We start from the raw sequence: 57,671 nt of genomic DNA, 5'->3' as shown, positions 1-57,671 counted from the left end.
GTCTGTATGCATATTTCAGTGAAAGTGGTTCTTCGTCACTTTTGAGAATTGTATCTCTTCTACAGATCGATATCAAAGTTATACTAATTAAAAAAGGCAATCCCTTTCTTGGAATCACCTTTATTATCATTGTTATTTTTTAATTTTAATAGTGTTTTTATAAACATGTCCATTTTTCATGATCAACAAAAAGTTTTTTTCTGGATTGGTGATTAAGGATAGATCTTTTAGTGGATTGCCATCAACCAATAATAAATCGGCATAGGCGTTTTCCTCTATTACGCCAATTTTTCCAGGATATGGGCTTCGAAGTCCGGAAAGCTGTAGCAACTCACCGTTATCCTGTGTAATCATTTTTAAAATTTCTGCGTTGCTAAACCATTTTTGAAGCCGGACGATATAGCTATTTTGATCTTTGTTGAGTTCAGGTTCAAAAAGGAAATCTGTTCCCCAAGCTAATTTTACGCCTAGCCTTTTAGCTAAAGGCCATACTTTGTCTTGTCCGTCTAATACAGGTTTCCGTTTTTCTTTGCGTTGCTCGTCCATGTTATCATGGTTATCCATCAAATTCTGAAGGCTTAACCAGACATTTTTCTCGGCTAGTAATTTCAATGTCTCCTCGTCAAGCATCTGACCATGTTCTATAGACTTTACACCTGCTTCTACGGCACGTTGTACCGCTCTGGGTGTATAGGCGTGTACCATTACATAGGTTCCCCAGTCTTCCGCTGCTTCTACCGCAGCTTTCATTTCGTCTAGTGTATATTGGGTAACATCAATCGGGTCGTAGGCAGAGGAAGTTCCTCCGCCCGCCATCAGCTTTATCTGACTTGCTCCAAAGCGTAAATTTTCTCTAACTGCCGTTAGTATTTCGTCTCGGCCATCGGCTATAAATGTAGCACCAAGTTGTTCTGCCCGGGAAGGCTTCCCGAAGAACCGACGTGAACGTTCATCTGGTGTTCTGAAATCGCCATGTCCTGCTGTTTGACTAATGGTGGCTCCGGATGGCCAGATTCGTGGTCCCGCAATTTTACCTTTATCGATGGCCAATTTTAAAGGAAAAATTGGACCTCCCGCATCACGAACGCTTGTAAATCCCCGCATGAGCATTTGTTGCGCAGAAATCCCGACGCTATTTATTAGAGCCTCTTCAGAAGTATTTGGAGCCATCATCTGAGCCATCGTTAAGGACCCAAATACCATATGTACATGGGCATCAATTAAACCAGGCATTAAGGTTTTACCGTTACCATTAATTTTTACAATATCCAAGCCGTTTACAGCAATAGCAGAAGAACTTATCTTTTGAATTATCTGACCGGAAACTAAGACATTCATCGGTTCTGTAAGTGCAGCTGTTTTATGGTCTATGAGCCTTACATTTTCTATAAGGATTTGTTTTGTCTGTGCTATAGTTATAGATGTGCTAATGAAAAAAAGCACTGCGATAAATTTTAATTTCATGTGTTCTGTTTTTAATTAAAATACTTGTGAATATTTCGGATCTAGAATAGACTTGAATGCTATTTTTTTAATGGTAATGCGTAACCGGCAGTCAAATTGAAGAAAACATTATGCAATGAAACCGGCAAGTTTTCTTTAGGCGGATTAAGTACATTGGTAAAGCCATAATTGACCATTCCTCTGATGTCCCAAATATTATTTATACGGCATTCAGCACCCAATTGTCCTCCGAAATCAAATTTTCTAATCTGACTTGAAGTTTTGAAAGTTGCATTAGGAACATCAATCTTTTGTGCTGTAGGTGCGCCTAATCTTATATATGCATCTCTAACGCCGCCTTCAAATGATCTGGATATCGTATTCGAAAAGGATATTCCACCAAGCATCTTCCATTTCTCGTTGAATGAATAACGCACCTGAATAGGTATTTCTAAATACCAATTGTGTGCATTAGTTTTAACAGAACCTGTAAAATATCCAAATATATTCTGGTAGGGCGTATTTTCCAAATTGATCATTCCTCTGAAATTTTCAACAAATGCGCCGGCTTTCATTCCATTGCTTTTAACATTCAGACCCGTAATTAGCTCCCATTTATTGTCAATTTGGAAAAAAGGAATTTCTACACCAAAAGAGAAAGGAGTAATGGGTTTATACCCTTCAATATCACGAACCTCCTGAGGTATAGAAGTTGGAGCTATACCACCAATATTAAATCCGGCTCGAAAAACCAATTTATCAGCTTTAAAAGAATCAAAAAAGGCTGAACGATTCTGTGCGAAAGTTAAGGTGTAGAAAAAACAAAAAACAGCGGTTGTAAATAATTTAAATTTCATAGGATATTTATTTTTAAGTCGTCAATTAATAATATGCTTCCAATTGCCCCGGTAAAACGATCGCCGTTCTTGCTTGAGCTTAACACGATTGCAATTTTGTAACGGCCAGTATTGAAATCTTTACCAATGGGTTGGGAGAGGTATTGAAAAGGGATAGAAAATGGTTTATACCTGTCGCCTTGAGTTGGTTCGGAATCGTACAACTCAGCTTTTGCTACGATGCTTTTATCCGTTAAGATGTTGGTGCCATTTAGGAAATAAGATCCCGAAGACAAAAACAAAGCTTCCGCATCGAAAAGTACAGCTACTAATGAGCAAGATTCAATTTCACTACTTGGCTTGCTTTCTTCGTCAATCACCTGTTCTCCCGGTGTATAATGGTAAAACCCCTCGAAAGAAGCAGGAGCTTTAGCAATAGGAATACCAAACATCGTAGATTTTAACGGATCACCCATTACATTTCCAGAATCAAATTTTCCCAGGAAAATATTTCCTGCTGCGATAGGTTTTTTTGCACTGGACCCAAAAACTCCAGTAGATTTTGTTTCCAATTTAGCAGCATACTTTCCGCTATGCGCTTGTTCTGTGAACTGTAGTGGATAAAGCGAAGGTTCCTTTTTTTTAAGTGGTGAAATACTCAGCACAAATCCTGCGTTTCCGGATGACCAGGTATCTGATGCTTTACCGTTACTTAAGTCATAAAATATGGTGTATTTGTTTTGGTTCTCAATGCTGTAGTTTTCAAAGTCGAAGGATAATGGTGTAAAAGCCAGTTTTTCATCAGTAGCTGTAACTTTGTAGGTTTTTTTAAATTCACCATTTTCAGATGTTACAACATACTCAACGGGGTTAGAAAAATCTTGAGGTGTACCTGATTGCGGTATACTTGTAGCACCTCTGGATAATTTAAATTGAAATTTAAATGAGTTGATGTTGTTTTTTTCCTTATTGAGAAATAACTTTATTTCCCTGTTGCTGATCTGAGGTTCTGCAAAAAAATCATCAGCAACATAATCAACCGCAATGACATCTGCTTCAATATTTGGTAGCGCTTCTTTTATACAGCCTTGCAGGCAAAAAATCATTAGCGAGCAAGTAACTAGCCTGCGGATTCTGAAATTACTTATTTGTTTTTTGAGCATAATTTTTAATATTTATTCAAGGCATAAGCCCGACCTACAACTTAATATTGTAAGCCATCCGTATTCCAAGAAAAGTTAAATTGTCTTCGGTATTTTTTACATCTGAATTGTGATATCTGAGGCCGACTTCAAAATTTTTCAATAGATAACCTACAGCCAACGCCCAGCCAAAGTCAGTTTCATTTCTACTCATTGAGCGCATGGTATTACGACCTATAATTCGGTTTAGCGATATTCCAGCCTGGGCCTCGAGTGTATAACGCTTGATGATGTAACGGTAGCCCGCATAAATTGGAACAGCTGAGTAATAAGCCTGAATATTGGCTGGGAGTTTTTTAACCGGGAAACGATTATAGCCACCTTCCAGGGTTACTTGCTGGTTGTCACTTCCAAAGCCATACATGCCTTTTAACGCCGCACCATATCCGATACTTGTAACCTCAAGCAGGGCAGATGTAGGTCTGGAAACCTGAACAGAAGCCTGGATCAGTTTAGTTACTTCCTGTGCTTTTGTGGCAAAACAGATAGCCATAAAACATACAAGTGAAATTGATTTGTGGTAGATGATGATTTGTCGTTTCATAACTTATAATAAAATCGGATGTAGTTTATAAAAGAACTACTTTGTTGAACTTTTTAGAAACATCTATTTTCATACCCAATGTAAAAACACTTTTTTCTTGTTCTCCAACAGCATTTTTTCCGGTCGATATACGTTGCTCGCTATAAAACTGAACAAATTTGAGCGGTTGATAGGCGATGCCGACAATAAAATCGTTTCTTTTGAAGTTCTTATGGACGGGAAGTTGACCGAAGACATTTGAAATGTGACCTATTATTGGCGCGTAATGATTGTAACCGGCAAGTATGGCTATTTTATCAAATTTATACTTGCCGAAGATTTCAATTCCTTTGGCGTCGAAAACGACCGTCGGTTTGACTTCTCCGGATTGGGGATCTATGTAAAAACCTTGCGCAAAGTCTCCGCTTTTTTGGAATGCATAGATCATACTGAAATCTATTTTCTTACCCATATACTTAGTACCTAAAGTGATATAGGTCGGATGTCCGGAAAGCCCTAATATTTTTCCACCGGTTATCGTATTCTTGCTTAGAAAAGCGCGGTTATAAGCTGTTCCAAAGAAAAAATCTTGCATTATTTCCAGTTGGGTAGATAATCCAAATCCATCGATAAACCGATTGTTATTGCCGGCTCTTGCCTGAATCTGGCCGCCAAAATGTAAAGGGCCAATCTGGTTTCTATAGATTATAGACTGATCTGCACGTCCCGTTCCGTTTTCACCGCCATCTGTCCCGCCAACAAAAGTTGCGGATGCTCTTGACCCGAAGACATTGAATCTGTCTGTGTACGAGCTGATGTCCCGGTAAACGCTCCACTGTTTTCCGATGGTAAGGGTGCCATATTTATCCAGATCTATTCCTAGATATCCCAAACGGTTTCCAAAAACCTGTTGCGTCTGCGAGGCTTGGATGTTCAGAAATCCACCTGATAAGTTTCCATCAGCATTGAATGACGAACTTCCTCTAAACATATTCACCTGTATTTCTACCCCAGCAACAAAACCGATTTTTCCTTTTCTGATACTTAATTCTGTTCCGATTCTCGATGCGTTTTCCTGAAGTTCCATTTGCTTGTCGAAAATAGCAGTATGGCCACGAAGTCCAACATACGGTTTGACCGTTATTTCAACGGAATCAATTATGCTTTGCCCATAAGCTGAACTTAAGCAAAAACATAAAGCTAAACAGTACTTTAGATGAAATATTCGCATATAAGGATACTTAATATTAAGGCGTTAACAAGAAAGACCCGGACGATCATTGACCGGTCGGGAAATTACTACTTTAAAAAGTGTTTTTAAGCTTAAATACCTTGAAATACAAAAGGTTTGGTTTCTACAAATTGATTAGAGGTTTCACCAGCATATATTTGGTTTTTATCTAATGCCAATTTTTTCACCTTACCTGTTTTGCTGAAATCCATTTTTTTTAAATCAACCCAAATCGCATTCGGACTGAGGGCATCTTCAAAATAGTATACTAAATTTTTCTGGTCAGAAACAGTTCTCCATCTTGTTGTAGATAAATTTGGAAAACCTTCGGTAGAAATACCATAGGGAACAGAACACTGTCTGATTACACTGAAAGCACCAGCTACCGCAATTCTTGTATCGTCTGTTTGCGGAATGGCGTTGATATAATAGGAAGCGCGTACATATCTGTCTGCCGCCCTATTCGTACCAGGAAGAAAGATATTGCCCGGAATGCCTTTCCAATATTCGTTTATGGCCAGTTGTTGTTCAAATACCGGGTCGTTTGTCATTACGGTATAAGATGGATCATGGTGTATCACTAACTTTCCATTTATATATTCCAGGATAGCATTGTCGCCGGTTGCATCTGATAGAGACAAGTGTACCGTTGTGAATTTATCTGTACCCGGGATAAAATCTGTAACAATAACAAATTCCTCTTTTTTAAATTGTGCTACTGCTTCCGCTACCGTGGCAAAATTATCCAGGGCGTATTGCGCCCATAGAGAAACGGACAAGCCTTTTCTACTATTACCTTCTTTCGAGAATTCTGGATATTTTGAACTTACCAGCCAAAGCAGATTAGCTACAAGTCCTTTCTCATTCATGCCGTCAGACACAGCAATATCCCAAGAACTGGTGGTCATGCTACCATGTTTAGAAGTCCATTTCATCGTATTTTTCCCTGTGCTTCCGTTGCGTTCCATACCTCTGGGGAAAAGCCATAGGTTGGAAGGAATAGGGATAGTAAAGTCCATACTCCTCGCAGTAATAATAGTGTTGTTTGGACCTTTATAAACGACTCTTGTACAGGCATCTGTTTTTTTTGTTACACTGCATACGGCAACGGCACTTAAAGCGATTGCAATTAGAAGACTTTTAGGGATTTTCATAAAATGAGATTGTTTTTAGTGAAAAAATAGGGATAATTGCTAAATTACTAAATTTAGGAAAATCTTTTAGTTTAGCAAAAACCAATTGGTATTTACAGATGTTAACCGAAAGTGAGTGAAAATTAAAATATGCAAAAGAATATTTTATTTATTGTTCGTTTTGGTATATATTTATCTCTATGACACTTAAACATTATACGTTTCTCTCAATTTTACTGTTATCAGCATTTGTTAATTTAAGTTATTTGGTAATTAATTATCCAATTAATCAATTCGATATCGATGCATCCAGATTTGTGCAGCAACATGCTGGGGCCGGTTTGGATAAATTTATGCTATTTATTAGTTTCTTTGCCGATAGTCCATATATATACTTCAGTTTAATCTTAATAACAGCGGCTTTTTTCTTTATAAATAAGTATAAAAGGGAAGCCTATTTTATATTAGCGGTAGTGCCATGTTCCACAATTATTGTATTGGTTAAAAAAACAATTAATAGACAGAGGCCAAATAGCGATTTGGTTAGGGTAGTAGAGGATTTAGAAACTAAAAGTTTTCCCAGCTCACATGTATTTTCCTATACTTTGTTTTTTGGTTTTATTATCCTGTTAATGTTCAGTGTAAAAAGTATAGCGAAAAATTTAAGGATAATGTTGGCCGTAATCTCTGGCTTTTTTTTAGTGCTTGTTGTGCCATCCAGAATTTATTTGGGTGCACATTGGTTTACCGATACCATTGGTGGGATATTGCTGGGATCCTTAATAATTTTAATTCTCTATTTTTTTTATTTAAGAGAAAATCGAGAAAAAGGTATTTAAAAATCGCTGTTTTTTTATTTGAAACTATGTTTAATAAAGTGAGCATATTGATTTGTTCATTTTTGCTTTACATGCCAGTCGGATGATGATAAACATAATATCAGTCTTTAATTTAAGTATTAAAGACTGATATTATGTTTCTGATTCCCTGTAAATAAAAAGCAATTGTCTGTATATCAATATTGTTTAATTGTCTTGGGAAAAGAATAAATAAATGAATTCAAGTTGCATTTTAACAGATAAAAGTTTATATTTAAACATAGTATTTGCAACTAAAGTATATTAAAAAAAAGGTGCGTTATTCGGGGAGTCGAATATTAAAAGCCATCCAGATATTGTAAAAACGCTGATTTTGGCACTAGGTGCAAATCCCAGCGGGATCACACAACCGACATCAAAATTTTCAACGATTTGATGTCGGTTTTTTTTATTCATTAATTCACTGTTAGTCAAGCAGATATACCTTGCAATTATATTCATTTCAGCAGTTCGAAACGCCGTTCCATCAAATTCAAGTTTTTTTGGGATATATCGAACTGGCAATCATCCTTTTTGTTTCCATATCGCCCTGCTTATACCGCTTTGAGATGCTTGATATAGCATTTAGGGCATGATCAAGCCTGGTTTGAATGTCGTATGTCTTGGTTTCTGAAACCAGGCAACCCAGTTCTTCTTCCAGCTTATCAGTCTCTAATTTTCCACTGCTCTTTATTTCCCTATAATCGTCTTCATCCAGTTTATCAGAAAGATAAAGATCTCTTGCCTTCGATACTCTTTCGTTGATCACATCTATTTGTTTTGAAACAGATTTTCTCTTTTCATCAATACCGCCTGTAAAGGATTTGTAGTTATTGAGCAAAAGTTTTTTTAAAACATCTTTCAAAGGTGGATTAAATTCAAACTTTGTCAGCTCCTTTTCAAAAAGATCATTCACAATATCAGATTTAGACCTGAAACTGCATTTCTTTGTGCAATGGTAATAGTAGTATATTTTCGAATGACCTTTAGAACCACTGCCCGTAAGGTTGCCGCCGCAACGCGGACAGGTTAAAAGCCCCCTAAGCGGAAAATGCTCATTCAGCAGAACCTTTCCTCCGGGTCTTTCTCCTTTCTTGTTACCATCCAGTACATCCTGAACCTTGTAGAACAACGCTTCGCTGATCAAAGGCTCGTGCTTGCCTTTAATGTAGTATGCCTCTTCCTGTTTATACTGCCCGATGTAGATTTTACCACAGTACACCGTATTCCTCATAGCAGTTATAAAGGTATTTCTGGCAAGTCCTTTGCCTTTCTCATACCATAAAAGACATTCAGTGCCCTTCTGTCGTTTTCTACTTCAGGAGAGGCCAGATAAATAGCCAGCATCAATTTATTTTCGGGGATAGCCATATCAAGCGGCTGCTCTATGGCTTGGGGATTGATCCCATTTTTTTGCAGCAGATTAATCATCTGGTAGGCATCCCCGGCATTTCGGCTGAACCTATCCCATTTGGTAAACTCTATCTCTATATGTTGACAAGGAAAAAATATCCAAAGTATCAAATCGGCTTGAAAAAAATTCAAAAAGATACTTTTCTATTCTGCGCTATCTTATTCATCTAAAATCTAATTTTTTGTAAGGCAATTTTGTGCGGTAATTTTTTCGTGTCAGTTGGTCGGGTTTCTATCTGTAAGTTGAATGTCGTCTTGCCGTTGCCACTAACGTTTCGGGGCTTTGCGTTCGGGCGGGAAATCGAAGCATAAAAGCCGATTTTATTACTAATGTTTAATTGAAAAACTGCCGTTGAATTTTGCACTTCAGCCCGCCTGACGCAAAACCCTTGTTACCTGCAATTGTTTTTTAAATTATTTGGTTTTCAGAAACTTCTCCAGTTAATAAATCTGTGGTCTTAAATGTATGTAGCAAAACTTTATTATCAAAATAGTTTGTAGCGAATCTGCCTCTAAACTGATACCCCTCAATTTGATTAATTAGTTCTCCATTCTCGCTATTAATCACAAATTCTGCACCCCAATTATTTGTTTTGGTAGATGTAGAATAGACTGCTACATAATTTCCATCTTCCGTTGAATAAATTTCAGAAGAATTAATTCGTCCTAAGCTATTAAAATCTTTACTCCATTTTGTTTTAAAATTTCGGTCGAAACAATACAAAATGTTTGTTTCCGTAATAACATATATAGAAGTAAAATCAACAGAATACTTAACTCGACTAATTATTTCCTTTGTTCCAATTTTTTGGACGTCTGTTTGTCCTGTTTTAAAATTGAACAAATAACAAGTTTCTTTTTTTTGTTCGCAAGGAGCTAGAAAAGTGTCATTTTGTAAATCTAAATCTCCTTTGTAAAGTCTGATTAGCTTTGGAAGTTCCGCAATTATTTCGTTTTTAATTATGTCAAGGCAAAAAGGTTTTTTATTATTGGCGACCACTAATAATTTACTTCCTGTTATGTCAAACGCTATATCATAAACATAATATTTATAATTATTCAGAAGAACAGTATTAGTATCGTGTTCTATTACTACCAAGTCAGTTTTTTCTAATTTTGTTTGTTGCGAATTAATTGTGATTGCTATTTTTCTACCGTCTGGCGAAATACTTTTAGATTTCCAATCTAAATACTCTTCTAAATATTTTTTTTCTTTGGTCTTGAAATCAAAAAGAAAAAGTCCTTTTTTGTTCTGTAAATTTTTTTCAAAAAGTCCAATTTTTGCTTGTCTATTAAGTATCATAATTTTTTCACGTTGGTTTTTGTACAATTGCAGGTAACGTCCAAATCTACGCAATACGCCAGGGAATAAGTAAGCCCTACAGCATCTTGAATTGTAGATTTTATATCTTCCCTAATATTTTGTACATCAGGGAGCGCTTCAATGCTTTCATTCAGATCGTTTACCAAATCACTAATGGGCTTATAATCCGCTTCTTTAATTTCACCACTCTTATTTTTCAAGAGTGTAAATAATGGATTAGTTCTGTTATTATGAAAATCACTTACAACATCCCTCAAGGCTTGTATGAATGTAAAAGAAATCTCCTTAGCTACAGACATTTGATGTGGAATTTTAGACCCAAATTTTGAAGCATCTATAGTCGATGGGAAAGCTACATTTTCAAAATCGCCTACAAGTTCTTTGTATATGTCAGGATCATTAAAATCTGCAGTACTTTTTCCTGTAAAGAAAGTTTCGTAGTTGTCCTGAATAGTGATGTCAATAAACAGGTGTTATTTCAAAAAACATTCTTATATTTATATACAGCAATTGCAGCTAAAACGTATAAAATAAATGGTGAATGATTCGGTGAGTCGAATTTGAAAACCATACAAAATACTATTTAAACGCTGATTTTTGGACTAGGTTCGAATCCCAGCGGGATCACTAGAATAAAATTAAACCCTTGCAAGTCAATAGATTGCAAGGGTTTTTTCATTTAACTGTCAATATTACAGTAAAAAATGTGGATCAAGCGGAATTCTTGGGAAAATGAAATTTAATTTATTGCTTTTTCATAGCAATTGAAAAGTCCTTTGCGGAAGATCACTGTACCGACAAACTCATATCCTTTTTTCAGATAGACAGTATTGGCAGTTTCATTGAGAGAGAATGCGTCAAGCCGAATGGAAAGATAGTTATGTTCAATTGCATACTGCTCGGCAAATCTTATCATCTTAGTGGAGATTCCTTTTGCCTGAGCCAACGGGCTAACAAATAACCTATGGATAACAAGAAACGGTGATGGATACTTCCACATTAAAAGATAGTATTCTTTATCGCAGGATTCGTTGAACACCATATAGGACAATAGCTCATTATTTTCAATATATACGTAACCTACTTGGCGCTGAATATCCTGTTTAAGTATGTCTTTGTTGGGATAATCAGCATCCCATTGGTCAATACCGTCGTCATACATCCTTGATTTTACATCTTCCAATACTTCTTCTATTATATCCAAATCATTGGGCATTGCTTTTCTAATCATAGATTGCTATTTTATACTTAAAACTTATATTATTCCTTTTTCTTTTTTCCACTTCGGGATTCTCCCTTTGGCGTTGGTGTAAGGAGAAGCCGTATTCTGATACTTAGATTTATAGACCTAAGAACTCAATTTAAAGTGGTATGAAGTAGATAATAATGTTCAAAGTTGGCTACTTTGGTTCAACCTTTACTACCGTTATCTACCTGGTTCAATCTGTTGTTTATATTTAGTTACAAACCAAATATAAACGATTAAGTATGAAAATCTTATTTTTAATCATGGCCTCGGTGTGCCTTGTCTCCTGTCATAAAGCGATGCTTGATGAAGGAGTTGAAATGTTAAACCGGAAAGAGAGCAGTACATTAAATGCCCTGCTTTCTGACTCAGTTACTATTTATCCTATTCCGTCAGGTTTACCTGCGGGATATAAGTCTGCCGCTTATACGGTGACAGCAGGCGGAAAGCCTGTTGCGCTTTATAATGCCGGTAACAATGGCTGGGGAAATGCAGTAAGCTATGGCTATTTTGACAGAAGTGGAACGGTAACTGTAACGGTTACCCCATCCACAAGTTTTAGTTCCTTTAAGCTACTGCCCGAATCCCTGGGAATTACTGGTACGAGAAATGGAAATACGATTACGTTTTCAATCCAGCAGTCTGCAAATATCTCTTTGGTGTTAAATAACAATTACCAGGGAAAGGTACTTCATCTTTTTGCAGAGGATCTGGAAACGGAAATTCCATCTCCTTCGGATCCTAATGTGGTTTATTATGCCCCTGGTTATTATGACCTCAGCACACAGCCCCCAATTGGTTTAAGTTCAGGAAAAACGCTGTACATTGCCGGGGGCGCTGTAATCAGGGGACGTGTGAAGATCGATAATGTATCCAATGTAACGGTTAGAGGAAGGGGGATATTACTGAATGATTATAACAGTTCAACGGATAACATTGCCCTTACTTTGGCATCGGTAAGCAATTCAACGGTTAGGGATATTATTGTTAACCGCAATATAGGAAGTTGGACCGCTGCTATGCATAACTGTAGTTTTGTGAATGTAAACAATTATAAGGCTATAAGTCCTTACTTTGCGAGCTCCGATGGCTTTAATATCAATAGTAGCCATGACATTACCTTTGATAAAGCTTTTGTCCATTCAGCGGATGATGCTGTGGCGATTAAGGGGATGTCAGATCAGCTTCCTGCGAATTCTCTGCCTATTTACAATATTACTTATAAAAATGCTCAGCTGTGGGCCGATGCCAATAATGCAATTGGTATAGGGGCTGAAACAAGAGCGTCCAGGTTCCAGAACATTTTATTTCAGAATATTGATGTCTTGTATAATTTTGATGATAAGAACCATCCGGATGTATTGCCTGACCGTTCTGCTATTAATATCTTTGCTTTACATGGAACCTATTTCAGTGACATCACCTTCGAAAACATACGGGTAGAAAACGCGAAACGATTGATCAATATACAGATGGATGAGACTTTCTATTTTGGTTCATTAACCGGTAACTGGAGCTGGCCTGGAGCGATGACAAACATTACTTACCGTAACATTACCTCTACTTCGAATGGGAGTAATGAGATTAAGCTGGCGGGCTGGGATGATAGTCACCGGATTACTGGCGTAAAGTTTGAAAATGTTAAGATTAATGGAGCTTATTTATTGAATTTCTCTGATGGCCGTTTTACGGTAAACCGTTTCGCAAACGGGCTCCAGGTAATTAGTCCATTGGGGACTATTAATGGTGATGTGTACAATGCTTCCGGTGATTTTTCGGCAGTTCAGGGGAAAAGGAATTGGTATTACCGGGTCTGGAGAGCTGGTATTGGCACTACACTTATGAATTGGAATCCGGATGGCTCTAATCACTGGAGAGGGCCAGGTAGTTATGACGGGATATGGAATGGAACCGGCAATATATATATGCATCCGGACAATAGTCAGGCGATGCTGGAATGGCAGGCGCCAAAAGCCGGGACGGTAAAGGTTACCGGATTGGTTAGAAAAAATGATACTGGAGGTGGAGATGGTGTAAATGTAAGCATATGGAAAAACAATACGCTGGTTTGGCCATCTGGACAGTGGCAAACTATTAATTACAATAACAGCACCGGATTCTGGCATGACATTAATGTAGTCGTGGCGTTTGGGGATGTACTTTCTTTTCGGGTAGACCAAAGGAGCAATTCCGGTTGGGATACTACTTATTGGAATCCACAGGTTGCCTACCAGTAGTTTTAATAAGAGGAAGTGGTCAAATAATAAATGACCTGATCAAAGTTAGCATCCTTAAGGATGATGTTCTTTTTCCGATTTAATAAATACATGGTTGGAACCGATCTTAAGTCATATAGCTTTTTAGTCCTTAGGTAATGCTTTGGGTCGTATGCACTAAGCCAGGTCTTCGGAAGGTTGTGTTTTTGCTTTTTCCAGATTTCGATTTTAAAATCAATATAAACGGACAAAATTTTTAATTTCCGGGATTGTAAAAGATCCCGGATAATTTTAGCGTTTATTAAAGATTTTTGATTTTCGATGCAGGATTCGCATTCTGGATTATATAAGATCAAAAGCAGTAAAGGGCTTTTTGGTGAATATAGTGTGCTGTTTTTTCCATTACTCATTGTATACAAAAAGTCAGGAGCAGGCATCCCTGGATTATTTTTATTTATCCATTTAAGGTCCTCAATCGCCTTGGCTAAGCGCTTCTTTTCAGCACAAGGTGAGGATAGGAATTCTGTTAATAGCGGTCGATACAAGTGCTCTGAACGCATCGGCGAATTGGGGTCATACAGGAACTTCCTAAATAGTTCGTGAAAATAATTAAAGGTCAGGCAGTTTTGAGCCATTTTTCGGCTCAGAATAATAAGGTTTTTTTTGGTCTTCTCCAGGGAATTGATTCGGGACTTTTCGAGGTAAGTTAGTAATGCTCGTTCGGTTTCCAGGGGATTATTTACGCCTGCCCTAAAATCATAATTGTCCCAGTAATGATCCATAACATACTGCTGTTTTTCTTTGACTAACTGTGCAAAACAGACGATAGAAACTATTATCAGGCCAATTGTGGCAATTGAATGTCTGAAGTATTTATACGCCATTTTCCTGTTTGCTTTTTCTATACTGACTTGGGGTGAGGCCAAAGAAATCTTTAAACTGTTTGCTGAAGTAATTGGAGTTGGAGTAGCCTAATTTATAAGCAATTTCTGAAATGCTTAGAGATTGTTTTTTTAAAAGGGACTTTCCATAATCCAGCTTCACTTTAATGATGAAATCTGTAGGTGAGATCTCTGTTGTTTTTTTTACCTGTAGGTACAGCTGTGTCCTGCTGATACGCATTTTATGGGCCAGCTGATTGACAGAAAAATCATTACTTGAAATATTATCGACTATGATCTGTTGTACTTTAAGGATAAAGGATTCTTCCTGCGAATTCGCCTCTTCTTTCAGACGCAGGGGCTCTTGGTGGCTGTAGTAGTTTCTTAAAGTGGCTTTATTTTTTAATAAGCTGCTAATCTTAGCTAAAAGTTCGCTGGTGCTGAAGGGTTTATTGATATAGCCGTCTGCACTAAGTTCATAGCTTTTGATTTTGTTTTGAATGTTATCATAGGAGGTCATCAGGATCACCGGGATGTGCTTGGTTTTGGGGTTACTCTTTAAGTGATCACAAAGTTCATAACCGTCCATTACAGGCATCATAATGTCACTGATCACCAGATCAACCTGCTGGCTTCTAATATAATCAAGTGCTTCTTTTCCATTGTGGGTAATCACCACATGGTACAGCGCTTTAAGTTTGTTTTTGAACAGGTCTGCAAGTTCAGAATGGTCTTCAACCAGCAACACTTTGTGGGTATGTCCTTGCGTGTTGGATTGTAGGTTCACATTAACCGGATCTGAATAAAGTACATCATTGATCAGCTCCATGGTGGAGTTTAAGTTCAAATCCTGGTTCTCTGTTATGGAGTTCACTTTTGTATTGATCGGTAGACATAGCGTAAACCGGGTGCCATCTTTAATACTGCTTTCTACCTTTATCTCGGCATTGAGGCGTTTTGTTAGTCCGATAACAAGAGCTAATCCAATCCCGTTGTTATCATAATAGTCACCTGTTGATTTCTGTCTGAAATAGGGTTGAAAGATCATCTGTATTTGTTCCTGCGGAATAAAGCTACCTGTATTTCTGACGGAGATATTTACTTTCTGTGGGACGACAGATTCGCTAATTTCCATGATGATATTTCCGTTAACTTCACAGTTCTTAAATGCGTTACTTAGCAGATTACTGATGATTTTTTCCAGCTTGTCGAAATCCATATTCACCATCAGCTCCTGTTTAAAACAATTGAACTCATAACTGATGTTTTTCCGCTCCAAGAGTGGTGTAAAAACAGAAAAGATGTTATTACAGAAAGCAATTAAGTCGGCATAGCTCGTTTGGAGTGGGAGATCACTGGTCTCGATTTCCCGAAATTCCATGAGTTGACTGATCAAAAATGTTAAACGCTTAATGTTTTTCTGAGAGATCTCATATTCTTTGATGTTTTCAATCTTATGATTGGAGAAAAGGTCCTCCTGTATAGCCATAATAATTGCAAGCGGGGTTTTGAGCTCATGGGACATGTAGGTGAAAAAGTCCAGTTTGCTTTTGTTCAGTTCTTCCAGTTTTGTCTTTTCTACTGCTGAGAGTTTTATTTTAAGTATCTCCAGATGCCTTCTTTTTATAAACTTTCTTAATTCCAGAACAGCATACAAAAGCAAGATGGTGTAGATCAGCAGCATGATGTTATTAAGCAGGAAATGAGGTTTAATGGTAATTTTTAGCGCTTTTGATGATAATGTCTTGTGATTTAGGTCTTCTAACTTAACTAATAGCCTGTAACTACCCGGTTTTAAGGAAGTAAAATTGATATTTCCTGAGCCGGAAGATAGTTCGTACCATCTGTTATCCGAGCCTTCCAGCTTATAAAAGGTCCGGTAGTTTTTTCTACTTTGATGATCAAAGTTTACCTGATTGACTTCTATAGAGATCATATTCTGATTATAGGCGAGTTCAATTTCATCGGTTTCATTGATGCTCTTTTCAAAATAAGCCACATTTTTCAGCTGACTTACATTGAAAATTTTGAAATCAGAAAAATATAGATTTGGCTTGACCAGAGATTGTTGAGCAAATTGAGGTGTCTTGAAATAACATATTCCATTCACAGAACCGAAATAAAGGATGTTGTCATAAACGTAGGAAGAACGTTCATTAAACCAGGTGGTATTTAGTCCCCACATTACATCGATGTTTTTAATTGAATGGTCCTTTTCTACGCAATACAAACCATTAGCTGTAGACAACCAATACCTTCCCTGGGTATCTTTTTGCAGCCCGTTAATCTGGGATTTGACTATATTACTTCCAGGGTAGGGTAAAAGAATGTTCTCCTTTCCTATATAATAGAGATAGTCATTCTTCGTGCCCAATATGATCTTCTCACCATCAAAGAGCATAGAGTGAAACTGAACCCTGGCGCTGTTTGCATGTTTTTTTGTATAGATTTTCTTCGTTTTTTTTAACCTGTCGTAACAAATGATCTCGTTCAGGCAGCATACCCAGATCTGTTGATCTTTTACAATAATGTCATTAACGGTAGAACTGGTCGCCAGAAGTATGGAAAAACGATCCTGTTTTTTGTCATAAACATTTATATAGCCATCTGTACCGATCAGCAAACTGTCTTTGTTTAAATTTCTAATGGAAAAGATCCTGTTGTTGCTGATGGAGGATTTGTCATTTTTATTATATAAATAATGTTTAATCTGGTTTCCCTGGTCAATCAAGCAATACAATCCGTTGGATTCTGAACCTGCCCAGATATTGCCTGCCTGGTCTTCACATAGAGAAATGATATTGTCATTTATGCTGCTATTTTGGTGACTGAATCTCTTAGTAATCTGCAATTTCTCATTGTACACATTAATTCCAATGGTATTGGTGGCGACCCAGAGTTCCTTTTTTGATGACATAAGCATGTTGTTTACCACAATGCCGCTGGCCCTGTCGGGATTAGTGACGTGTAAAAAATTAAGCCAGGCATCATTCTTAGAGAGGTAGAAACCTCCATTGAAATAGGTGCCTAATACCATGTCACCAATACTGCTTTTAAAAATAGAACAGACAGTCGTGTTGAGCTCATTCTCAAAATTTTCGATGAGCATCCGATACTCCACATATTGATTGATGTAATCGAAAACGGCAATTCCTCTATTGTGGCCAATCCAAAGCCTTCCGCTATCATCCTCTGCCATGCTGCAGACGTTTTGTATCTGGCCAGGGTTGGGGAGTTGAAGCTTAAATTTATCTTGTACAGGATCATATCTGAAAATACCGTGCCTTTTGGTGCCTGCCCACAATAGCCCCTTGCTGTCGCAATAGAAGGAGGTTATCAATAAGTCGTTATCAAAATTTTCTGCAAATTTGAAGTCAGATAACTGATTACCTATGTTATCGCATTTCACAACTGTGGTAAAGGTTGCTCCCCATAGATTTCCTTCAGCATCTACTTGTATCTTATTGAAGTAAATATTTTTCTTAATCTTGATGAGTTTTTCCATTGTCAGACGATACAAGTTATTGTCACAGAGTATGATCAATCCTCTGACGTCGCTGGCAAGACCTTTGGAAGTATTGAATTGATCAGATTTGATCAGCACTGCATACTTGTTGGTACTGAAATCATACTCATAAATACCATTGTCTCCGGCAATGACCATCTTGTGTTTAAATGCTTTAATTTCTATAATTTTACCTGGCTGAAAAATGGAGTCGTTGCTCGTTCTGGGACAGGCTGTAATTTGATCTCCGTCATACAGGCTTATCCCATCATTGGTGCCCAGCCAGATGCGACCAGATTCATCCTCGGCTATTGCCGTCACCCTGTTGGAAAGCAAACCGTCTTGCTGTGTTAGTTTATTGTACTTTCTAATGTTCTGAGCGCTTAGATTCAGGGAATTGGAAAGTAACAAAAAAGCCAGATTAATTAATATCAAGAATTTTTTAAAACCCATTCTGTAAAACTTTTTGCAATTTCTTCAAATAAACGAGCTGGCATGGTCACTTAGATATAGTATTGTTTATTTAAGTACAATATCGTTTAATACCTTAGAAAAAAGGGCTTCAAATATCAAATTTGTACGAATATGAACTAAAATATCTTTTTTGAATGAAATTACTATCTATTTTCGACCTCAGGCGATTCAGGTCTTTGTCGACCACTAGCTACATAGAAAAAACAAACATTAACCAAACATTAACCAAATATTAAACGGATGAACAGCAAACAAGGAAAGTGTAAAATGCTTTGTTTCCTTATGGCTTTTTTACTGGAAGCTCCGCTCTCAAATGCAATGCAAGAGGCGAAATCTTTTCCGGTTAACAAGCACTACATAAAGGAAATTATAAAAGGGCGGGTAGTTGATCATAATAAGCGTCCGCTACCAGGTGTAAACGTGAAAATTGCAGATACTCAGATTGGAACGACAACAGATAAAGATGGGGTATTTTCGATGGATGTAAAGCCTGGAGATATCTTAATCATTTCTTTCATAGGCTTTAAAACGATTACCCATAAAATTGAACGGATTTCAAACGGGTTACAGTTTACTATGGAGGAGGATGCCTTTGGCCTTCAGGATGTTGTGGTGGTGGGGTTTGGTAAACAGAAGAAAGTGAATTTAACAGGTGCAGTTACCGCTGTTTCTTTAGATGATCTGGAAAGCAGGCCCATCACCAATGCTTCCATGGCTTTGGCAGGAAAAGTTGCCGGTATGCAGGTGACCCAAAATTCCGGACAGCCAGGCGCAGACGCAGGAACATTAACGATTCGTGGTATCGGGACTTTGAACAATTCCGCTCCACTGGTAATCATTGATGGCTTTGAAGCTTCTTTTAATGATGTAGATCCGAAAGATATTGCCGCTATTTCTGTGTTAAAGGACGCGGCTTCCGCATCAATTTATGGAAATAAGGCCGCCAACGGCGTGATCCTCATCACCACAAAAAGGGGAAGACCCGGTGCACTTAAGCTTAAATACGATGCTTACGCCGCTGTACAAAGTGTAACCCGTTATCCAGATTTGTTAAATTCTTACCAGTATTTAACATTGATGAATGAAGCCAAGGTCAATTCTGGTTTTCAGCCCCAGTACGAGGATACTTATATCAGCCATTATAAGAATATTACCGATCCGGTCAGGTACCGGGATTACAATTGGGCTGATTTTTATTTTAAACCTGCGCTGCAGCAAAATCATTACATGCAGATGAGTGGCGGAAAAGACAATATCGTTTATTCCATGTCTGCCGGATATTTAAATCAAAGTGGTATTGTCGATGGAACCCATTCCAATAAATATAACTTCAGGTTCAATACCCAGAATTCTTTCTTAAAAAATAAGGCACGTATTGGATTAACTGTAGCTGGTTATGCCACCAACAACACAGACCTGATCAATGGTGCGGAAAGCACCATTTCCAGAATTACGCAGATGGCACCTACAGTTATCCCCAGAATTGAAGGTTACGGCTGGACAGACTGGTTTTACAGCGATGCGATCAAAGATGCAGGTGGTGGTGAGAAAATGGACTATACCAATTTCAACTCCATTTTAAATTTATCATTAAACCTTACTGACAGGCTCAATTTTGAGGGTGCAATCAATTATGTAATTAACAACGACAGGCAGCTGTCTTACGCGCCAAATGTAGATCTTTACCTGGTTACCCGTGCTGCCGACGGTACCAGTATCATTGGGAAAAATAATTCCAGGGAGTCTTACATCAGGAAAAGCTCCAATAGGTATGGTACTATTTCTAGTTGGGCAAATTTAAATTACACCTATAACTACAAGCAAAAACACCATTTCAAAGCATTAACAGGTTTTCAACAGTTTCAATGGAGAGGAAATTACTTTCAGTCAGAGATCAAACGTTTGTCTGCTAACCTGCCTTTTTTTAGTGTGGGCGATCCGGGGTCTGTTAAAAATAACGACTGGGGTAGTATGGAAACTTCCCTGGGCTTCTTTGGCAGGATCAATTATGATTACGATGGTAAATACCTGTTTGAAGCCAATATCCGTTATGATGGCGCTTCTAAATTTGCGAAGGACCATAAATGGGGTGCCTTTCCGTCCTTCTCGGCCGGGTGGCGACTATCACAGGAGCAATTTTTTAAAGGAGTAGATTTTATCCAGGATTTGAAGATTCGTGCCTCCTGGGGTAAACTGGGTAACCAGAACATAGGTAATTCATATGCCGGACAGGACATATTAGGGCTTGGGGGATCACAAACCAATTATATCTTCAATAACCTGGATAATGTGGGTGCCGCAATTTCCGTGATTGCCAACAAGGACCTCAGCTGGGAAGAAACGGAACAAACTAACATCGGTTTAGACCTGCAGTTCCTGAAGGATTTTAGCCTTACTGCCGACTACTACATTAAAAAAACAAATAAAATATTACTTCAGCTGCCTATTTCAAGCACTTTTGGTTTTACTGATGTGCCTTACCAAAATGCTGGGAAAATGAGTAATAAAGGGATAGAAATAGCACTGGGCTACATCAAGAATGTCAATGATTGGCAGTTTAAAGCCAATTTAATAGCAGCGCACAATACCAATAGGGTACTGGATTTAAAAGGTTTGAACCCAATTATCTTTGATGGTGCCATCCTTAAAGAAGGTGTAAATTCTACCGCACTTTATGGTTACGATACAGAAGGTATTTATCAAAGCGAAGGAGAAATCCAAAAACACCTTAAAACCTTTGATCAGGACGGCTTTACATTGATCAACGCTTATGCCGGATTAAGGGCTTTGCCAGGTGATGTAAGATTTAAGGACCAGAATGGGGATGGAATTATTGACGATAAAGACAAAGTGGTATTGGGCCATACCTCGCCCGACTACGTATTTTCTGCAAATCTGAATGTTAAATATAAGGCTTTTGATTTAACCACTTTTTTTGAAGGAACTTATGGTGGCAGGGGCTGGAGTGCCGGACAGTTGGTTACACCTTTCTTTAACGGAGGATATAACGGTGCCAGCTGGTTGATGGACCGCTGGACTGCCGAAAGTCCAAACAATACCTATCAACGTGTTTATTTTGATAACCAAAGGGGCAACTTAAAATCTAAATATTTTGTGGAAGATTTGTCTTACCTGCGTTTAAAGAACATTGAGTTGGCTTACAACTTTTCAGAACAGTGGCTAAGTAAAATATCCGTAAAAGGGTTAAGACTTTTCGTAAGTGGTCAGAATCTTTTTACCATCACTGGCTATAAAGGCTTTGATCCGGAAGCTTCGGGTAATCCCAGAGCAGGGAGCAGAATAGGTAACTATCCACAGGTAAAAACGTATACCGCAGGTTTAAACCTAAATTTCTAAACATGAATACTATGAACACTAAAATATTTATAGGTCTGCTGATGATTTCAGCAACCATCTGTTCTTCCTGCAAGAAATATTTAGATACCGTTCCGGAAGATAAAGTGACACCAGAAACTTTTTTAACTGGTATAGACCAAGCAAATACCTTGCTGAATGGTGTTTACAACCAATTGTATTACGATAGCCCGGACAAGGCCATACCTTATGTTTATGATAACATGAGTGACAATTCGTTTAATTCACATCCATGGGATCCTGCACCGCAATTTGCAACAGGTATGCAAAATGCAGATAGTGATTTTGCTCTCGTGAAATGGAAATACAATTTCCGGGGTATTTCCAGGGCCAATGCGTTATTGAGAGGATTAAGTACAACGTCTAATTTATCTGAATCTGAAAAGAATAAGGTCATTGCAGAAGCTAAATTCCTAAGGGCTTATTTTTACTTTGACCTCCTTAGTTTTTATGGTAAAGTGCCGGTCTTAGACGAGAATTCTGCACTTACCAATCCAAGTAGGAATGAAATTCCAGCTGTCCTGAACTTTATCAGCAGCGACCTGAATGTGGCAGTAAGTTATCTGGACGCTTCTTTTGGTGGAGAACGCGCCTCTAAAGGTGCTGCTTTGATGCTAAAACTACGGGTAGCAGAATACATGCGAAAGCCACTTGAGGTAATTTCCATTGCTCAGCAGATCGAGAAATTGGGCTACGATTTGTATCCGAATTATTTCGAGCTATTCCAGGTTGCGGGTATAGAGCAGAAAACCAACCACGAAATTATGTTCAAAATCAATTATGCAAAAGACTTGAGGAGCAGCGAGGTATCTAAACTTTTTGGTAACTGGAATAATTTTGCACCTACTTTGCAAATGGTAGACAGTTATTACACCAAAAATGGATTCCCGATTAAGGACATTAGCACCACAGAAGGAGCATTTATTCCTGCAGATCCTTCCTACAATAAAGACAGACCTTTCGATAACAGGGATCCAAGACTCCAAATGTCTATTGTGGTACCTGGTTCAGAATTTAGGTTGGATGGACAGGGATGGTACCAGGCCAATTACATTCCTGCAAATTGGGATGTAGCCACCTCATTTACGGTACGGAAGTTTGTAGACCCTATGTTAAAAAACCTTACTAATGATGGTACAGACCGGATTGTAATGCGTTATGCCGAAGTGTTGTTGTCCTGGGCGGAAGCTGAAAATGAATTGAATGGCCCTACTGCAAAAGTGTATGATATCATTGATCGGATCAGAGCACGTGCGGGTATGATCAAGCTTTCTGTCGCTATGCCATCCATTTCTAAAGTCGTGATGACAGAGGTGATTAGAAATGAAAGACGAATAGAGTTGTTTGGAGAAGGAAGAAGATGGTTTGATATCAGGAGGTGGCGTATTGCAGAAAAGGTTATGGTAGCTGCAGTTGGGTATGATAAGTCGAAATTGTCCTGGTATTCAGCAGGTGCCTTAACTGAATATTGGCAATATGTACCCATTGTGGTGGATCAAAGGTCTTTTAATCCGAATCGGGATTATTTATGGCCGATACCAAATGAAGAACTTAATTCCAATCCTAATATGGATCAGAATCCAGGATATTAATCAGCACATTCAAATAGAAAGATCATAAGATGAACTATAAAATTATTTATTCCTGTTTACTCAGCGTATTTCTGTTCCAGTCTTGCCAGAAAAAAATTGAGTATGTGAGCCCGGATTGGGCACAACAGTTATTACCAGCAAACAATACGCAAGTTAAAATTGATTATTTTGATACCAGTACTTCTCAGGAGTTTACCTGGCTTCAAAGACCGGCATCCACCTATAAAATTTCTATTGCAACAGATCAGGACTTTAAAAATCCGATTACCTACGATGTAGGGGCTGCAGGCTCGTTTAAGCTGGGTAATGCCGATTTTTTTAATGATTTAAAAAAGCTCAACCCTGCGTTCAGCAACGCTGGCCGTTTCTTTTGGCGCTTAGAACAAAATACAGGAGGCAAAATCGAAAGCGTATGGAGGTATTTTGATGTCATCGTTTCCGTTACTGGTTTTATTGACCCAAGAGATAATGAAAGCTATAAGGCACTGCAATATATGTTGCCAGGGGGAAAACTAGTTACCATTATGTCCGAAAATTTAAGAGCATCGACATATACCGATGGCAGTCCGTTGGTGTTACCGCGCAAGCTGGCTCCAGGGGCAACGCCTGAAGCCATTAAATCCAGGACAGGAGGGTATTACTCCTGGGCTACAGTAGTCAGGGATGAAGCAGCAGCCAGAACCAAAACTTTGGAAGGAAAAAACATCCAGGGCATTTGTCCGGACGGCTGGCATGTTCCTTCCTTTCCAGAATGGAAAGAACTTATCACTTATTGGAGTCCCAGTTCTGGTGATAAAGTGAAGAACCCTGAGTTCTGGACCCAGAACGGATACATTACAGGGGAAGCCAAGTTTAATGTTGTACCTGGTGGTTTTTACTGGAATGAATGGCAGGACGGTTTGGCTGATTTAGGAGGGTTAACGGGTTTCTGGAGCTCATCACCTTCACTTAGCGGCTACCAGTTCTCCTGGGAAACTTTAACGGCAGACCGTCCCGGAGAGTCAGCGGCAGTTGTGATTTATAACGACCCAGGAAATCGTGATGTCAATACACAATCCAGAAGCAGCTCGGGCGGCGGCAATTTTCATTACCATGTGCGCTGCATTATGGATTAACCTTAACCTCATTAATTCTATAACCATGAAACAAATCAAATACATCTGTCTGCTTGTAGTGGCCCTGGCTATTTTTCTTTCCTGTAAAAAGAAAAATAACTTTTACGAGGTTGGCTTTCAGCAAACCGTACTGATCAAACCTATTGCAGATACTTTAATCGTATTGGATGATGAAAACCTGAATACCCTGATCGGCTTTGAATATTTTTCTAAAAGAGCCCATGTCGATTACAATCTTATCTTGGGCACCAATTTGGCACTCACAGAAAACCGTAAAGTTGTTTCCGCCGGTGTAAGCGAAAAATATTACATCACGCATTTTAAACTGGATTCTCTTTTAAACACTATGAACATAGCTCCCGGCACACAGGCCGCTATTTACTGGACTGTACAAGCAAAAAATCCTGAATTTAGCCGTACAGAAGAAGCCCGTAAACTGAACATTCAACGTTTTGGACGAAGATCAATTACCCCCGAGGGTGTCAGCTGGACACTGGACAATTCAAAAAGTGATGAATTTAATGAACTCGATCCTGGCAAATGGTCAAATGCGCCACTCTGGTATTATGGTGGGGTAACAGGAGATTTTGCCTTTAAATCCGGGAACACCACCGTAAGCGGTGGAATTGTCAGCATTATGGCTAAAAAGGAAGATCATCAAAATCTTCCAGATCCAAATGTGCTCCGCCATTACACGGCAGGTTGTCTAAAATCAAAATTTGAGGTAGGAGGGAATACCTATATTGAAGTTCGTGCCAAGATGATCAAATCCCTAGCCAATGTATGTGCTGCCATATGGATATCAGATGAACCTGTATTAGAAAAAAGTCCTAACATAGAAATTGATATTCAAGAAACCAAGGATGCGGATGACCAGCCACACCTTTTAAATTCGAGTTTGCTTACCTGGCCGAAGCCAGGTAATGGAAATACAGTACCGGGATCTAAAAACTATTATTTTTCCAGTGGACTGGATGAAGATTTTCACCTCTACGGTTTGGAACGTAGAAACGGTAAATTAAAATTTTATCTGGATGGCGTGTTATACTGGGAATGGGATGCCGCTGCTACGCCGGAATTTGTTACACAGCTTCGGCCAATTATTTTTAGTATAGAAGGGCATGCGGGAGTACCCGTTAGTGAACATCTGCCCTCAGATTTTCAAATAGACTGGGTACGTGTTTATAACGCCAATTGATTAGGATCATGGTTAATCGAAATATGAAGTTATACAGCCTTTTTTTTACCCTGCTTTTTTTATGGCTCCACAAGCCTTGCTTTTCATTGGTGAAGACCATTACACTATATCCCGAAAATGGGAAAGATTTTACTGAGCAGGTTAGAAATATCATAGCTGCTCATCCCGGTGGGGATTTTACTTTGAAGTTTAAAAAAGGGTTGTACGATTTTTATCCTGAAAAGGCGATAGGAAAATACCTCAGTGTATCTAATAACGACAATGGCTATAAACACATTGTTTTTAACCTCTCAAATACACAAAACGTAATCATTGAGGGAGAGGATGCTGAATTTCTAATGCATGGTACGCTTGTCCCGTTTCTAATTTCAGGGAGTAACAATACGCTAATCTCTGGGATCAGTATAGATTATGATTATGGTTTCGTGCTTGAAGGAGAGGTGGTGGCACAAAATGCATCAGAAAAGAGTATTGACCTTGAAATCACGTCTGGAAACCCGGTCTACGTGAAAGATGAGCAGCTGTATTTTAAAGGATATAACTGGGAATGTTTATTAGGAGAGAATATGGTTTTTGATAAACAAAATAAGCGGCCGTATTATAATGCAGCACGATACCTGCACCATTCCTGGAAAAATTCATTGAAAGCCAAACAGCTTTCAGAAAAAATCTTTCGGTTGTATGGTTTCAATTCAGACGCCTTGCCTCCTTTAGGCGCTGTTTATACCGATAAAGGCCTCCAATCTTTAAACCGGTTATACCCTGGGATTGTTCTTCAAGCTTCGTTCAATACCAGTTTAATAAATGTAAAGGTATACATGGCCGGAGCTATGGCGCTGATTGCAGAAAACTGTGAAAACGTAAATCTTAAGGCTTTTGATGTAAAAATCAGGGAAGGCTCGACGCGAGTCGTCTCTTCCTCTGCAGATGCTACACATTTTGTCGCATGCAGAGGTAAAATTAGTTTTGAAGATTGTACGTTTTCTAACATGCTGGACGACGCGACAAATGTGCATGGGGTGTATATGGAGGGCGTTGAAAAGATTGATGACCGTACTTTAGGACTTAAGTTTGGTCATGCACAACAACAGGGTTTTGATTTTGCCAAAGCTACAGATGAAATTGTAGTGGTAGATAGAAATACGTTATTGCCAGTATTTTCAAGCCGGGTCAGGAAACTGACAAAGGTGAATGATAATTATTACTTGTTGGAAATTACTGATGTACTTCCTGATCTTGATCCAAAAGGCATTGCTGTAGAAAATAAAAGTAGTAATGCCACTGTGGTAATGAAAGATTGTCGCGTTTATGGTAACCGTGCCAGGAGTATTCTGCTTTCCACTTCAAAGCCAGTACTGATTGAAAATAATTATTTTAGTTCTATGATGGCCGGTATATTAATTGCGGGTGATGGAAACAAATGGTGGGAGTCCGGCAGTGTGGATGCGGTTGTTATTCGTAGAAATACATTTGAAAACCTAGGGACAGGAGGAGGAGAGCCTCAATCAGTCCTGCAAATTAGTCCGGAAATACACAAAAGGATTTCTAATCGCTATTACCATGGGAAAGTGGTCTTTGAAGGCAATATCGTGCGGACATTTGATTCCCAGGTTATTTATGCCTTAAGTGTCCGCGACATCAGTATACGCAATAACAAATTTGAGGTTTCCCGAGATTTTAAACCCATATTTAAAGGATTGGCTTATTTTGATTTTCAAAACTGTAAGCGAATCGTAGTTACGGAGAACACTTATGATGCAGAGCCTCAGGTACAAGTTAGCGTGAAAGACTGCGAAGAAACGATATACCACAAAAATAAAGGCTTTTCTAAAAGCATAATCAATAATCCCAATGCATTCTTTTATCAACAGTAATCAGGAATGCTAAGCATGTATAAAAATGAAGCTATATAAAAAATACCAAAGGCAATCAATGATCGCTGTGAGTCTTGCTCTAATTGTGTTTATGTTAACCGGATTTACACTGACTAAAAAAAAGATGGAAGCGCCGGTGAGTGTGATCATGTTTGGTGATTCCATTACTAATGGAGCTAACTGGAAAGAGCTCTTGCAAAGGAAGGATGTGAAAACCTGTGGATTTCCGGGATTTACAACTTCTCATCTGGTATGGTTGATTAAAGAAAATGTGATTGATCTAAAGCCGGAAATCTGCTTTCTGGAAGGTGGAATTAATGACATAGGAGTGGGTATTCCTTTGAGTCGTACAAAGGCCAATTATAAGAAACTGATTGATGGTTTACTCGATAATCATATAGTAGCTGTAGTGCAGTCTGTTCTATATCAGCAAAATAATCCAGAGAGTAAGATTCAGGTGGATAGTTTAAATACCTATCTGATTGAATACTGTAAAACCAGAAAAGTGCATTACCTGGATATCAATGGAAGATTGAGTTCTGCTACTGGCCTAAAAGCGGAGTATACTGTTGATGGAACCCACCTTAATTCGGTCGCGTATAAAATTTGGGCGAAAGAAGTGAAGGCTATTTTAGCCATATTAAGACCTCAATAATTTAGACTTTATACCATACTTTTAATGATCATAATTAGATTTAACCTTTTGCAATTGTGGGTATGGCTGTTTTTAGGCATGTTGATCAGTTCAAATGTAAAAGCTGCCGTAATTGATGTAACACACTTTGGAGCAATTCCAGATGACGGCCTTGACGATCAGGTCGCTTTACAGTTTATTTTGACCCATTTAAATAATGGAGATAAGGTGTATTTCCCCCAGGGAGTATATCATTTGTCAGCAGAATTGCAGCTGGAAGGTAAAACAGATATAGAAATTTACGGAAGTACCACAGGGAGAAGAGTTACTTTGATGGCGACAGGTTTTAATCCTTTTGAAACCAGCGTATATGGAGGAAGTTTATGGATAGTTTCGGATTGTAAAAAGGTGAATTTCCATGACTTGATGATAGATGTAGATAAGCCGGTGAGTATAAACGGTTCGGTCTCTGATATTGGATCGGATATCAGCGGTGCCTATTATATGTTAGAGTTAGGAGAGGAGTTTATTGGTTACAATCCCAATTTGCAGGATTTAAAGATCATGCATCAGTTAAGCTATGAGCATGATGGCACACCTAATTATCATATTTCTACTCATTATAATTTAAAAGAAGGAAAATATCCGCTGATTGAAAAAATGGATCGTTTAAAACTAAAAATATATAATGATCTCGCCGCACAACTCTCAATAGGAGAAAAGATCAATCTGAGGCTTAAAATCAGCGGTAACCCCTGTTTTAAATTTTTAGGAGTAACTACCCTGGCATTATCAGATATAACGATCTGGCAATGGCCAGATTTTGCAATGTATGTTTCAGACCGCTTAAATACTCATTTTAAATCTAAAGATATGACTTTAACCCGGGTTAAAATGAAGAGTAAACCGGGCTCTGCACGCTTGATGTCCATTAGTGCTGACGGGATTCATATTGCCTCCATGGAGGGAACTTTTAAAGTGCGGGATTGTGAGTTTGTCGGTCTTGGTGATGATGCGATCAATGTACACAGCCGAATGTGTAAGATAGAAGAGATCACAGAAAAAACTGTTAGTCTGATTAATGGATGGACAAATAAGCTAGTGGAAGATGATTGGTCCTTTCCTGATGATGTCATCGAATTTCTCGATGGAACAACCGGGAAATCAAAAGGTACGGCTGTAATTTCATCAAGACATTTAGGTCGATATGTGATGAAATCAGTTCTTAAGCATGTTAATCCTGGTGATTTCGTAGTAAAGAAAACTAGAACACCTTCAACAGTGATTAACAATTGTACGGTCTCCAGAAGCCGCGCACGTGGTTTTGTGCTCCAGTCAAATGATGTTATTGTTTCTAATAATAAATTCTCTGGTATTTCAGGTTCTGCGGTTTTGCTTTCCTGTGATATGGAACGTTGGTTTGAAGCAACAGTTATAAAATCTGCGCTAGTCAAAGGCAATACCATTGAAAATTGCGGAAAGTTTTTGAAATGGAATGATACATTAATCGGATATGGTGCAATTGCTGTGAAAACAGCACATGAAATTGGTGGCATAGATAAGCCTGCTGGGGTGCATCGAAATATTACAATTAGTAAAAACAACATTAAAGATTGTGCAAATTCTGCGATATTTGTTTCTTCAACAGATCAGATCAAAATTATAGATAACCGAATTGAAAATTGTAGTAATAGAATTGGGATATTTCCTTATGGTAAATACGCTATTTACTTAAAGAATTGTGAAAATGACCTTGTTCAAGGAAATAAATTTAAGAAAGTGAAAGAGGAATTTGGCCGTGCAGATAAAGGATTGCATAGCCATTTACGGATAAGATAGTAACAAAAAACTCGTTTATGGAAGATATAAGTCGAAAATTCCCATTATTAGAAACCAGCAGGACAAATTTATTCGAAATACAAGATAGTTATAAAAATGACCTTTTTACCTTATTTACAGACCCTCGTGTAACAGCATTCTTTCCTGTAATCACTCTGAAAGAAGAAAACGATATTCTTCCTGTGATAGACTTTTTTAAACAGAATTTTAAAAAAGACATCGCTATCCGGTGGGGAATAAAACTCAAAGAAAACGATCATCTGATTGGCACTATAGGCTATACCAATTATAAAAGTGGACATCGTGCTTCGCTGGTCTATGCATTAAAACCAGCCTATTGGGGGAAAGGACTCATGAGAGAAGTCATTACCGAAATTATCAGGTTTGGTTTTCGGGAACTGGATGTAACCAGAATTGATGCCGAAACCCTACTTGGCAACACTGTTTCGGAAAAGATTCTCGAGAAATCAGGATTTAAGTTTGAGGGGTTGCTGAGAGAATGGATGCAATGGAACGGGGTTAACCACGATGTCAATATGTATTCATTACTCAAAAAAGAATTTGAAACAGTATCTGACTGATCCAGAACAATATTCGGTAAAATATTTATATTGAAAAATATTTAATTGCTATATCCGGTAAACGTAAAAATAATCTAATCCCCTTTATTTCTATATTGCACCATCCCTTTTTTCAATATCATGAACTGTTCGGTTATACTTGTCATGTATGATTTTTATTTAGCCGTTCCTATTCCCTGTAGATAGATATTCAGATCTTTTTCTTTTTCCAGTCCTAGTTTTTGTTTGATTCTGTACTTACTCATTCGGATGCTTTTGGATTCAATATTCATGATCTGGGCGATTTGACGGGTATCCATTTTAAGGTAAATATATGCGCAGAGCTTTAAATCCAATGCACTGAGTTTCTTTTTCGCATTACTGTTAATCAGGTTGAAAAAGCCGGGATGTACTTGTTGGATCTGCATTTTGGCATCTTCAAAATCTTTATCCAATATCATTTCTTCCTTTAGTATTTTTTGCATGTTTACAGTATCGCCTCCATTCAGTTTGTCTTTTATCTGATGAAGCATCTGATTTTTATGCGCCAACTGTAACACATTGGCCATTGCTTCTTTCTTTAACTGTAGCTGTTGGGTTTCGAGCAATTGCTGTTCTGCCTTTAGTCTGGCACCAGCTTCCTGCTCAAGTTTTATCTGGAGCTCCGAATCCTGCTTTTCAAGTTCCAGTTGTTTTTCACGCTGCAATGAATAACGTAGTTTGAAATGGTAGGAGCGGAACATAAACAATAATCCAAAAAGAGAGGCAACAGCCACACAAGCGTACAAGTAATTCTGCTGTTTGTGACTCTGTTCTCTTTCTTTAAGTAGAGCCATTTCATTGTTTTTTTTTTCAGTTTCGTATTGGATTTCCAGTTTTTGAGCATTTAAAGCTTGTTCCTCGTTAAAACTCTTCAACGTATATTTGGTTACTTCTTTCTGAAAATCTACCGCTTTCTCGAGATTGCCTTTTCTTTCATAAAAATCGGCTAAAGCCTGAACCACATTCAACATAGTCGGATAATAAATGGGTTGTCCAGTTTTTATTACTTCATAGGCACTTAACAGATAGGTCTCCTGCTTACCAAAGTCGCCCTCCAATTTGGCATACTCACTAAGTATGCCCAGACCGCTAGCCATTACTTCTTGACTGTTATTGATCCCTTTTAAGGCCGATATGGCTGTATTGGTATAACGAAGGCCCAGCGCTTTTGCCTGTGCATCTGTTTGTGGGAAATATTTAAGATAAAAACTAGCCAGATCTATGCAAACTATTGCGTAGGTATGATTGGCCACATGACCAGGATATTGGTGGTAAAGCTTTTCTGATTTTTGAAGATAAAACAACACACTGTCAAGCTCGGCTTTATCCTTGGTGCTGTGGTAATTGTATTCATGCGCTACCGATAATGCCGTATAACAATTGCTTAATAGGTTGTAGTCGCTGGTTAGCAATACATTTTCAGTGGCCTTGGCGGCATATAAATTTACTTTTGCTTCATTATTCCAGCTAGCGTATACCGCATATAGCCGATAGTATATTTTGGAAGCAAGATAAGGATCAGTTTTTTTTTCCAGTTCTTTCAGTCCCAGTTTGCAGAACTTTACTACATGTTGTTTATCATCTAAGATTTTGTACAACAGTACCTGGGCATAATAAGCGTAAGCCATTGCAACCGGACTATTGGCCTGTTTAGCGAGTGTTAATGTCGAATCGCTGCTGCGTTTAGCAGCCGACAGCTGTCCCGTTGTGATTTTGATGTTGACCAGTAATGTATAGGCCTTTACGGCATTTAAATAATTCTTATTGCGTAAGGCAATATCAGCTCCTTGTTTGGCTGTCTTTTCAGCAAGTGGGTAGTTTTTATTGATCCGATATAGTTCAGCCAACTGATTTAGCAATTCTGGTTTTTCCTTTTCGCCCAGAGCTGGATTCTGCAAAACAGATTGTAAGCTGTCGGTCAAAGTTGTCTGAGCGAGGGCGGGGAAGCTTAAGAGCAAGAAAAAAAGGATAGGAGATTTGTAAAATAAAGCTTTCATAGGTGCCCAAATTTAATTATAAATTGATAAGCGCAGGGGCAAAACAAATAAAAAATACAGGCAATGGCTTGTCGTTAATGATTTGTTTGTCAGTTGATTGTTTGGGTATGTAGACGTATTGTAGACGCCGATTAGCACACAGGTAGACCTTTTGTAGTCTCTTAAAACTTGTATCCCATTGTACCAGATCGGAGCTTTGCTAAAACAATAAAGCCAAAAAAAATACGGGAATGAACAACAAAACATTATCTATGGTAGCCTACATCACCCTGATCGGGTGGTTGATCGCTTACCTAAAAGGAAAGGACAAGGCCGACGACCTGCTTAAGTACCATTTAAAACAGTCTTTAGGACTCGCGATTGTGAGTATACTTTTAAGCATGGTACTCAATGTCATTGCTCATATTGTACCAGGCTTATCTTTTTTAGGTCTGCTGGGTTGGTTAATCGTTATTTTATGGATTATGGGCATCATCAATGCAGCCAATATGGCCAAAAAACCAGTTCCTTTAATTGGCAGAATGTTCGAACATAGATTTACGTTTATATGAAATCATTTAAATATTTTACAAAAGAAGGAGATGTGTACGTTAAAATACCTCAACGTACATTGTACTATGCTTTTGCATTTTTTTTATTGGCATGTGCGGCCCTTGCGTTCCTATACGGAGAAAATACAAAGGGTAGTAAATGGTTGATGGCCTTGATGGGCATTCTGGGAGTTATACTGCTGTTACGTGCCGGCGCTACTACCACGTTTGACGTACAAAATCGTACCATCGTAGCTCAATCATTTTTTTTTATCAAACCAAAGGTGTTTCATTTTGATGATTTCGATAGTTTTCTCATCTCTAAACAGACATTTTTGATCACTCTTAATGCAACAGCGACACTAATCCTGGCTCCAAAAGGAAAAAGACTCAACCTGCTGCTGCATCAAACCATGTTTGTGACCAGGCCTTTGCAAACTGTAATAGACGAAACAGCTCAGATTATGGAAATTGCAAATGCCCAGAATTCAGGCCGGCAATGACGAAGCCCTGGATTTTCAATGTTAACGATCAAAAGATTAGTTTACAGCCCAATAAACGTTACAGAAATAAGATTATTATTTTTACGCTGCTGGCTATAATTTGTATCTTGTTACCACATTTCTTTGTGGTAAATACTGAGGTATACAGACTCACGGTCAGTATCGGTATTTTTTGCGCAGCTTACGCGATTTATGATTTTGTGTTCAGGCTTAACCTTACCTATGTGTTTGATTTAAATCAAAGAAAAGTATACCAAAAGGTACCAGGACTGTTTATTCGAAAGCTCATGAACTTCGATGAAGTTTATATTCTGCTCGAAACCGATAATTGTGAACCACATTATGTGCTATCGAATCAAAAAGATCGGTATGGAAATAACTACGCGATCAGTGATTACTTTTCGGGTAGTCGTAAAGGTATAGAGGAGCAGCAACGCTATGAAACAGAAGTACTAGTCAAAATACACCAGATTTTGCAACCCCATGTAGAACGACAATAAATGTGTAAAGCTATGAAACGAACCTTTGTTACCATATGGAATAGTTTTTGGCTGGTGTATTTGACCTTTTTTGCCCTACCATTTCCTATGATCATTTATTATGGTACGCAGGATGGTAGCGAAGAAACTCATTTCCTGGAGAAAAGCCCGGTTACAGCCTTGATTATGCTTGGGATTTCTGTCGCACTTTGGTGTTTGCTATTCACCGGATATTTCAAAAACTGGATAGGCTCCGTTTTCAGAGAGAAACGGAATATCGAACAAATCAAAGCAGATGGTGTACTTCGAAAGGCGGAAATATTATCCGCAGAAAAGACTGCTAAACCTTACGCCGGGATCGACAGTTATGCATTAAAACTTTCTTTTAAAAACCTTGCCGATACCACTGTTTTGGTTAATACTACTGTACATGATGCCAAACCTTACGAGCGCCGCTTTGAAAAAGGTAAGAGGGTAGACCTACTGCTTGATCAAAGCATGAAACGCAGTCCTTATTTTATTTTTGCCAATGCTGAGGTCAGGCTCAAAATACCTGTACTCTTACTTAAGATACTGGGCTGGGCTATCTTCCTTGCGCTTGTTATTTGGTATTACGGTTATGCCTATGCTGATGAAAGCAGGGGAGCTGGCTGGCGTTTTCTTAGCTTCGGACACCCACTTATCGTTTGTCCCCTCATACTTTTTTGCTACAGAATCCTGGCAAGACTGTTGAAACGTTATATAGGCAGGGTTAACGAATTGATCTTGATTAAGTTTAAAGGACGTAGAACTTCAGCTAAGCTTATCAATGCGAGCCAAACTGGAGTTTATATTAATGAACAGCCTCAAATCAGGTTTGAATTGGAGTATCACGATAACAAGAGGCAATTACATCGCACAAGTCTGAAAAAAACGATTGGCCTTCTTCAACTTGACCTAACCAAGCAAGAGCAGTTAGATATCTTTTACCTTCCCGAAGATCCCAGCCGAATTGCCCTTGCTTACGATTTAGATGAATTAAATGATTAAGTCATGAGATATTTTTTAACAGTTACCAGCATTTGCCTGTTCAGTTTCTTTGGCTGTAATCAGGTAAACAAGAGCATTCAGGAGACTTTGCACCCTCTTGATACCACAACCCGGAAAATAATAAATAAGGGAATTGAAAGACCTGATATCAAAAAAATTATCGATTCGCAGATTACCATGGTTAATTCAATGATCCAGACCCATACCAATCAGCATATCGAGGTACATCTGGATGGGGAAAGTAAGAAGTTCCTAAGTGATCGCCGGGGGCTTGAAAAAGCCGAAGAAGAACTCAGGCAGCTTCCGCAATATGCTGGAAAGGAAATCTTCATCTATCAAAGTATTCATTTTTATGATGATGGCAGTATCAATGTGATGTTGCAGCATCCTGCTAATCCTATGTACGTAGATCAATACAGCTACAAAGAAGGGGAATGGTTGGCACCTGTACCAGTGCAATTATCTGCAAGAGCTGAAGCTGCCAACAGAATGGTTCCCCTGGATAGCATAAGTTTTATCACTGCTTTTAAAGTGGCAAAAAACTACAATCAAAAAGTAAATGAAGTTGAAGGCGCTAAACCGATCAATAGTGTTTATGCTTCCATATGGGATAAACGAATACGTTGGTTTCCTGCAACTATTAATGGTAGCCGTGAACGCTATTCCATAGAATTTAATTCGGATGGGAGCCTGAAGCGCTTTAGTGTACAATAGTCGGATGAAATAGTATCAGTTTTGTCAATGACAATTTTTCCTAAAAAAGAGTCTATTCCTTCTTCCTCAATTAAATAATTGCAGTAAAAAGTATCATACTATTCTGCGATAAACAGAAGTGGCAAACAAACTATTACTTATAAGCTATATCCCCAAACTGAAAGCCAGCAAGGAGAGGGGGCTAAGACATTAAACACAGCAGTTTAACCGAAGCTGATGGCAAAACCTTTATTGGGAAAGATAAAGATTATTACGAGTGCAGCTTTACTTTTGATGCAAATATACCCTATGAAAATAAAGGCTGGGAAAGCAGTACGGATTTAAGTAAATTAGATCAGAAAGAATTACTAACCAAAACAGAAAATGCCTACAAACAAGTTTGGATCTCTTGATAAGAGGTTAAGAGGTGAATCTGCGCTATGGTCGAAATATAAAGATGAGGACGGTAATGTTATAGCTAGTTTTATCAGTCTTTATCTTCATATCCCAAAAGGTAAGACGAATTTTGAGGTAATCAGGTAATTAAGAGGATATTAATAGGGTAAGATATGAGGAAAATTGTATTTAGGATCTGGCTGGTTAACCTTCAATAATTTACTTAGTATGTTCTGTTATAGAATTTTTGATGTTCAGAAAAAAAGTAAAAGCTCAAATTCTTCTGGACAATCATAACAGGCTATTCAATTAAGACAAGCCGCACACGGATAAGACATTATTGAGTTTTTAAGATCGCTATCCGTATACATCCATAAATTAGAAAAAAGAAATTAATAAAACAGAACGTTCCCGTTTTGGGAACATTTTAGTATCTTTGTTAAATATGCGAGTGATAGCAATAAAAACTCTAAAAGATTATATTGATGAATTCCATCAGGCAGAACAAGCATTATTAAGCTGGTATGAAGAAGCTGCTTCTGCACTATGGAATAATCCAAATGAATTAAAAGCACAATATAAAAATGCTTCTATACTTAATGAAAAAAGAGTTGTATTTAATATCCATGGTAATAGTTACCGCTTAATCGTAGATATAGAATATCGATTAAAAATTGTTTTTATTGTCTGGTTTGGATCGCATAATCAATATGATAAAATAAACGCTAAAACAATTAGTTATGTTAAAACCAATTAAAACTGAGAAAGAATACGATGATGCTCTGGCTCATGTATATGAGTTGATGCAAACTGATATCGTAGAGGGCTCTGCAATTTCTGATGAATTAGAAATCTTAAGCCTATTAATCAAAGAATATGAACAGGTACATTATCCTGTTTCTTATCCAAATCCAATAGAAGCTATAAAGTTTCGAATGGAACAAATGAACTTATCTGAAAATGAACTAAGTGATTTGTTAGGTACACGTTCAAGAAAGTCTGAAGTCCTATCAGGGAAAAGAAAACTAAGTCTTTCTATGATTCGGAAATTAACGGATATACTTCATATACCAGCTGAAGTCCTAATCCAAGCTTATTAATCGTTCCATTATAAATAATTAAATAATTTTTGACCAAAAGTCCCTATATTTATTTTATAGCAATTGCAGCTAAAACGTACAAAATAAATGGTGAGCGATTCGTTGAGTCGAATTATAAAACACCTCTAAATACTATTTAAACGTAGATTTCAGGACTAGGTTCGAATCCCAGCGGGATCACGTATAAAAAAAGTCTTAAAATCAATGGATTGTAAGGCTTTTTTGTTTTGAGGAAATCCTACATATACAAATGGTAAATTTGATGGAAAGAATTAGTAATAATAGCTATCTGGAGGAATAAAGTGTAAACTATGAGAATTGCAATTGTCGGTGCTCACAGGGTGGGAAAATCAACCCTGGCTGAAGAACTCCTGATGAATCTTCCTGGTTATATACTTGAGATGGAACCATACTATCAACTGGAAACATCAGGGCATGAATTCTCAGAAATCCCTACTGCTGAAGATTTTATTGAGCAGTTTAATTATTCGGCCAGACTGGTTTCTAAAAGTGAAGATAATGTGATATTTGACAGATGTGTTATTGATATTTTAGCCTATCTGCATGTTATAGTCCCAGGTATGAACATTCAATTGCTCTTTGAAGCTGCTCAATCGGTGATTGCTGGAATTGACCTTCTCGTGTTTGTTCCAATTGAGGAACCTGATCTGATAGCTTGCCGTCAGACAGATCTTCCAAAACTCAGAAGCCGGGTTAATAATTTACTATACGATTGGATTGGGGATTTTGGTATTGAGGTAATTGAAGTGGGCGGTAGCTTATCAAACCGCAGAGACCAGGTACTTGCTAAAATTTCATGATAGGTTGGGAGTTTACAAACAAATTAAAATAAACGACAAGTAATTTCTGTACGGGATTCCCAGATAGGATCACCAATCAATTCATCAAATGTCCAATCACAAAACATGGACCTCATGCATCCGGATCAGATTTCAGGAAGGACTCAGGATAAGTGCCAATTTACTTGCCGACCTCGTTCTGAAGCTGCAAATCTAATTTATGAAATATACTTGAAAGTTGTCTCCGCTATTCAATTGCGACTTCGCAATCTTGTGATTTCAGGACGGGACAGTAGCTTTATAGAAATTACCACTTGTCAGTAATACATTCAAATAATTGAGCGACACGGATTTTATCCTTAGCAACACTTCTCCAGGTCTGGGAGCAATTGCAGCAATACTATCACATTGCAAGCTACGTAGGAGTAAAGCCGGAATCTTTAATCAATGCAAACTGATTACTCGTGTGATTTGCCACTGGCCATTTTTTAATCGCCACAGGGTAACAAACTTGCTCGGATGACTTTCTCCAGGCTCATTGACATTGCGAAAGCTATGATAGCCGAATTGGACTGCGCCATAACCCGGTATTTCGTAAACTTCCATGCTGCCTGGTGTAAGAATACGAGTCACCTTGCCACAGATGTTCTTTTGTATAGATGCGAGTAATTCCTTTTTTGAGTGTGAAAAGCCTCCGCGGTCGTGATAGAATTCAATATCGTCTGCAGTAAGTGAATCCATTTGGGCGATCTTACAACGGTTATAGGTATCGAAATAAATACTATCCATTTTAGCAATGGTATGATATAGTTCCGCTGATGCGGGTACATAGAGCCCTGGCACATATCGATTGCCAGGGTCGGAACTGGGCTGATTGTTGACCATGTAATCGGTTTCATCTGCCATTTTCCAGATGCCTCTTTCTCTGCGCCAATGACGGGTAAATTTTGATTCTTCGACTGGTTTAATATCTACATAAAAGCGCTGCACACCAGTTTGTACAGCCGTGATCTCATTTAACCGGAAACTCTGTAAGTTGGCAACTTCGCGGCGCATCTTTACTTTCCCGCAGGTAGCGGCTATGCGTTTAAAAAAATCCGCACTGGATTGGGCGTAGGTTTGTTGATGTAGTCCTTGATCATGCAGAAATACGAAATCGGTAGTAAAAAGATCGGGTAAGTGTTGAACCTTGCAACTGTTCAATGCAATATCAAAAAAGAGGCTGTCCTTAGCCGCTAATATGCGATTGAGCGCTGTATTCTCTATACTTGAAGTGCTTTGTGCATAGGTACTAGTAAAAAAAACTACTAGATGGGTGGCTATTGTTAGAATTTTTTTCATCTGACATTACATTTGTATTTTGACGCCAAATCCCAAAGAGTGTTACAGTGTCGACTCCTAAAAGAGCTATGTACGGATAAGACAGCGACCGGTCTGAGTAGTGTAATACTCCAAGTATAGTCCAAGTATACAGCAACTATACTCCATCTTTTTCTATAAAAATATGGAGTATGATCCCTTTTTAATTTTTTTTAACTTTAAATTTTGTAGTACGCTATCCGAACGCTATCTTAGCTCAGATGTTTATTTATAAAAAACATATAGATCATGGCAAAATTTGACGGAAAATTCCTGACAGGCATAGTAGGACCTGCTGTTTATAAGAAATATCGCAATATGCAAGTGGTTACAGCCAAATCCAGGTTGACAAAAAAACAGCAAACTAAAAACACACACAAAGCAGCAACTCAATTTGGGATCGCCAGTACGCTGGCAGAACAATTTCGGCGAGATGCATACGGGGTCATCACAGATTTTTATGATGGAACCATGGTTTATCGCTTTAGAACCGATGTACAAAAGGCTTTGCGACAAGCATTCGACGCTCAATCTGAAACCTATCATTTTACAGCCAACAGTTTTGATCGGCTCAATGGTTTTGAATTTAATGTGGATTCTCCTGTAATGGATAATTTCTTTGTGCAACCGGAGCAGCCTATCGATGGAAATATCCTGACCATTAGGTTGCCGGAAATCCATGTTTCGAAGGATATGAAATTTCCGGTAAAAGCAAGTTCTTGCTTGTTAAACATTGCTGTGGGGATGTTTGACCTTACCTATGGAAATAGAACGATGTGTCCGATTCAATCTATTGAAATTCCAAGGGGCTCAGGAGATAATGTTATTCCTGCGCAGGAACTTAGTTTTGAAATAGAACCAGGCTGTTTATGTATTTCTATGTTTTCATTTCAGTTTATACAAAAGACATTTGCTGGTAACCTACTCATCAATAGTAAAAGCTTCAATCCTGTGGCGGTATTCAGAGCAGTAATCGCGGATGGGACAGTAGATCAGGAACAGACCAAAGAATGGGATGATATGTCAGTTGTGAGGGATTCTGAACATTTTAATAAACCTAAAACGGAACTCAAAGCAAAATCCACCGATTTACAGGATGAATCTTTTACAATTGCGCAAATTGAGCAGGAACATGAAAAAGTGAAAAGCGGAGCAGATTTCCCTAAGTATATTCAAGCGATCAAAAAATTAGGGGTAGAAGAATTTGTGACCTATGTATCCGATAGTCATACCCAGTATTTCGGGAATAATGGCCATCAGCTAAGCTCCAAGGCAAAGTATGAACCTTTAGTCGTCGCTGCTGTAAGTCATAAGAAAAAGTTTATGAAGTATTTGAAAATGCATCAGGCGGGGCAAACAGATTACCTTAGCTTTTGCAGGCATTGTGCAGAAACAGGAATCGATAGATGGATAGTGAATTTATCATTGCTGACTTGCACTTATTATGATCAGAAAAATCAGCTCATCCTGACAGAATCGATCCCAAATTCCGAATGAAATTGATTTTAGTAAGTTTTTTGCGTTAAACTGACCTTTTTTGCCAGATAACAACTATAAGTAGTGGAGATGCAACTATAAGTAGTCGAGAATTTTTGATTCCGGATGTGCAGCTGGATACATTTGCAGTGTCGAAAAAATAAAAAGATATGCTATGTTAAACACTAAAATGATTGGCAATAAAATAGCCGAAGCACGAAAGAAGATAAATATATCCCAGGCTCAGCTTGCTGGATTTCTATTTATTAGCCCACAGGCAGTTGGAAAATGGGAACGGGGTGAGTCAATGCCTGATATTACTACTTTTAACCGACTCGCTGAAATTTTAAACGTTGATCTGAACTATTTTTCAGAAAACACTCAATCTTCAGAAGCTGAAACTAATATGGATCTACCCATTGACAGTGATATGGAGCAAATAGGGCAGGAGCGTCAGATTCCAATAAAACTGACTGCAGTTAATCTGGAAAGGAGTGATTTTTCAGGGACTAATTTACACAATGGAAAATTCAAAGCAAGCCCCATGTTCGCAGCCAACTTTGCTGGTTCCGATCTTACGGGTAGTTCGTTTGAGGTTAGCGATGCACGTGAAGCCAATTTTGATGGGGCAAATCTGACAGACTGTAGCTTTTCTATCACTGAACTTGCAAACGCTAGCTTCTGCAAGTCGGTTCTCGTTCGCACCAACTTCAATAAGTCTTCACTAGCTGGAACAAAATTCATCGATGCGAAACTTACCGATGTGAAGCTGACCATGGTAGACCTTAGACAAACAGTTTTTGAAAACTGCGTTTTTAATGGGGTGGATTTTAAATATTCAGATCTGCGGGGAATACATTTTGAAGGGCATACTTTTATCGGTGTCCAGTTTGATAAGTCCGCACTAAACAACGTTTCATTTAGAGGGGCGACACTAAAAAACGTGTCCTTTCGTCTGCCTTTTTCTGTCACCAATAGGTCTTATCGTGCCTTCCAGACCGTTGACTTTGACGGCGCTATGATGGATAAGTTAACCTATGCCGCGCTTAAAGGTTTATTAGTGGTTGATTTGTCAAAGGTTATAGTTATTTAAGCATCAATATCGCTATTAACGCCTTTCTATAAACAGTATATCATGGCTGCGATCGATCGTACAATGGATACGAACAGCCATCCCAGGTTTTAAGTGTTGGGGACTAAGCCCCTGACCCAACACTGCCGTTGCCCAACTATCCAGTTCCTGATATTCGGTTTTTATAATATAGCGGGGCGGTAAAACACTGCCTATTTGGTTTTCTACTGTTACGCTCTGTATAACCGTATCTATCACCCTTTTGGAAGATTGAAGACAGTGTTTAAAGGTGCGTATGTAAAAAGGGATCAATACAGCTATAAGCAAGATGGTAAATACGATGATAAGGATAATCCCAAACCAAGTTAGCCCGTTAATATGGTTGTTTGCTATATCTTTAATCACATTTTTAATAAAGATCACATAGGCATATACCAATGGCGTAATAAAGATAACCAGGAAGATTAACCGCTGTATCAGCAGGCTTTTCAGTTTTTTCTTTTCAGATGCAGTCAGCGGTTCTATATTCATTTTTTGCTTGATGCCTTATGCTATTTGTCTCCTTCGTTTACACTAAATAAGCGAAAAAAATATTGACTCCAAAATGTTTTCCTTGAGAAATGGGAAATCTACGGGTAAATTTAGATACAACAATTTAATTAATCTCCTTAGATTTGCCGCGCAAACTAACAAACGGTGTTGAAGGACCGGAATACTTAAAACAATTACGAAGAACATACATGGAAGAGAACGATTTTGTATCCATATGGTTAGAAGAAAGCGGAAACCCCGCAATAGAGGAATTAACACAGCTGAATCTTGACATTGCCAGTAAGGCTGCGAAAGCTTTAGCCGATAATGGTCTTTCAGAAATTGACCTTGCTGTTTCCCTTGACATCAATCCGGACGAAATCAAGAGGTGGTTATCTGGTCGCCATCCTTTCAGTATAAAAACAATAAAGGAAATCTCTAGTATACTGGCAAGTTATCCATTATAATCAGGATAAAAGCAAAAGCCTTTTGCTGTAAGGCTTTTGCTTTTATAAGGCTCTTTATTCTACACGGAAAGAGACTTTACAGATCACGCCATAAGATGTGATTTGATTATTTTTAAGATGTACTTTAAAATCCTTGACATAGACCGAGTCAATATTTTTTATCGTTTTTGATACCTCCGTTACTGCATTTCTTACAGCATCCTCAAATCCACTTTCTGATGAGGCGATAACTTCAATTACTTTTACAATGCTCATAATCTTAATTTTTAGTGATAAAAAGGTTTGATTTTTTAAACCAATCCAAGCCGGTATTGTTTTAGTATTTATCGGTTAAGGCTCATGAATTCAAATGAGTAAAATTCATATCATGAAAAATGGCGTTTTATCATTGATATTGATCATTGTCGGTCTTACTTTTCAAGGCTGCCAGCATGCAAACCATAATTCTGAAACTGGTAATGGCGAAATGGTTGATACGGCGAAAATAGATGATCGGTTGAAACTGGAAAACGAGATCCAAACTGCTATGTTTATCGAAACGGTTGCAATGAATAATATGCTCAAAGTTGAATTGGGAGAACTTGTTGTAGAAAAGGCAAACAACCCGAGCGGACTTACTCTTTAAAGTTAAGCACAAAGATGACTATGCTTGTCAAGAAAAGTGCGGTTGCCAAGATCATTAAGGAAACACTTAAAGCGTTTTTTTCAGTACCCCACGCATAATTAGTTAAGAAGCCTGCAATGACAATCAAGATTCCAGAGATTATAAAATTTCTTCTCTTCTTCATAAGTATTTACTTTCTGGCGATTAAACAAATCAATTTTAAAATTGTTTAACCAGAAATACTTGTATCATGCAACGCAACATAAAAAGTATGATCGGTTTCGCCATGGCGGAAACCGATGGGGAAATTGGAAAAGTTGACGAGTTTTATTTTGATGATGAAACCTGGACAATACGTTATCTGGTCGTAAAAACTGGCGGCTGGCTAATGGAACGCAAAGTTCTAATTTCACCGGGAGCACTGAAGGAGCCGGATTGGGAGCATAAATCATTTCCTGTTAATCTGACAAAGGATCAGGTTAAACACAGTCCTGATATTGATACTGATATGCCGGTCTCTCGTCAGCAGGAGCTTGCATTATATCATCATTATCAATGGCCTTATGGCGATCCTGTAGGAGCAGGGTTTTATGGGGGTATGGGCATGATGGGGATGGTAGAATCCCGGCTGCCACTCGAAGATGCTATTGCGCTCCAGCGAAGCGAAAAGAAATCAGGCGACCCGCACCTTCGTAGTACCAGCGAAATCAAAGGATACCGGATTCATGTTACAGATGGCGAAATAGGGGATGTGTCGGATCTTATCGTGGATAAGGACTGGAAGATATCATTTTTGGTTGTCGATACTGGTAATTGGTTCCCTGGCAAAAAGGTCCTGATCTCACCTGAATGGATAAAAGAACTCAATTGGGAAAGTTCATCAATCACTGTTGATGTTTCAAAGGAAGCTGTAAAGAACAGCCCTGAATACGATCCAAATTGAGCTATATCTGGAAATTAGACTGCTACATTAAACTCAATTTCCTGAGGAGGCAAACATTGAGTGTCGTCGCATGTTCCAAATTCTAACTTGCCTTTAACAGCTATTTTTCCTTTTGACTTTATGTTAATCTTCTGCTGAAATATTACAGTCTTTTCAAAGTATCCGATCTTCATATTAAACATTCTGTCAAAATGACTAATAGGTTTAGGTTCAATTGTCTTGCCGTTTAACACATAATCTTTTGATGGATGGAAGGAGAATGCTGTTTTCGTCGGTCCATCAGCTGCAATATTTTGGGAATAGATATGCCAGCCATTGTCAATTGTTGCTTTTAGATAAACGATGGCTTCTTTTGAATTGATGCGTTTAGCCGCATAGCTCCATTTTACAGGATTTAAAATCTGTGCGCTACTGAGCTTAGCAACCAGGCATAAGGCAATAAAAATTAAGACTTTTTTCATTGTGTTAGTTGTGCAAAAAGGTTAAAGAAATACTATGCTTATAAAAATAGGTATTTAAAGCAGAAAATATTAGAACGAGGATTAAATTTTCAACCTATAAATCAATCCCTTAAAGGAAATATTAGTGTTAAGTTGAAATTAAATTCTTGTTAAGGTTTGAAATACGCATAATTTTTATACTTTTGCACTCCTTCAAACAAGGGAATGATTCCGTAGCTCAGCTGGTAGAGCATTACACTTTTAATGTAGTGGTCCTGGGTTCGAATCCCAGCGGGATCACCAGAGAATAGTATCAAAACTACGTAAAAGCCTGCAAATCAAATGATTGCAGGCTTTTTGTTTTTACAGCTTATGCAATTTTGGCGAATAATAAGTATCATTGTTTAAAAATATATAGATTTGTTGTTTAGGAATTATTAAATGCCGACATCCTTTCGCAATATGCCTTTAACTTTATTTATAGCAAATATTATCCTGTATGGTTCTAAGACCATTTTATAGTGATGGTGATCTGTTGCAGAAGATAGCAACAGGTGATGAGCATGCATTTAGCTTGTTCTACTATAAGTATAATAAAACGGTTTTCCTTTTTGCATATCGTATTCTTGACGATGAATTACATGCCGAAGAATTAATGCAGGAAGTTATGCTAAAGGTCTGGATGCTAGGCGATGAATTGAGTAATGTAAATAACATAGAAAGCTACATGCGAGTAATGTGTAGAAACCGTTGTTATAATAAATTGCGGCAATTAAGACGGGAGGCAGGCAAAAATAGAGAAGCTACCTTAGGCTGGAGAGATGAAAGCAATGAAACTGAAGAAACAATACTGTTAAATGAAGCAAAAGGATTGTATGAAAAAGCCATAGCAAAGTTACCTGCCCAGCAACGTGAAGTCTATAATTTGTGCCAAATTCAAGGTCTGAAGTATGAGGAAGCGGCTAAACAACTTAATATTTCAGTTTTAACAGTTCAGTCCTATATGAAAATAGCTTTAAAATCTGTGCGAAATACGATGCGTAACCATGGTGGGATAGCAGCTATATTGATTACATTAAAACTTTTTTAATCTTTTAAAACCCCCGGGATTATCCTAACTGGTGCCTTTGCAATGTATGAAGCCCATTTCCATAAGAAAATTTGCCACCGGCAAATAATTTTTTAATTTATTTTATGTTCAATACCCCCGGTTACCGGAGGTATGGTGTCTTTGTAATAATGGAACCGAATAGAATTATACTTCTGTATGATAAGATTAAACGAAAAACAGCTTCTGAAGATGAGCAGCAGGAGTTTGATCAGTTGTTGCAGGATGAAGATGCAGAGCAAGCGCTTAAAATGCATTGGGACCAGCAATGGATAGAAGTATTGGCTGAAGATAAATCTGCTTTGCAAATCCGGAATGAACAGGAAATCCTTCGGGATATACTTTCGCATGAAGTGGCTGCGCGTAGCATACCACTGAATAAAAAATCACCGGGTTATAAATATCTGGTTGCCGCTGCATGTGTACTGATCGTATTGGCAAGTGGTTTATTCTTTTTCAATCATAAAAGCTCCGTGTCATCAAATCAGCGAACTGTTGTTCATGCCATTGTGCCTGGAAAAAACAGTGCTACACTTACCCTCGCAAATGGTAAGAAAATAGTCCTTTCTAGTGTTGCAAATGGTGAACTTGCTAAAGAGGCTGGCGTAAAGATTTCAAAGTCGGCAGATGGCCAGATCATTTATGAAATCATTGGTACAGATAACAATTCTAATCAATTGAATACACTTTCTACCTCAAATGGAGAAACTTATCGGATACGTTTACCTGACCAGAGTGAGGTTTGGCTTAATGCTGCTTCAACAATTAAATACCCGGTAAGTTTTGCAAATCATGCGACAAGAAAGATAGAGTTGATTGGCGAGGCTTATTTTGAGATTGCCAGGGATAAAAAACACCCTTTCATTGTAGAGAGCAAAGAACAGCGGATTGAAGTTTTAGGAACGCATTTTAATGTGAACGCCTATGCTAACGAAAACAATGTAAAAACGACTTTGATTGAAGGCAGTGTAAAAGTACAAAAGCTTAATTCAAATGCGAAAACGTTGGAGGGAGAGCAGGCTATCCTAAAGCCCGGAGAACAATCACTTTTGTCAGGTGATGAGTTCAATGTTAAGCAGGCAGACGTTGAAGAGGCCATTGCCTGGAAAATAGGCTTTTTTAAATTTAAAGATGAAAATATTCAGAGCATCATGCGCAAAGTATCACGTTGGTATGATGTAGAGGTTATATATAAAGGAGAAATTCCGCAAAGTGGTTTAGAAGGAACGGTGTCCCGCTATCAGGATATTACCCAGTTACTGGACATGTTGCAGTCTACCGGTCTCGTTAAATTCAGCATCATCAAAAACAAAATTATAGTGAGTAAATAACCAAATATTTAACCAAATACTAAACGACGTATGAAAATAAGACCTACCTGACCTCTTTTAGGGAAGCTTAGTGCAATAAAAACGTGAAAGTGTCTCACCACTTCCACGTTATAAGCCTGGGCTATTCAATACCTGGATCATATCCGGATAAAATAATCGAAAAGAAATCTTGAATAAACCCAAACAACCAAAAGTATGAATTTAAATGCTTTTATCAAGACCGCTATGCCCATAGCTGGCCGATATAAAAAAATATTATTAGTTATGAGAGTAACTGTGTTTTTATTGCTGATGGGTCTGATGCAGGTAAGCGCTTCCAGCGTTGCACAGAGAATAACCCTTTCATCAAAGAATGCCGATCTGCAGGACGTCATAGAACAGCTGAGAAAACAAAGCGGCTACAATTTTCTGTATATCAAAAAAGATGTGCTCGGGAGAGCAAAACCAGTAACGGCACAGCTCAATGATGTGACTATTGAGGAAGCGCTGAATAAGATTTTTACCGCACAGCCATTGGTTTATCAGATCAAAGATAAAACGGTAATTATCAAACCATCTCTGGACAAACCATCTGTAAGGGCAGAACAAAAGCCTGTTACAGGTAAAGTGAAGGATGAGACAGGAGAAACACTTATTGGAGTGTCTGTCTTGATAAAGGGGACCAAAACGGGAACCGTTACCAATTCGGAAGGAAGTTATACCATTCAGGCTGAACCTGGATCGGTACTGGTATTTAGCTATATCGGTTACCAGACCCAGGAAATTACTGTAGGAACGGAGAGCAATATTAATGTATCGCTGATCGCTGTAGCAGGTGGTCTGGATGAGGTGGTTGTCGTAGCCTACGGTACACAAAAAAAGGAAACAGTTACCGGAGCAATCTCTTCTATTAAAACCAAAGAAATTAAACAAAGTCCTGCAGCAAATTTAGCGGTAACCCTGGCAGGAAGATTACCTGGATTAACTTCTATCCAACGTAGTGGTCAGCCTGGTCGGGACATTACGCAATTGTTCATTAGGGGGCAGGGAACGGTAAATGCACAAAGCCCGATCATCCTTGTAGATGGAATTGAGCGTGATCTGACATATATTGATCCGAATGAGGTGGAGTCGGTGACAATCTTAAAGGATGCCTCATCTACAGCTATTTTTGGGGTTAGAGGAGCTAATGGTGTTATTTTGGTCACCACAAAAAGAGGAACTTCTGAAACTCCGGAAATCAATTTTGTAGCAGAGGCCGGTGCACAGGATTTTCCACGCTTTATCAGTCCGGTTAATGCTTACGACTTTGCAACACTAAAAAATCTGGCACTTACGAACGACGGCTTACCTGCTGAATATTCTAGTCAATCATTGAAATACTACAAAACTCAGGAAGATCCCTTGCGTTACGCGAATACAGACTGGCGTAAACTGCTGATTAAGGATTATTCTTATCAGCAACGGTATAACCTGAATGTTTCTGGAGCGAGTAAAACCACGAAGTATTTTGTAAATGCCGGTTATCTTAATCAGGGAGGACAGTTTAATACCGAAAAAGATCTTAGCTACGATCCGAGCTTTAAACTTAACCGTTATAATTTCCGATCAAATATCGATATTCAGCTGAATAAGAATTTAAAAGCATTTTTAAATGTAGCTGGTTACCTGGAGCAAAGGAATAGTCCCTATGCTTTAGGTGGCGATAATCCAACGGATTGGATCATCTATTTTATGAACCGGATGCCGGCAGTTGTACCCGGCCCGCTTACACCCGATGGGCAGGTGATTACCTATTCCGATATTGACCATCCAGCCTATGGTCTGATCAACCGTTCTGGTTATACACAGCAGAAAAGAAGTAATGTGTTGGCTACTTACGGTATGGAGCAAAACCTTGACTTTATTACCAAAGGTTTATCGGCAAGGGCTGTAGTTTCATTCGATGCACGGACAGTTAATAATCTTGAAGCGACAAGGAAATATGAAAAATACATACAGATCATTAATCCTAATTTACAAGGAGCTGACGGACGCGATAGTGTGTACTACCGACCGTTCAATAACGACCAGAATACGCCATTATCCATTGGGGGTGGGCGGAATTTTGAAACCTTATCTAATTTTCAGGGGTTCATAAACTATGCAAAAACGATTGGTAAGCATGATTTCTCAGGTATGCTGCTGTATCAGCAACAAAATAATGTAATCAATAATGAGCTGCCATTCAAGTTAATGGGACTGGCTTCGAGATTTACGTATGGTTACAACTCACGGTACTTTCTGGAATTTAACGCAGGTTACAACGGTTCTGAGCAATTTGCTGAGGGCCAGCGTTTCGGATTTTTTCCGGCAGTTTCTGCCAGCTGGCTCATCTCAAATGAATCGTTTCTACAGAATAACCCTGTTGTGAATTTGTTGAAATTAAGAGGTTCGTTTGGTAAAGTAGGTAATGACCGCATCGGGAGCAGAAGGTTTTTATACCTGGATGATATACAGGTTGTTGGAGGTGGTTTCTCCGGTAGTTTGGGCAATGCACAAACCATCAATTATAATTTATTAAAAAATGCGCAGTTACAATGGGAGGTTGCAAAAAAATACAATCTTGGATTGGAGATGGGATTATTTAACCAGTTTAATCTGGTGGCTGATGTGTTTTATGAAAAGAGAGACAACATTTTGCGTAACAGGGGGACGATTCCGGAACTGAACGGGCTTCCTATCTCGGTATTGCCACCGGTAAATATTGGTGTAGTAGAAAACAAAGGATTTGAAGTTGAATTGAATTATAAGAAATCCTTCAATAAGGATCTGTCTGTGTTGGCCCGCGTCAATCTGAATTATGCAACAAACAGGCAAATCTATGCAGATGAGCCCTTGCTGCCTGAAGATTATGCTTACCGCTATAGGGAAACCGGTTACCGGATAGGACAGATGTTCGGATATCAGGTAGATCGGTATTTTAGGGACGCGAATGACATCGCCAATTCTCCTGTACAAAATGTAGGTGGACATGAATCCAGACCTGGTGATTTTAAGTATAAGGATTTGAACAACGATAACCTGATCAATGAAAGAGATATGGCACCGATTGGCTATTCAACAGTTCCGGAATATCAGTATGGTGCAGCATTTAACCTGACTTATAAAGGATTTGATTTTAGTGTCCTGTTTCAGGGGATTTCAAATGTTTCTAACTATTATAGTGATCAGGGGGTTTTTGCTGACAAAAATTATGTGGCAAGGCATCTGGAGAGCTGGACAGCAGAACGTGCAGCCAGTGGAATGCCAATCAATTATCCCCGCATTTCTACTCAATCTAATCCCAATGAAAGGCCAAACTCCTTTTTCATTCTCAATGCGAGCTATCTGAGGTTAAAAAACATGGAAATTGGTTATAGTCTGCCATCAAAATGGAGCAGTGCGATTGGTGCAAAACGTTTGCGTATTTATGCCAACGGCCTGAACCTCTTTACCTGGGATAAACTACCTACAAAAGAGTTTGATCCGGAGTTGACGAACAGTCGCGATTACCCGATTACAAGGCTGTATAATTTTGGTGTAAACTTCACTTTTTAATCAGAAGATAAGATGAAAAATATTTTAAGAATTTTTATGTTGCTTTCTTTCCTGGCAGCAGGTTGTACGAAAGATTATCTGAACATCACGCCTGATGGCCGGACAACACTTGATGATATATTTAAAGATGAGAAACGAACTGAGGCTTATCTGAACAGAGTCTACGGACAAATGCCAAGCTACTTCTGGAAGTACGGTTTTTTTGATTTCCTGGCACCTTATTCTGATGAGGCTTACGCTTACAGTGGTGCGGTAATGGCTTGGTCTGCAGGTAGTCTGAATGCCAGCGGTAGTCCTTTGCACGCGCACCAGGAGAGAGGTAAAGGCGTTTATCATTATGGTGCTTTCTGGGCGGGTATCAGAGATGCGAACGTATTCCTGCAAAACATCCAGACTGCCAATATTCCGAGTGCAACCAACAGGGAGCGTTTTCGTGCGGAAGCGCAGTTATTAAGGGCTTTTTATTACTGGGAACTCATCAAAGAATACGGTCCGATGCCTGTGGTAACGGCACCTTTTACGAATGATTTTGATTATACTACGCTTAAACGTCCGTCTTTCCAGGATTGTGTAAATTTTATTGTAAAAGAGTGTGATGAAGTTATTGCGAACAACAGTATGCCGATACGTATTACCACAGAAGCAGAGCGCGGGCGGTTTACAAAAGCTGTTGCCTATGCGGTAAAGTCTCAGGCTTTGTTGTATAATGCCAGTCCGTTATGGAACGTTAGTAACGATAAAAGTAAATGGGAAGCGGCTTCGCTGGCAGCACAGAATGCCATCAGTGCGCTGACCACGCAAGGGTATAGCCTGGTAGACAATTATGGAGATTATTTTCTGAGCAAAACTGACATCAGCACTTCACCAAGGGATAAAGAAACAATCTATGAGGTTTATGAGGGACAAATAGATCCTGTGTTCAGTATCATCAATAGCATTCCAAGTAAACCTGGAATGTTTAAAGTAGGGGCTACTCCAAGTCAGGAACTGGTAGACAGTTATGATATGCAAGCTACAGGTGAGCCGGTTATTACAGGCTATCAGGATTTGGATCATACACAGCCAATACTCAATCCAGCCTCGGGATACGATCCGTCAAAGCCTTATCTTGGACGCGATCCTAGATTTTATGCAACGGTTTGGTACAATGGGGCTGCTTATGATAATATAGCAGGAAATGTACATATTATGGAAACTTATATAGGTGGGGCAGATCAGTTATTGAAAGCACCTATAGGTTGGGCCTTCACGCGAACCGGTTATTATTTACGCAAATTTATTGATCCTCGTTTACAATCTGGTCAGCCCGAAGATACACGCTGGAAAAAATACCGCCTGGCAGAACTTTATCTTAACCTGGCCGAGGCGGAAAACGAAGCCAATGGACCAACTACAATAGCGCAAAATGCAGTTAATAAGGTGAGATTTAGAGCGAATATGCCTAATTTTCCAACCACTTTATCACAGCAGGAGTTTCAGAACCGTATCCGTAAGGAGCGTAGGGTAGAGCTGGCTTTTGAAGAACACCGTTTCTGGGATGTACGCAGATGGAAAATACTGGATAAGACAGATAAGCTGGTGACCGGTATGGAGATTACAAAGCAGCCGAACAATAGCTTTACCTATGCCCGTTTTGTAACTGAACGCAGAAATGCCTGGAGTGATAAGTTTCTGATTATGCCTATCCCAATCAAGGAAACTGCTATAATTCCTGATTTTAACCTCAACCAGAACCCTGGTTGGTAAGCATCACCTGAACGAATGTAAACTTTAATCAAATAGTTATGGTTGCCATAAAACTTATCAGCTTAACGCTTTTAGTTGCCACTGCTTTGGGGTGTAAAAAACCTACTGCAGAAAATAAAGAAACTATCAAAGCAAATGAAGTGCAAAATACCGGCAGTACATCGTTGACCGCTGCACAGGAACGTTATATTGTTTTTTTTCTAACCAATACCGGCGTTGATCAGGCTGATAGCGAAAATACAGGTAAAGATGCCAATTCGGCCTATACGTTTGTAGGGGAACTTCCGCAGATATTTGGGCCAGTTAACGCTGACGCTCCTTATAAATACGCATTTGGGTTACCCGGGCCAATGCTGCTCACCCAATCGGTTCAGCAGATGCAATACCAGGTAAATAAAGCTTTTGATATTGCGGAAAAATACAACGTTCCGGTATATTTCCAGCTGGATGATATCAATAATTATACGACTGAATTTGGCGGGGGCGCTATGCCTAAATTTTACAATGATCCGTCATGGTGCGAATGGGTATCATTTCCCTCGGGAACAGAAGCCTGGGGCGGACAATCTAACGGCCGCCTGCCTTATTTCTGGTTCAACTGGGGTGCCTGGATGCATGCCCAGGCTTTCCCAAATTTGCAATCACCAGGCTTCAGGGCCTTCGTAAAAAGTCAGCTTGAAAACGGTGTGTTGTCGGTACTGAATACACGGTATAACCAGCTAAAAGCAAATGGAAAAGGGTACTTGTTTGCAGGAATGGCTATTGGCTGGGAAACACATATTCCTGATTATTCAGCTGATAATACGCTATATAATGTGAATCCCTCTTCGTTGCCGGTAAATGCAATATTAGGGGATCAGATGCAAAGTTGGGAAGCAGGGAAATTTGGATATGCGGCGTTGCATACCTTAGGTTACACGGCTTATAATAAGGATAGACTGTACCAGGTGATCCATGATTATTCAGAATTTTTAGCCAAAACAGCTTACGATACTGGAATTCCGAGAGAAAAGATTTTTTCCCATATTGTAGGGGTAAAATCTAGTCAACCAGGTTTGTCGACCACGTTTGCACCACCAATCTGGACCGCTGTCAACAATTACTCAACACCAGGTTTCACGCTTTCGCCAGTAAGCTGTCCTTACAACCTGAATACTTTAAAAGCAGAGATCAATCTGGTTGATCCACAGCAGAAAAATTTCGCAAATGCAGAAGGTTATAGCATCGGTGTGAACGGCTCTTTTGCACAGGCTGATGCCTATTTTGGCGATATGTTTGGTCATGGAGCTTCTATGGTTGCCGTATTTGGTTGGGGAAGAGAGCCCGCAAGCTCTGCTTTCGCCGTGTCGCATAGTCCCACAAGTCCCTTTGTGCAGGCCGCAAAAAAATGGCTGAGCAATGAGGTGAAAGTCTGGTCATTTGCCGCAGGTGCTGAAGGTTGGACATCCGGAAACGACATCAGTGGTTTTGGATGGAACAATGCAGGTAAAATAGGTGGAACATTGACTGGAAATGATGCTTTTATACTTTCTGCAAACTCAGTGGGGTATAATATGGGGACTGAAAAACTCGTCCAGATTGGCATTAGCAATGCTTCTGCCAATACAGTTGGACAAGTTTATTTTACAACTACAGCAAGTACAGGCTGGTCGGAGGATAAAAGAAAGGACTTTGCAATGGTTGCGAACAGTTCCCTTACCAATTATACCATCAATATGGCTGATATTCCAACCTGGCAGGGAACACTTAAACAATTAAGGATAGATCCTTCCAATGCGGTTCCTGGCAGTACCACTTCAGGTAATTTTAGTGTGGATTATATACATGTAGGTAGCCAGGGCTGGAATTTTATGTCAGCTTTGGAAGGTTGGACTGCCGGACAGCAGATTAATAATTTTGGCTGGTCTGCCGCAGCCGGGAATTATATCGGTGGAAAGATAACAGGCGCCGATGCATTTATACTATCTGGTGATAATCTGAATGCAAGTCTGGCAAACTGCCGATATGTGGTGGTAAGGGTCAAGAATTCTTCTCCGCAAACGATCGGACAGGTTTATTTTACTACGACTACCGATCTGGCATGGAATAATGCCAAACAGGTGTCTTTCGCGATGAATCCTTATTCTGATTTTACAACTTATACCATCGATATGAGTACCGTTCCAGGATGGACAGGTACATTAAAGCAATTACGAATTGATCCTTCCAATGCTACTCCTGGAACACCTGTTAATGGATATTTCCAGATTCAACATGTCAAAATAATTAATTAAGGAGGAGTATGAAGGTGTTCAAATTTAAGTTAATAAACATATTTTTTATCGTTCTTGCGTTCGGGGTGGCTGCGGCCATCCCTTGCAAGGCGCAAAAAAAAACACCCACTCCGGTAATTTTTGAAACCGATATGGGAAATGATGTGGATGATGGGCTCGCACTGGCTATGCTTTTCAGATACGCTGATCAGGGAAAAATTAATTTTCTTGGCATCAGTAATAATAAACAAAGTCTAAGTTCCTTGCAGTTTATAGATCTGATGAGGCGCCAGTATGGTTACGGCCAGTTACCCATAGCAACGGTACAAAATGGTGTCGAGGGTGAAGTTGAAGCTAAGAGCTTTGCCAGAAAGGTGATGGACTATAAGGAGCAAGGCCAGTTGCTATATTCGAGCAGCATAAAAAACTATAGGGATGTTGAAGCTGCAGTTCACTTCTATCGACGTATGTTGGCCAAAGCTAAGGATACTTCAGTTGTGATTATTTCGGTGGGTTTCTCTACAAACCTTGCGAAATTACTGGAATCTAAAGCAGATCAATATTCAAAATTAAGTGGTTTGGAGCTGGTAAAACGAAAGGTGAAATTTTTGAGTACGATGGCGGGTAATTTTAGCCATCCAAGGCAAAAAGAATTCAATGTGATCAGTGATCTTCCTGCTGCCAGGAAAATGTTTAATCATTGGCCGACTGCTATTTATATCAGTCCGTTTGAAGTAGGGGCAAGTGTACATTTTCCTGCTACAGCTATTGAAGCTAACCTTGGTTATAGTGGGAACCAGCCTTTGGTTACCGCCTACAAGGAGTACATTACGATGCCCTATAACAGGGAAACCTGGGACCTTACTTCTGTTTTGTTTGCGGTAGAAAAATCAGCACACTATTTTAAAGAAAGTGTGCCCGGTAAATTTATAGTGGATGAGCAGGGCTATACACAGTTTAAAGAGGAGCATAAGGGAAGGCACTATTTTCTACATGCTCCCGGCGAATCAGAAGGTAGCAAAATTAAAAACCGCTTTGTAAAATTAATCATGACTGCGAAGTCTGGATCAACGGAGCTGAAAAGTAATATTGATGTTCAGGGTTTCCTAAACCCTGTATTGAAATATAGGCCATTAAGGATCATTCATGAACATCTGGATACCACCCTGATCAGGAATTTAAAAGAGCTGGGTTATGGTGGTGTAGTTACAAATGTATCCTACCAGGATTACCTGAGCTCGACACAAAACTGGGAGAAATTCCGTTCCGATATTGCTTATGCAATTGATAAACTGGGTTTAAGGATATGGATTTATGACGAAAAGGGATATCCCAGTGGGGCAGCAGGTGGTATAGTATTGAAAGATGATCCTTCGGCTCAGGCACTTGGTCTGTCTGTTATCTCTAAACTCGTGAATAAAGGAGAACAGCTGGCTATAGCATTTCCGCACGGACATACCAGATTCCTGGCAGCATTTGCTTATCCTGAAGCTGGATTTGGAACTAGTGAGATAATTGATCTTAGAAAGTACACCGATGCAAGAGGGAACCTGAAGTGGTCAGCACCTAAAGGGAAAGGGAACTGGAAAGTGCAGTACTTTGTACAGAAACCTTTTTATGAAAATACCCACGCTACACACAATTGGTTCGAGCAGCGAAAAATGGTGAATTTATTGGAAAAGAAAGCTACTGCCGATTTCATTAAAGTTACACATGAACAGTATAAACATCATGTCGGTGACTACTTTGGAAAGGGAATTGAAGCTTTTTTTACGGATGAACCCTCCTTAGTCGGTGCCCACTTTTTGAATAACAAACCACCTGTAACACCTGGAGTACGTGATCAGCCAGATTTTAACATTCCGGCCTTTCCAACCTTAAACTGGAGTGAAAGTTTGCTGACCGAGTTTAAAAGAAGAAGAGGATATGACTTGTTTAATAAGCTTCCCTATCTGGTGGAAGGGCAATCGGCAACTGCATTTAAGGTCAGGATAGATTACTACCAGACGTTAATGGAGCTGGTCGCGGAATGTTATTTTAAACCGCTGGAGGAATTTGCAGCAAAGAATAATGTCGCCTCATCTGGGCATTTACTGCTGGAAGAAGACTTATTTTACCATCCTGTTTTTGAAGGAAGTTTGATGGAAATGTATAAGCATATGCAGTTTCCGGGGATAGATCTGCTTACCGCTTATCCATTGATCGCAAAACGCTGGGGCGTTACGACTGCTAAGTTCGCTTCTTCGGTTGCAGATACATATGGAAAAAAACAGGTAATGAGCGAAATATCCAGTGCATTCGATAGTAATGATGCTGGTATAAATGGTCAAATGGCTGCGGTAGGTATTCAATTTGCCTATGGAGTTGATCTGTTTAATTCTTATTACAGGCATGATAAAATGAGTGTCGAGGAAAATAAGCAGTTTACGAATTACATTGGGAGGGTTGCTTATTTGCTGGACCAGGGAAAAAGACAACCGCAAGTTGCGGTATATTATCCAATTGAGAGCATCTGGGCCAAAACCTTAATTCCCTTATCCATTGGAAGGGAACATTTCGATAAAGAAGCATTGCTTTTAAGCGATAATTTTACGGAACTGGGGCTGGCACTCGTTGATCAGCATATTGACTTCAATTATGTAGATCGTGAAAAGTTGCCTGAACCCGGAAAAGAAATTAAAAAATTGATTATTCCAAAGCTAGCGGTGTTGCAGAAAGAACTGCTGGATCATTTGATCAGGCTT

Annotated in this window: 48 protein-coding genes and 1 tRNA gene (1 of these 49 only partly in view); 31 read left to right on the top strand and 18 right to left on the bottom strand. The window is 38.8% G+C overall.

The annotated features are described in order from the left end of the window. Window positions 1-132: 132 nt before the first annotated feature. The 6 genes from BLS35_RS14435 to BLS35_RS14410 form a co-directional block, all read right to left on the bottom strand. Window positions 133-1,464 carry a metal-dependent hydrolase family protein gene (locus BLS35_RS14435; RefSeq protein ID WP_090782204.1) on the bottom strand — a complete coding sequence of 444 codons (1,332 nt, stop codon included), beginning with the start codon at window positions 1,462-1,464 and terminating at the stop codon, window positions 133-135. A 59-nt stretch (window positions 1,465-1,523) separates the two neighbouring features. Beyond that, window positions 1,524-2,300: a porin family protein gene (locus tag BLS35_RS14430; RefSeq protein ID WP_090782202.1), complete on the bottom strand. Its 777-nt coding sequence runs from the start codon at window positions 2,298-2,300 to the stop codon at window positions 1,524-1,526. Beyond that, window positions 2,297-3,442 (bottom strand): PCMD domain-containing protein, encoded by a 1,146-nt coding sequence (locus tag BLS35_RS14425; protein ID WP_090782200.1) that lies wholly within the window; start codon window positions 3,440-3,442, stop codon window positions 2,297-2,299. The genes BLS35_RS14430 and BLS35_RS14425 overlap by 4 nt, the downstream gene beginning before the upstream one ends. 34 nt (window positions 3,443-3,476) lie before the next feature. Beyond that, window positions 3,477-4,025 (bottom strand): outer membrane beta-barrel protein, encoded by a 549-nt coding sequence (locus BLS35_RS14420; RefSeq protein WP_132226069.1) that lies wholly within the window; start codon window positions 4,023-4,025, stop codon window positions 3,477-3,479. Between the two features lie 25 nt (window positions 4,026-4,050). Beyond that, on the bottom strand, window positions 4,051-5,091 hold the full coding sequence (locus BLS35_RS14415) for a porin (RefSeq protein WP_207909190.1): 1,041 nt from the start codon (window positions 5,089-5,091) through the stop codon (window positions 4,051-4,053). 236 nt (window positions 5,092-5,327) lie between these two features. Further along, window positions 5,328-6,389: a linear amide C-N hydrolase gene (locus BLS35_RS14410; protein WP_090782194.1), complete on the bottom strand. Its 1,062-nt coding sequence runs from the start codon at window positions 6,387-6,389 to the stop codon at window positions 5,328-5,330. Window positions 6,390-6,568: 179 nt separating this feature from the next. Here BLS35_RS14410 and BLS35_RS14405 point away from each other — a divergent pair, with 179 nt between their 5' ends. Then, entirely contained in the window at window positions 6,569-7,207 is a 639-nt protein-coding gene (locus BLS35_RS14405) for a phosphatase PAP2 family protein (RefSeq protein WP_090782192.1), read from the top strand. Between the two features lie 511 nt (window positions 7,208-7,718). Here BLS35_RS14405 and BLS35_RS14395 read toward each other — a convergent pair. From BLS35_RS14395 to BLS35_RS14375, 5 genes are all read right to left on the bottom strand, one after another. After that, entirely contained in the window at window positions 7,719-8,459 is a 741-nt protein-coding gene (locus BLS35_RS14395) for a recombinase family protein (protein WP_090782188.1), read from the bottom strand. Window positions 8,460-8,464: 5 nt separating this feature from the next. After that, window positions 8,465-8,770, bottom strand: a complete 306-nt coding sequence (locus tag BLS35_RS14390; protein ID WP_165973417.1) for a recombinase family protein — start codon at window positions 8,768-8,770, stop codon at window positions 8,465-8,467. Window positions 8,771-9,047: 277 nt separating this feature from the next. Then, a complete protein-coding gene (locus BLS35_RS14385) occupies window positions 9,048-9,941 on the bottom strand; it encodes a hypothetical protein (RefSeq protein ID WP_090782184.1) in 894 nt (297 codons plus the stop codon). Next, window positions 9,938-10,261: a hypothetical protein gene (locus BLS35_RS28080; RefSeq protein WP_207909189.1), complete on the bottom strand. Its 324-nt coding sequence runs from the start codon at window positions 10,259-10,261 to the stop codon at window positions 9,938-9,940. Before BLS35_RS28080 ends, BLS35_RS14385 begins: the two co-directional genes overlap by 4 nt. 440 nt (window positions 10,262-10,701) lie before the next feature. Continuing rightward, on the bottom strand, window positions 10,702-11,193 hold the full coding sequence (locus tag BLS35_RS14375) for a GNAT family N-acetyltransferase (RefSeq protein WP_090782182.1): 492 nt from the start codon (window positions 11,191-11,193) through the stop codon (window positions 10,702-10,704). Window positions 11,194-11,450: 257 nt separating this feature from the next. On the opposite strand from BLS35_RS14375, the gene BLS35_RS14370 reads away from it, so the two are divergent. Then, entirely contained in the window at window positions 11,451-13,445 is a 1,995-nt protein-coding gene (locus tag BLS35_RS14370; RefSeq protein WP_090782180.1) for a glycosyl hydrolase family 28 protein, read from the top strand. Between the two features lie 2 nt (window positions 13,446-13,447). Here BLS35_RS14370 and BLS35_RS14365 read toward each other — a convergent pair whose 3' ends face one another. Both BLS35_RS14365 and BLS35_RS14360 read right to left on the bottom strand, forming a co-directional pair. After that, window positions 13,448-14,308: a DUF5106 domain-containing protein gene (locus tag BLS35_RS14365; RefSeq protein ID WP_090782178.1), complete on the bottom strand. Its 861-nt coding sequence runs from the start codon at window positions 14,306-14,308 to the stop codon at window positions 13,448-13,450. Further along, window positions 14,298-18,263, bottom strand: coding sequence for a hybrid sensor histidine kinase/response regulator transcription factor (locus BLS35_RS14360; RefSeq protein ID WP_090782176.1), 3,966 nt, complete (start codon window positions 18,261-18,263; stop codon window positions 14,298-14,300). Before BLS35_RS14360 ends, BLS35_RS14365 begins: the two co-directional genes overlap by 11 nt. 261 nt (window positions 18,264-18,524) lie before the next feature. Here BLS35_RS14360 and BLS35_RS14355 point away from each other — a divergent pair, with 261 nt between their 5' ends. From BLS35_RS14355 to BLS35_RS14320, 8 genes are read left to right on the top strand one after another with little or no spacing between them, the layout of a single operon-like run. Beyond that, window positions 18,525-21,641 carry a SusC/RagA family TonB-linked outer membrane protein gene (locus BLS35_RS14355; protein ID WP_090782174.1) on the top strand — a complete coding sequence of 1,039 codons (3,117 nt, stop codon included), beginning with the start codon at window positions 18,525-18,527 and terminating at the stop codon, window positions 21,639-21,641. Between the two features lie 11 nt (window positions 21,642-21,652). Beyond that, window positions 21,653-23,251 (top strand): RagB/SusD family nutrient uptake outer membrane protein, encoded by a 1,599-nt coding sequence (locus tag BLS35_RS14350; RefSeq protein ID WP_207909188.1) that lies wholly within the window; start codon window positions 21,653-21,655, stop codon window positions 23,249-23,251. 29 nt (window positions 23,252-23,280) lie between these two features. Next, window positions 23,281-24,366 carry an FISUMP domain-containing protein gene (locus BLS35_RS14345; RefSeq protein WP_090782170.1) on the top strand — a complete coding sequence of 362 codons (1,086 nt, stop codon included), beginning with the start codon at window positions 23,281-23,283 and terminating at the stop codon, window positions 24,364-24,366. A 25-nt stretch (window positions 24,367-24,391) separates the two neighbouring features. Then, complete coding sequence (locus tag BLS35_RS14340; protein WP_165973415.1) at window positions 24,392-25,564, top strand: family 16 glycosylhydrolase; 1,173 nt, start codon at window positions 24,392-24,394, stop codon at window positions 25,562-25,564. A 23-nt stretch (window positions 25,565-25,587) separates the two neighbouring features. After that, a complete protein-coding gene (locus BLS35_RS14335; protein WP_165973414.1) occupies window positions 25,588-27,438 on the top strand; it encodes a right-handed parallel beta-helix repeat-containing protein in 1,851 nt (616 codons plus the stop codon). A gap of 25 nt (window positions 27,439-27,463) precedes the next feature. Then, on the top strand, window positions 27,464-28,093 hold the full coding sequence (locus tag BLS35_RS14330; RefSeq protein WP_090782164.1) for a GDSL-type esterase/lipase family protein: 630 nt from the start codon (window positions 27,464-27,466) through the stop codon (window positions 28,091-28,093). A gap of 24 nt (window positions 28,094-28,117) precedes the next feature. After that, the gene (locus BLS35_RS14325) at window positions 28,118-29,911 is read left to right on the top strand and encodes a right-handed parallel beta-helix repeat-containing protein (protein WP_090782162.1); all 1,794 of its coding nucleotides are present in this window, start codon (window positions 28,118-28,120) and stop codon (window positions 29,909-29,911) included. A 17-nt stretch (window positions 29,912-29,928) separates the two neighbouring features. Beyond that, a complete protein-coding gene (locus BLS35_RS14320) occupies window positions 29,929-30,492 on the top strand; it encodes a GNAT family N-acetyltransferase (protein ID WP_090782160.1) in 564 nt (187 codons plus the stop codon). A gap of 155 nt (window positions 30,493-30,647) precedes the next feature. On the opposite strand, the gene BLS35_RS14315 is transcribed toward BLS35_RS14320, so the two are convergent. Continuing rightward, window positions 30,648-32,510, bottom strand: coding sequence for a helix-turn-helix transcriptional regulator (locus BLS35_RS14315; RefSeq protein ID WP_090782158.1), 1,863 nt, complete (start codon window positions 32,508-32,510; stop codon window positions 30,648-30,650). A gap of 230 nt (window positions 32,511-32,740) precedes the next feature. Here BLS35_RS14315 and BLS35_RS14310 point away from each other — a divergent pair, with 230 nt between their 5' ends. The 9 genes from BLS35_RS14310 to BLS35_RS14275 all read left to right on the top strand — a co-directional run bounded on the left by BLS35_RS14310 (window position 32,741) and on the right by BLS35_RS14275 (window position 38,061). Then, the gene (locus BLS35_RS14310; RefSeq protein ID WP_090782156.1) at window positions 32,741-33,061 is read left to right on the top strand and encodes a magnetosome magnetite crystal formation protein family; all 321 of its coding nucleotides are present in this window, start codon (window positions 32,741-32,743) and stop codon (window positions 33,059-33,061) included. After that, window positions 33,058-33,543: a hypothetical protein gene (locus BLS35_RS14305; protein WP_090782153.1), complete on the top strand. Its 486-nt coding sequence runs from the start codon at window positions 33,058-33,060 to the stop codon at window positions 33,541-33,543. Before BLS35_RS14310 ends, BLS35_RS14305 begins: the two co-directional genes overlap by 4 nt. Beyond that, window positions 33,540-34,043, top strand: a complete 504-nt coding sequence (locus tag BLS35_RS14300; protein ID WP_090782151.1) for a hypothetical protein — start codon at window positions 33,540-33,542, stop codon at window positions 34,041-34,043. Before BLS35_RS14305 ends, BLS35_RS14300 begins: the two co-directional genes overlap by 4 nt. A 12-nt stretch (window positions 34,044-34,055) precedes the next feature. Next, window positions 34,056-35,051, top strand: a complete 996-nt coding sequence (locus BLS35_RS14295) for a hypothetical protein (protein WP_090782351.1) — start codon at window positions 34,056-34,058, stop codon at window positions 35,049-35,051. 3 nt (window positions 35,052-35,054) lie between these two features. After that, the gene (locus BLS35_RS14290; RefSeq protein WP_090782149.1) at window positions 35,055-35,765 is read left to right on the top strand and encodes a hypothetical protein; all 711 of its coding nucleotides are present in this window, start codon (window positions 35,055-35,057) and stop codon (window positions 35,763-35,765) included. 363 nt (window positions 35,766-36,128) lie between these two features. Continuing rightward, the gene (locus tag BLS35_RS27830; RefSeq protein WP_165973413.1) at window positions 36,129-36,287 is read left to right on the top strand and encodes a hypothetical protein; all 159 of its coding nucleotides are present in this window, start codon (window positions 36,129-36,131) and stop codon (window positions 36,285-36,287) included. Window positions 36,288-36,585: 298 nt separating this feature from the next. After that, a complete protein-coding gene (locus BLS35_RS14285) occupies window positions 36,586-36,897 on the top strand; it encodes a type II toxin-antitoxin system HigB family toxin (protein ID WP_090782147.1) in 312 nt (103 codons plus the stop codon). Beyond that, the gene (locus BLS35_RS14280; protein ID WP_090782145.1) at window positions 36,881-37,240 is read left to right on the top strand and encodes a helix-turn-helix domain-containing protein; all 360 of its coding nucleotides are present in this window, start codon (window positions 36,881-36,883) and stop codon (window positions 37,238-37,240) included. Before BLS35_RS14285 ends, BLS35_RS14280 begins: the two co-directional genes overlap by 17 nt. A gap of 311 nt (window positions 37,241-37,551) precedes the next feature. Beyond that, window positions 37,552-38,061: an AAA family ATPase gene (locus BLS35_RS14275; protein WP_090782144.1), complete on the top strand. Its 510-nt coding sequence runs from the start codon at window positions 37,552-37,554 to the stop codon at window positions 38,059-38,061. A gap of 423 nt (window positions 38,062-38,484) precedes the next feature. On the opposite strand, the gene BLS35_RS14270 is transcribed toward BLS35_RS14275, so the two are convergent. Continuing rightward, window positions 38,485-39,381 (bottom strand): nuclear transport factor 2 family protein, encoded by an 897-nt coding sequence (locus BLS35_RS14270; protein WP_090782142.1) that lies wholly within the window; start codon window positions 39,379-39,381, stop codon window positions 38,485-38,487. Between the two features lie 267 nt (window positions 39,382-39,648). Here BLS35_RS14270 and BLS35_RS28180 point away from each other — a divergent pair, with 267 nt between their 5' ends. Next, the gene (locus BLS35_RS28180; RefSeq protein ID WP_254778883.1) at window positions 39,649-40,896 is read left to right on the top strand and encodes a DUF1398 domain-containing protein; all 1,248 of its coding nucleotides are present in this window, start codon (window positions 39,649-39,651) and stop codon (window positions 40,894-40,896) included. A 154-nt stretch (window positions 40,897-41,050) separates the two neighbouring features. Next, entirely contained in the window at window positions 41,051-41,968 is a 918-nt protein-coding gene (locus BLS35_RS14260) for a pentapeptide repeat-containing protein (RefSeq protein WP_207909164.1), read from the top strand. 15 nt (window positions 41,969-41,983) lie between these two features. Here BLS35_RS14260 and BLS35_RS14255 read toward each other — a convergent pair whose 3' ends face one another. Then, window positions 41,984-42,478, bottom strand: a complete 495-nt coding sequence (locus BLS35_RS14255; RefSeq protein WP_090782140.1) for a hypothetical protein — start codon at window positions 42,476-42,478, stop codon at window positions 41,984-41,986. A gap of 143 nt (window positions 42,479-42,621) precedes the next feature. Between BLS35_RS14255 and BLS35_RS14250 the strand changes: the two genes are divergently transcribed. Beyond that, window positions 42,622-42,945, top strand: coding sequence for a helix-turn-helix domain-containing protein (locus BLS35_RS14250; RefSeq protein WP_132226057.1), 324 nt, complete (start codon window positions 42,622-42,624; stop codon window positions 42,943-42,945). A gap of 54 nt (window positions 42,946-42,999) precedes the next feature. Here the strand turns inward: BLS35_RS14250 and BLS35_RS14245 are convergent, their stop codons facing one another. Then, entirely contained in the window at window positions 43,000-43,200 is a 201-nt protein-coding gene (locus BLS35_RS14245) for a dodecin family protein (protein ID WP_090782136.1), read from the bottom strand. 112 nt (window positions 43,201-43,312) lie between these two features. Between BLS35_RS14245 and BLS35_RS14240 the strand changes: the two genes are divergently transcribed. Next, window positions 43,313-43,570, top strand: coding sequence for a hypothetical protein (locus BLS35_RS14240; protein ID WP_132226058.1), 258 nt, complete (start codon window positions 43,313-43,315; stop codon window positions 43,568-43,570). Between the two features lie 229 nt (window positions 43,571-43,799). Next, window positions 43,800-44,492 (top strand): PRC-barrel domain-containing protein, encoded by a 693-nt coding sequence (locus BLS35_RS14235; protein ID WP_090782132.1) that lies wholly within the window; start codon window positions 43,800-43,802, stop codon window positions 44,490-44,492. A 14-nt stretch (window positions 44,493-44,506) separates the two neighbouring features. On the opposite strand, the gene BLS35_RS14230 is transcribed toward BLS35_RS14235, so the two are convergent. Next, a complete protein-coding gene (locus BLS35_RS14230) occupies window positions 44,507-44,953 on the bottom strand; it encodes a protein-disulfide reductase DsbD domain-containing protein (protein WP_090782130.1) in 447 nt (148 codons plus the stop codon). A 206-nt stretch (window positions 44,954-45,159) separates the two neighbouring features. Between BLS35_RS14230 and BLS35_RS14225 the strand changes: the two genes are divergently transcribed. From BLS35_RS14225 to BLS35_RS14195, 7 genes are all read left to right on the top strand, one after another. After that, a tRNA-Lys gene (locus tag BLS35_RS14225) sits at window positions 45,160-45,235 on the top strand. Window positions 45,236-45,431: 196 nt separating this feature from the next. Next, window positions 45,432-46,022: an RNA polymerase sigma factor gene (locus BLS35_RS14220; protein WP_090782128.1), complete on the top strand. Its 591-nt coding sequence runs from the start codon at window positions 45,432-45,434 to the stop codon at window positions 46,020-46,022. A 149-nt stretch (window positions 46,023-46,171) separates the two neighbouring features. Next, window positions 46,172-47,371 carry a FecR family protein gene (locus tag BLS35_RS14215; RefSeq protein WP_165973390.1) on the top strand — a complete coding sequence of 400 codons (1,200 nt, stop codon included), beginning with the start codon at window positions 46,172-46,174 and terminating at the stop codon, window positions 47,369-47,371. Between the two features lie 195 nt (window positions 47,372-47,566). Then, entirely contained in the window at window positions 47,567-50,929 is a 3,363-nt protein-coding gene (locus tag BLS35_RS14210; RefSeq protein ID WP_090782124.1) for a TonB-dependent receptor, read from the top strand. 12 nt (window positions 50,930-50,941) lie between these two features. Beyond that, the gene (locus tag BLS35_RS14205) at window positions 50,942-52,675 is read left to right on the top strand and encodes a RagB/SusD family nutrient uptake outer membrane protein (RefSeq protein ID WP_090782122.1); all 1,734 of its coding nucleotides are present in this window, start codon (window positions 50,942-50,944) and stop codon (window positions 52,673-52,675) included. 38 nt (window positions 52,676-52,713) lie between these two features. Further along, window positions 52,714-54,948, top strand: a complete 2,235-nt coding sequence (locus tag BLS35_RS14200) for a hypothetical protein (protein ID WP_090782120.1) — start codon at window positions 52,714-52,716, stop codon at window positions 54,946-54,948. Between the two features lie 8 nt (window positions 54,949-54,956). After that, window positions 54,957-57,671, top strand: partial view of a glycosyl hydrolase gene (locus BLS35_RS14195; RefSeq protein WP_090782118.1) — the 5' portion only. It continues 438 nt past the right edge of the window; 2,715 of the gene's 3,153 nt are visible here — the first part of the coding sequence; it begins with the start codon at window positions 54,957-54,959; the stop codon falls past the right edge of the window.

The organism is Pedobacter sp. ok626 (assembly GCF_900100435.1).
Lineage (GTDB): Bacteria > Bacteroidota > Bacteroidia > Sphingobacteriales > Sphingobacteriaceae > Pedobacter.
The sequence above is the reverse complement of the archived record's forward strand: the minus strand, read 5'-3'. Positions and strand labels throughout refer to the sequence as shown.

Coding starts and splice junctions, on each gene's coding strand:
- BLS35_RS14435 (WP_090782204.1), bottom strand. CDS start 1,464: ATGAAATTAAAATTTATCGCAGTGCTTTTTTTCATTAGCACATCTATA.
- BLS35_RS14430 (WP_090782202.1), bottom strand. CDS start 2,300: ATGAAATTTAAATTATTTACAACCGCTGTTTTTTGTTTTTTCTACACC.
- BLS35_RS14425 (WP_090782200.1), bottom strand. CDS start 3,442: ATGCTCAAAAAACAAATAAGTAATTTCAGAATCCGCAGGCTAGTTACT.
- BLS35_RS14420 (WP_132226069.1), bottom strand. CDS start 4,025: ATGAAACGACAAATCATCATCTACCACAAATCAATTTCACTTGTATGT.
- BLS35_RS14415 (WP_207909190.1), bottom strand. CDS start 5,091: ATGGAACTTCAGGAAAACGCATCGAGAATCGGAACAGAATTAAGTATC.
- BLS35_RS14410 (WP_090782194.1), bottom strand. CDS start 6,389: ATGAAAATCCCTAAAAGTCTTCTAATTGCAATCGCTTTAAGTGCCGTT.
- BLS35_RS14405 (WP_090782192.1), top strand. CDS start 6,569: ATGACACTTAAACATTATACGTTTCTCTCAATTTTACTGTTATCAGCA.
- BLS35_RS14395 (WP_090782188.1), bottom strand. CDS start 8,459: ATGAGGAATACGGTGTACTGTGGTAAAATCTACATCGGGCAGTATAAA.
- BLS35_RS14385 (WP_090782184.1), bottom strand. CDS start 9,941: ATGATACTTAATAGACAAGCAAAAATTGGACTTTTTGAAAAAAATTTA.
- BLS35_RS28080 (WP_207909189.1), bottom strand. CDS start 10,261: ATGTCTGTAGCTAAGGAGATTTCTTTTACATTCATACAAGCCTTGAGG.
- BLS35_RS14375 (WP_090782182.1), bottom strand. CDS start 11,193: ATGATTAGAAAAGCAATGCCCAATGATTTGGATATAATAGAAGAAGTA.
- BLS35_RS14370 (WP_090782180.1), top strand. CDS start 11,451: ATGAAAATCTTATTTTTAATCATGGCCTCGGTGTGCCTTGTCTCCTGT.
- BLS35_RS14365 (WP_090782178.1), bottom strand. CDS start 14,308: ATGGCGTATAAATACTTCAGACATTCAATTGCCACAATTGGCCTGATA.
- BLS35_RS14360 (WP_090782176.1), bottom strand. CDS start 18,263: ATGGGTTTTAAAAAATTCTTGATATTAATTAATCTGGCTTTTTTGTTA.
- BLS35_RS14355 (WP_090782174.1), top strand. CDS start 18,525: ATGAACAGCAAACAAGGAAAGTGTAAAATGCTTTGTTTCCTTATGGCT.
- BLS35_RS14350 (WP_207909188.1), top strand. CDS start 21,653: ATGAACACTAAAATATTTATAGGTCTGCTGATGATTTCAGCAACCATC.
- BLS35_RS14345 (WP_090782170.1), top strand. CDS start 23,281: ATGAACTATAAAATTATTTATTCCTGTTTACTCAGCGTATTTCTGTTC.
- BLS35_RS14340 (WP_165973415.1), top strand. CDS start 24,392: ATGAAACAAATCAAATACATCTGTCTGCTTGTAGTGGCCCTGGCTATT.
- BLS35_RS14335 (WP_165973414.1), top strand. CDS start 25,588: ATGAAGTTATACAGCCTTTTTTTTACCCTGCTTTTTTTATGGCTCCAC.
- BLS35_RS14330 (WP_090782164.1), top strand. CDS start 27,464: ATGAAGCTATATAAAAAATACCAAAGGCAATCAATGATCGCTGTGAGT.
- BLS35_RS14325 (WP_090782162.1), top strand. CDS start 28,118: ATGATCATAATTAGATTTAACCTTTTGCAATTGTGGGTATGGCTGTTT.
- BLS35_RS14320 (WP_090782160.1), top strand. CDS start 29,929: ATGGAAGATATAAGTCGAAAATTCCCATTATTAGAAACCAGCAGGACA.
- BLS35_RS14315 (WP_090782158.1), bottom strand. CDS start 32,510: ATGAAAGCTTTATTTTACAAATCTCCTATCCTTTTTTTCTTGCTCTTA.
- BLS35_RS14310 (WP_090782156.1), top strand. CDS start 32,741: ATGAACAACAAAACATTATCTATGGTAGCCTACATCACCCTGATCGGG.
- BLS35_RS14305 (WP_090782153.1), top strand. CDS start 33,058: ATGAAATCATTTAAATATTTTACAAAAGAAGGAGATGTGTACGTTAAA.
- BLS35_RS14300 (WP_090782151.1), top strand. CDS start 33,540: ATGACGAAGCCCTGGATTTTCAATGTTAACGATCAAAAGATTAGTTTA.
- BLS35_RS14295 (WP_090782351.1), top strand. CDS start 34,056: ATGAAACGAACCTTTGTTACCATATGGAATAGTTTTTGGCTGGTGTAT.
- BLS35_RS14290 (WP_090782149.1), top strand. CDS start 35,055: ATGAGATATTTTTTAACAGTTACCAGCATTTGCCTGTTCAGTTTCTTT.
- BLS35_RS27830 (WP_165973413.1), top strand. CDS start 36,129: ATGCCTACAAACAAGTTTGGATCTCTTGATAAGAGGTTAAGAGGTGAA.
- BLS35_RS14285 (WP_090782147.1), top strand. CDS start 36,586: ATGCGAGTGATAGCAATAAAAACTCTAAAAGATTATATTGATGAATTC.
- BLS35_RS14280 (WP_090782145.1), top strand. CDS start 36,881: ATGTTAAAACCAATTAAAACTGAGAAAGAATACGATGATGCTCTGGCT.
- BLS35_RS14275 (WP_090782144.1), top strand. CDS start 37,552: ATGAGAATTGCAATTGTCGGTGCTCACAGGGTGGGAAAATCAACCCTG.
- BLS35_RS14270 (WP_090782142.1), bottom strand. CDS start 39,381: ATGAAAAAAATTCTAACAATAGCCACCCATCTAGTAGTTTTTTTTACT.
- BLS35_RS28180 (WP_254778883.1), top strand. CDS start 39,649: ATGGCAAAATTTGACGGAAAATTCCTGACAGGCATAGTAGGACCTGCT.
- BLS35_RS14260 (WP_207909164.1), top strand. CDS start 41,051: ATGTTAAACACTAAAATGATTGGCAATAAAATAGCCGAAGCACGAAAG.
- BLS35_RS14255 (WP_090782140.1), bottom strand. CDS start 42,478: ATGAATATAGAACCGCTGACTGCATCTGAAAAGAAAAAACTGAAAAGC.
- BLS35_RS14245 (WP_090782136.1), bottom strand. CDS start 43,200: ATGAGCATTGTAAAAGTAATTGAAGTTATCGCCTCATCAGAAAGTGGA.
- BLS35_RS14240 (WP_132226058.1), top strand. CDS start 43,313: ATGAAAAATGGCGTTTTATCATTGATATTGATCATTGTCGGTCTTACT.
- BLS35_RS14235 (WP_090782132.1), top strand. CDS start 43,800: ATGCAACGCAACATAAAAAGTATGATCGGTTTCGCCATGGCGGAAACC.
- BLS35_RS14230 (WP_090782130.1), bottom strand. CDS start 44,953: ATGAAAAAAGTCTTAATTTTTATTGCCTTATGCCTGGTTGCTAAGCTC.
- BLS35_RS14220 (WP_090782128.1), top strand. CDS start 45,432: ATGGTTCTAAGACCATTTTATAGTGATGGTGATCTGTTGCAGAAGATA.
- BLS35_RS14215 (WP_165973390.1), top strand. CDS start 46,172: ATGGAACCGAATAGAATTATACTTCTGTATGATAAGATTAAACGAAAA.
- BLS35_RS14210 (WP_090782124.1), top strand. CDS start 47,567: ATGAATTTAAATGCTTTTATCAAGACCGCTATGCCCATAGCTGGCCGA.
- BLS35_RS14205 (WP_090782122.1), top strand. CDS start 50,942: ATGAAAAATATTTTAAGAATTTTTATGTTGCTTTCTTTCCTGGCAGCA.
- BLS35_RS14200 (WP_090782120.1), top strand. CDS start 52,714: ATGGTTGCCATAAAACTTATCAGCTTAACGCTTTTAGTTGCCACTGCT.